This window comes from Proteus sp. Marseille-Q3619 (assembly GCF_965283115.1).
Genome location: NZ_CBDIMP010000001.1, coordinates 1,384,118 through 1,441,788, shown reverse-complemented (window position 1 = coordinate 1,441,788; position 57,671 = coordinate 1,384,118). Strand labels below are relative to the sequence as shown.

The following is a 57,671-nucleotide window of genomic DNA, read 5'->3' as shown; positions in this document are numbered from 1 at the left end:
AGCGAGGAATGAGCTTACTGCGTGCTAATGAAGCTCCATTGCATTTACCAACCCAAGCCCAAGAAGTTTATGATGTAACAGGTGCAGGTGATACAGTAATTGGCGTATTAGCAACCTCTTTAGCTGCTGGCAAACCTTTAGGTGAAGCCTGTTTCCTTGCTAACGCAGCGGCAGGCGTTGTTGTGGGTAAATTAGGGACATCAACGGTATCACCTATTGAGCTTGAAAATGCTATTCGTGGTCGAGCTGATAACGGGTTTGGCATGATGGAGGAAGAACAATTAAAACAAGCCGTCGAATTAGCGCGTCAGCGCGGTGAGCGTATTGTGATGACAAATGGTTGTTTTGATATTCTTCATGCAGGTCATGTTAGCTATTTAGCGAATGCACGTAAATTAGGAGATCGCCTTATTGTTGCGGTAAATAGTGATGCGTCTACTAAGCGCTTAAAAGGTGAAAGTCGTCCTGTTAACCCATTAGAACAGCGTATGACTGTGTTGGGCGCATTAGGTGCTGTCGATTGGGTTGTTGCGTTTGAAGAAGATACACCACAGCGCTTAATTGCCTCTGTATTACCGGATATCTTAGTTAAAGGTGGCGATTATAAGCCTGAAGACATCGCAGGTAGCAAAGAAGTTTGGGCAGCAGGCGGTGAAGTAAAAGTGCTGAATTTTGAAGACGGCATTTCTACAACAAATATTATTAATGCGATTAAAAAGAAATAATGGCATTTATAAAAATGAAAGGCACTCTTCGGAGTGCTTTTTTTTGCTCTCATAACAATAAATCTAATTATTAATACTAAAGCTTCAACATTATTTTATATTAATGATTATTGTTCTCGTTTTAAATGATATTCAACAATATAATCTTGGGTGTTTCTATACATTATTGAGTAATTAATATAATCACCATGAATACTGTATGATAATGTGCTGAGCCTTAATATGGGAATGTTATTCTCTATTTTTAATAATTGACAAATATTGTTATCTGGCATGATAGGGTGGAAAGTTTCGTAACTTCCCGCTATTTTTATTTGGCAAACATTTTCAATAAAATCAAATTTAGATCCTTCTAAGTGCGTTAATGTTAAATTACTAAAATATTTTACGGGCATATAACTATCTTCAACAATAAGCGGTTTGTTGTCTACAAAACGTATTCGTCTTGAATAAAATATACGTTCATTTGAATTAATACGTAATTTGCTAGAAATAGATAAAGGGCAGGGAATAACACTAAACTCTATCACTTCGCTTCTTACGTTGTGGCCTGTATTTGCCATTAATTCGACAAAGCCTTTTAGGCTAGCATTTTCATGATGAACATCTTTTTCTTTAATATAAGTCCCTGAGCCATGTTTTCGTTCTAATAATCCTGCAATAACTAATAAATCTACTGCTTTACGTATTGTCATTCTCGATGCGTTGTATTGTTGCGCTAATGTTTTTTCTGCGGGTAGTGGGTCGCCAATTTGATATCCAGCAGAATTTATTTGAATTCTTAGGCTTTTTGCAATGTCTTTATAGATCATTTTTATACCTCTTTTTATTCTAAAAATTAGCTTATTCTATTTAATCTATATGAATCTAATCTTTTGATATATAGCATAATCATTTATACCTTTAAAATGTGAACGTTATCAAAAAATAAAAAATGATCTGTCTTTTAACTAAAAAGTAGATCACTTAGTGTGAAAGATTAGTATGAATCAGATCACGAATAGTTCATTTGAGATGAGAGAATAAAGAGAAAAGAATCTAATCTAATTTCACAGAATAAAAATAAATTAAAAAGCGTGTCATTTCAGTAGCAGTAAATAAGAGGATATTTTTATGCTCAGTCAAATACAAAGATTTGGTGGAGCCATGTTTACCCCTGTCCTGCTATTTCCTTTTGCAGGTATTGTTGTAGGCATTGCAATTCTATTACAGAATCCATTATTTATTAGTGAAGATTTATTAAGACCCGATAGTTTATTCGCTCAAATTGTTCATATTATTGAAGAAGGAGGGTGGACTGTTTTTCGTAATATGCCTCTTATTTTTGCAATTGGTTTACCAATAGGTTTAGCTAAAACTGCACAAGCAAGAGCTTGCCTTGCCGTTATGGTGAGTTTTCTCACTTGGAATTATTTTATTAACGCTATGGGAATTGTTTGGGGCAATTATTTTGGCGTGGATTTTACAAATGAAGTCGGTGGAAATAGTGGTCTTACAATGATTGCTGGTATTAAAACATTAGATACCAGTATTATTGGTGCAATTATTATCGCTGGTATTGTCACGAGTATACATAATCGTTATTTCGATAAACAACTTCCTGTATTTCTAGGTATATTTCAAGGAACATCTTATGTCGTATTAATTAGTTTTTTTATGATGTTACCGTTAGCGTGGATAACGTTATTTTTCTGGCCTAAAGTGCAAATTGGTATTCAATCTTTGCAAGTATTTATGGTTGAATCGGGCTCTTTGGGTGTTTGGATATATACCTTTCTTGAGCGTATTTTAATTCCTACTGGTTTACATCACTTTATTTACGGACCTTTTATTTTTGGCCCAGCGGTCACTGAACATGGTATTCAAGTTGATTGGGCTCAAAATATGCAATATTTCAGTCAAAGTACCCAATCTTTAAAAGAATTATTTCCTGAAGGTGGTTTTGCGCTACATGGTAATAGCAAAGTTTTTGGTTCTATTGGTATAGCGCTTGCTCTTTATTTTACTGCGGCACCTAAAAATAGAGCTAAAATTGCTGGTTTACTTATACCTTCTGCATTGACCGCTGTATTTGTGGGAATAACAGAACCATTAGAATTCACGTTCTTATTTATCTCACCTCTCTTATTTGCCATTCATGCCGTATTAGCTGCCACACTAGCCACAACCCTCTATCACTTTGGGGTTGTTGGGAATATGGGCGGTGGGATCATTGACAATTTCCTTCCGATGAATTGGATCCCAATGTTTCATAACCATTACGGAATGATTATTACACAGATAGTCATCGGCCTTATTTTTACAATGATTTGGTTTGTGGTGTTTAGAACGTTAATTATCAAACTTAATTTAAAAACACCTGGTCGTGAAGAAGATGATGAAGAGATCAAACTCTATAGCAAACAAGATTATAAAAATAAAAAGTCACAGGCTTCAGATAATTCCAAATCGGCAAAAGAAGACCGAAAGTTGGCACTACCTAAAGGCATTCTCGATGGCTTAGGTGGAAGTGCAAATATCAAATCTTTAAATAACTGTGCAACACGTTTACGTATTGAAGTGATAGATAGCGAACTAGTTGAAACAGATGCCTATTTTAAAGGGCTCGGTGTACATGGTGTGGTGCGCAAAGGTCATGCATTACAAATTATTATCGGGCTACACGTTTCTCAAGTGAGAGACAAAATTGAACAATTAATGAAAGAAGATACACAAAAAATCACCTTGTCGGAGGCTATATAATGAAGAAGTTCTCAGTCGTAATTGCAGGTGGCGGTAGCACATTTACACCCGGTATTATTTTGATGCTATTGGAAAATTTAAAGCGTTTTCCATTAAGAGCCATCAAATTTTATGACAATGATGCCGAGCGGCAAGAAACTATTGCTAAAGCGTGTGAAATTATTCTTACTGAAAAAGCACCTGATATTGAATTTTGCTATACCACTGATCCTAAAACAGCCTTTACTGATGTTGATTTTGTCATGGCACATATTCGTGTCGGTAAATACCCAATGCGTGAAAAAGATGAAAAAATTCCTTTACGTCACGGTGTGTTAGGGCAAGAAACGTGTGGGCCTGGTGGTATTGCTTACGGCATGCGCTCTATTGGTGGCGTGTTAGAATTGGTTGAATATATGGAAAAATATTCACCAAATGCATGGATGTTAAATTATTCTAATCCAGCAGCTATTGTCGCTGAAGCTACCCGCCGTTTAAAACCAAATGCAAAAATCTTAAATATCTGCGATATGCCAATTGGTATTGAATCACGCATGGCACAAATTGCAGGATTAAAGTCACGTAAAGAGATGCGTGTCCGTTATTATGGTTTAAATCACTTTGGCTGGTGGACGCAAATTGAAGATTTGCAAGGTAATGATTTATTACCCGTTATCCGTAAGCATGTTGCTGAACATGGATATATTCCAAAAGTGGCAGGGGAGCCTGTTGAAGCAAGCTGGAATGATACATTCGGTAAAGCAAAAGATGTGTGGGCATTAGATCCTGATACGATGCCAAATACTTATCTTAAATATTATCTATTCCCTGATTATGTTGTTGAGCATTCTGATCCTAACCATACGCGTGCGAATGAAGTGATGGAGCACAGAGAAAAGAATGTTTTCAGTGCTTGTCGTGCCATTACGGCAGCGGGTAAATCATCAGCGGGTCATCTTGAGATAGATGAACATGCCTCTTATATTGTCGATCTCGCAACGGCGATCGCATTTAATACTCAAGAAAGAATGTTACTGATCGTTCCTAATAATGGATCAATTATTAATTTTGATCCTGATGCAATGGTTGAGATCCCTTGCATTGTCGGAAGTCACGGGCCAGAGCCGTTAGTGATGGGCAAAATTCCATTATTCCAAAAAGGGATGATGAGTCAGCAAGTTGCAGTTGAAAAATTAGTGGTAGAAGCATGGATTGAGAAATCATATTTGAAACTGTGGCAGGCTATTACAATGTCCAAAACGGTGCCAAGTGCGACTGTCGCAAAAGCAATTTTAGATGATTTAATTGAAGTTAATAAAGACTATTGGCCAGAGTTAAAATAGTGATCAATTGACTTTTTATGTATAAAAAATAACCCTGCGTCTTTGTGAGATACAGGGTTTTTGCTTTATTACTAAACTAAAATCAGCAATAAAGTGAACGAATTAAGCTTTATTGTCAGCTTGATTGTCAGCTTGCGCCTCTACCACAATTTCAACTTCTTCAATTTGAGCAACTTCAGCTTGAGGTTTTGCAAGCAGACCCGCTTCTAGCTCATTTAAACGTTGTTCTAAACGATTAAGTTTTTCACGAGTACGTAATAAGACTTGAGTTTGTACATCAAACTCTTCGCGATTGACTAAATCCAATTTGTTTAATTGAGATTGTAGAACAGTGCGGATTTTTTTATCAATATCATCACCAAAATCTTTAATGCCCTGTGGCAGAACGTTTTGGATTTGGCGCGCGACTTGTTCAAGTTTTTTCGGGTCCAACATGGGAAGTCCTCACAAATAAAATAGAAAGCTGAGGCTAAGTGTAATATGAGGACTGAGGGAATTAAACCAGATATCAAGATTATTGTTACTTTTTTATTATAAATCGTTAAATAACCGTATGTCATAAAATGATAATGTGATGAAACAAAGATTGTCACCGATTGATGATTGCCTCTTATAATTTTAAAGCGTATAGTTTCACCGTTAATCTCAGGGCGGGGTGTAAGTCCCCACCGGCGGTAGATACCTAAATACTTAGGTAAAGCCCGCGAGCGCTTTGTGTTGCCATTGTAATGCAAAGGTCAGCAGATCCAGTGTGATTCTGGAGCCGACAGTTAAAGTCTGGATGGGAGAGAATAAAATAGCATCAGTAGGATTATTGTATCCATTCCTGTTGTTTCTGCTTGTGTATTTATTAAGCAGAGATCCACTCCTAAGACTGCCCTGATTCTGGTAACTTTCATTAATTATTGAGGTTTTTTTACCATGAATCAGACGCTACTTTCCGAATTCGGTAATCCATTTGAGCGTGTTGAACTTGCTCTAGAAGCCCTTCGTGCTGGTAAAGGCGTGATGGTGCTCGACGACGAGAACCGTGAAAATGAAGGCGATATGGTTTTCGCAGCAGAAACTATGACCACAGAACAGATGGCGATGTCTATTCGTCATGGTAGTGGCATTGTTTGTTTATGCATTACAGAAGAACGCCGTCAACAACTTGATTTGCCTATGATGGTGGAAAATAACACCAGTCATTTTCATACCGCGTTTACGGTAACAATTGAAGCGGCACAAGGTGTTACAACGGGTGTTTCAGCATCAGATCGTTTAACCACAGTACGTGCAGCGGCAGCTGATAATGCAAAACCAAGTGATTTAAATCGCCCAGGTCACGTATTCCCATTACGTGCTCAACCTGGCGGTGTGTTAACGCGTGGCGGACACACTGAAGCTTCGATTGATTTAGCAACTTTAGCCGGTTTTAAACCTGTTGCAGTGTTATGCGAGTTAACAAACGATGATGGCACAATGGCAAGAGCACCAGAAGTGATCACTTTTGCTAAAAAGCACAATATGCCAGTGTTAACTATTGAAGATTTAGTGGCTTATCGTCTTCGTGAGGAGAAAAAAGCTGGCTGAAATTAACATGTTATAAACGACACTGAAAACACACACACACTTATATCAAGCCACTTAAGGAAACTTAGGTGGCTTTTTTCATATTTTTTGAATAACTATTTCATACTTCTTTGACTATATTTCAAGTAAGAAGGCAGTATGCTTATGTGATAAGAACACTCGCCATAAGAGGTGGTTTATGGAAACAAAAATGATGCCAGCGCTGTTTATTGGGCATGGTAGTCCAATGAATGTATTAGAAGATAATACATACACTCGCCTCTGGTCAAAATTAGGGGAAACGCTTCCTCAACCTAAAGCGATTTTAGTGATTTCAGCCCATTGGTATACCGATGGAACTTATGTAACAGCAATGTCGCAACCAAAGACAATTCATGATTTTTATGGATTTCCACCAGAATTGTATGCAATAGAATACCCAGCGCGAGGCTCAATAGGTTTAGCAGCGCTGATTGAAGATCTTATTGATCCGATTAAATTAAAACTCGATATGGATCAATGGGGATTAGATCATGGAAGTTGGGGGATACTTGAAAAAATGTATCCCAAGGCAAATATTCCTGTTGTTCAATTAAGCATTGATGCGCGTCAATCAGCACAATGGCACTACGAATTAGGTCAAAAATTAGTTGAGCTACGTAAAGAAGGCGTTTTAATTATTGGTAGCGGTAATATTGTTCATAACTTAAGAATGATGGATTGGCAAAACAGTGATGCAACGCCTTATCCTTGGGCACTTTCGTTTAGTGAAGCAATAGAAAGTAGCTTGCAAAGTGACAAAGAGCCAACTGAGCTCTTTACGATTTTATCAACGGAAGAAGGACGATTGTCACATCCAACAGCAGAGCATTTTTTACCCGCGTTATACCTATTAGGTTTAAAACAGGAAGGTGAAAAAGTAACGTTGCTAAATAATGATATCATTAATAAATCGCTCAGTATGATGACATTTCAAATTGGATAAGATTGTTCAATAAAAACTAATTTATAATATCTAAAGGTCAAATGCACTTTTGTGGAATTTGACCTTTTTTATATTAAATATAATGTATCGACTCATTATATTTCCCTCGTTATTGACCTTTCCAATTTTCTATATAGATATAATAAATGATTTTAACCTTTTGTTTATATTGATTTTATTTTTATTTGGATAAATCTCTGATAAGCTTCATTACTATTCAATGAATACTTTTCATCTTTCATTAAATAAATCGATTATGTTTTTTTGAATATCTTCTAGTTTGATGTTGATAATTATCTGCTCTACACTTATGCACATAAATGATGCGCATAAATGGAGCTTATAATGAAAACATTAGCAATGAGTAAAAAAGATAAACGAGGAGTTAATGTGTATCTAACTGCAAAATTGGTGGATGAAGCGCGAGCGCTTGGAATTAATTTATCAGCAACACTCGATCAAATGTTATCTGATGCAATTCGTGAAAAAAAGCGAGAACAGTGGAAAGCGGAAAACAAAAATGGCATCCAAGCTCTTAATGAATTTGAACAAGAAATGGGGTTGTTTACTGACGACGATGAATATGGGGTTATTTAATGTCTCAATATACGGTATATCGTAACAAATCCCTTAAATCGAAAGAACAATACCCTTATTTTATTGATATTCAAAATGAGCTACTAAGTGATCTTGATTCTCGGGTTATTATACCGATTACTCAGCTATCATATAAGAATTCTCAAGTAGAAATATTGACACCCGTTATTGAAATAGATAATCAGAAATATGTTGTTATGACGAAATCTATAACCGTTGTAGCAAAGAATAAGTTAAGAACAGTTGATATCGTGTGTGTTAAACCAGAGATCCATACCGCGATTGTATCTGCTATGGATATGATTATTTCTGGAATATAGCCATATATTGAAATCATAAAATGAGAAGGTTTTTGCAATAAAAAACACCTTACTGCTTATAAACAATAAGGTGCTCAATATAATTTTAAGATTTCTATTAATCTAAAATAATATGTGGATAGAAGCGTGAGAGATCTTGAGTGATAAGCTCTCTATCTTCTCTAATACAAATACCTGCGGATTGGTCGTTAACCAACCAACTACCAATTAATGTATAGCTATCACCAAATTTTGGTAGTGGATGGAAATCTTGAACAATAAAGCCTTCTTCACCATAAGGACCATCTGCAACAGCAATATCTTTGCCATTTTCAACAATACGAATATTTGCACCTTCACGTGAAAACAGTGGCTTGATAACATAACGTGATAATGAATCAGGTGCTTTACCATCATAAAAATAAGCAGGTAGCAGATTTGGGTGATTAGGGAACATCTCCCAAAGCATTGGCAGTAATGCTTTATTCGAGATAATACTCTTCCAAGATGGCTCCAACCAACGAATTCCCGCATCAGCTAACTTAGTTGAGAAGTCTTCGCGGAACATAAATTCCCAAGGGTAAAGCTTAAACATATTGCTGATTATCTGATCTTGCAGATCAGTTAGCTCACCACGTTCACCTAGACCTAGATCTTCAATAAACACAAAGTCAGTTGTAACTTCGGCTTCTTCAGCACAATCTTGTAAATATTGAACCGTACCGCGATCTTCTTCAGTATCTTGGCAACAAGACATATGCAGATAACGCATTCCGTATTGATCACGAAGCTCTGCGAATCGATCGATTAACTTCTCTTGAATGCTATTAAATTGATCGGCATTTTGCGGTAAACGGCCTGCGTTGACTTGATCTTCAAGCCAGATCCATTGGAAAAAAGCAGATTCATACAGCGACGTTGGCGTATCTGCATTATTTTCTAACAGTTTTGCTGGGCTTTTGCCGTCATAGGCTAAATCAAGACGTGAATAGAGCGAAGGTTGAGATGATTTCCATGAATCACGTACAAAATCCCAGCAGTGACGAGGAATTTGAAAACGAGTCAGCAACTCTTCACTATTAGCCACTTTATCAGCGACCTGTAAGCACATCTGATGCAACTCTTCTGTTGTTTCTTCTAACGTTTCAACCTCTTCCATTGAGAATTGATAATAAGCATCTTCAGACCAATAAGGCTCGCCATACATTGTATGAAAATTAAAGCCAAATTCAGTGGCTTTTTCACGCCAATCTGGGCGTTCAATGATATTTTCGCGTTTCATGGTTTTAATTAACCACCTGAACGATAAGAAGATGAACCAGTTGAGCTACGGTTATTATTTGTTGCACTGGTACGTTGAGCCGCTGCTTGTCTTGAAACTGTATTACCAAAGCCGCCACGAGTTACTGTCGAGGTTGTTGATGGTTTTGGTGTCATGGCTGTTTTTGGTACGTTCATTTGACGACCACCAACTGCTGGACCATAGTTACGGCCTGTTGCGTCCACAAATTTACCATTCGCAGGGCTTGTTGGATTACGTGAACTAAACAGAGGTTGTGCTGGCGCACCGCCACCCATTAGGCGACCCATCATATAACCCGCCATTAATGGCATAAAGAAGCTACCACCAGAGTTAGCTTGAGCCATTTGTGAGCTGTCTGGGCTTAAATTATTGGCATTTTCGGTACTAACAGGCTGTCCATCGATAGACGCTGTTTGTGTACATTGTGCATCACCAAATTCAGCTACACAGTCTTCTAATGTTGCGTATTTCGGTGCTGTACGCTGTGCTTCTTGCAATGCAGTGCGATAAGAGTCTTCGCACTGTGCCGCTTGTGAAGGATTCGCTTGAGCACATTCTTGTGCATTCATATACAGTGAAACTGTCTCATCGCTCTCTTCACATCCTGAAAGCGCGAATACAGCAGTGATGGCGATTGCAACAGGCGCCAGACGATAAGGACGAAATGCTTTACGGAAAGCATCACGATTAATCGATTTGGTACGTTTCATTGGCATATTGATAAGATCCATAAAAGGTAAAACGTTCAAAATAAAATCTAGGATAGGTTAAATAGTCTAGAAAATAAATAAGAAACGCCTAATCATCAGGGATAACCAGAAATTTGTGATCTTTATAAGGTTAAGAGTAATGAAATTAGGTAAATCCTCTCTTTTTAACCTAATTGTAATTAAGGTATTTGTTAATACAAGAATATAGATATTGCTGAGATCTTAATTTAAGCCATAACACAATATCTTATGCGGAGAGGAAGCATAAAAAAAACCGCTTATCAGTTTATCGCTGAAAGCGGTTTTTTATAAGTGACTAAATTCTTAATTCACGATCAAGGTGCAACGTTAAGAGCAGGGCTTGTTAACGAGCGAATAATGCTATCTGGTGAAGTAGAAACTTCTGCACCTAGTGCATTATTTAACTGAATTAAGTCATTTTCATTTAATGTACCACGCGCATATTCAATATTTAATTGGTTAATTAAATAGTCATAACGTGCGTTGGATAATTTCTGTTTTGCATCATAAAGCGTTGTGGTGGCATTCAACACATCAACAATAGTACGAGTACCTACTTGATAACCCGCTTCAGTTGCATCTAATGAACTTTGCGCAGAAACAACAACTTGTTGATACGCTTTAATGCTACTGATTGATGCAGAAATATTGTTATAAGAAGAACGCGCGATTTGGACAATAGAACGATAAACCGATTCTAATTGTTCGCTAGCACTCGTAAAACCATATTGTGCTTGTTCAACTTGTGAGCTTGTTTTGCCGCCAGTATACAGAGGAATACTAACAGATAGACCAATACTATTTTGACCACTGTAACTATTGCGACTATTACCCGCTGTTGCTGGTGGTAATGCGCTACCGTGGCTATGGCTATTGGACACACCGGTTGATGCATTTAAATCTACTGTTGGTAAGTGACCTGATTGTGCTAAACGAATATTTTCGCGCGCTAAATCTTGACCTAAACGTGCGCTTAATAAACTTAAGTTACGCTCTTCAGCATCTTTTAGCAGTTTCTCAATAGAGTCTGGTGAAGTTGTTGAAAAACGGCTGATGTTTAGTGATGCTAGATTAATGTAATAGATACCACTTACTTGGCGTAGTTTTTCTAATGCATTATCTAATTGATTTCGACCAGCCACTTCTTGCGCCAGTACGCTATCGTAATTTGCACGCGCATTTTGTACGTCAGTAATAGCCACTAAACCTACGTTAAAACGTTGAGTTGTTTGATCTAACTGACGGTAAACTTGTTCTTTTTGCGCTTCAATAAATGATAATGAATCGATAGCACGCAAAACATCAAAGTAAGCGGTCGCGGTGTCTAAAATCAGTTTTTGCTGACTTGTTTGGTAAGTCACATCGCTCATGCCCGCTGTTTTTTCTTGAATATTTAATTGGCGCCATAACGCCATGTTAAACACACTTTGAGTCAGCGTTAAACTTGCACCAATAGCGTTGGATTCGGTGTTGCTATTATCGCGGTAGCCACTTTTATAATCTGCGGATGCGCCTAATCCTAATTGTGGTAATAATGAGCCACGAGCTTCATTAATTTTTTCAAAAGCTTGATTTCGTTCAGCTAATGACTTGCGTAACTCAGGGTTACTGTCCTTTGCTTTTTGATAAACTTGAAGCAGATCCTCAGCCTGACTTGCAGTGCTGAATCCTGCCAAACTCATCGTGACCAAAAGAGAGAGCAGTTTTTTCATTTTAATTCCTTGTTGCAACAGTTTCGCTGAGTTGCCTCTGTTAATCTTGATTGGGGATAATTCTAGCAGATTGTTTCCCTAACTAGGGGTAGCCATTTGTGCCATATCCTTTTATTTTAGATTAACTTTACATGAATTGTTGGCAAATTTCTTTAAATCTGTATTAAACGTAAGCAATAAAAAGACTCTTAAATGTAACTTAAGGAACATTGTATGAAGAAAAGGGAAAATACACCATTTTTATACGGTCGTGAAGATGTGAAATTGCTCAATCAAAGAGATTTATACAAAGGCTTTTTCCGCATGACCGAATATCGCTTTAAACATCGCCTTTTTGAAGGTGGATGGAGTGAAGAAGTTAAGCGAGAGGTTTTTGAACGAGGCAATGCAGGTGTTTTGCTTGCTTACGATCCCAAACGTGATGAAGTGGTGTTAATTGAGCAAATTCGTATTCCTGCGTATGAAACCAGTGATACACCTTGGCTACTTGAAGTGGTTGCGGGTATGGTCGAACCAGGAGAAAGTCCAGAAGATGTTGTTAGACGTGAAGCCCAAGAAGAAGCGGGTGTTATTGTTGGACGATGTGAACCTATTGTGAGTTATCTTTCAAGCCCCGGTGGTACGAGCGAAAGAATGCATGTTTACGTTGGTGAAGTTGATGCAACAACAGCAAAAGGTGTTCATGGATTAGCGTGTGAGAATGAAGATATTCGTGTTCATGTTGTCAGCAGAGAACAAGCTTATCTTTGGGTCGAAGAGGGGATTATTGACAACGCAGCATCCGTTATCGCGCTTCAATGGCTACAACTTCATCATGTTGCGTTAAGAAAGCGTTGGTCGATAATTTAATACATTAATCAATCTTTAAAGGATGTTTTTAGTAATATTATCAAGTAGAGTAACTATCTCTAAGTGTACGATATCAAATGAATTAAATTGTAAAATGAAGTGAAAAAAACGTGATTGAAAGCGAGAATATTTCTCACTAATCTTTTGAAATGTGTATTGGTTGGCAGATCTTTACTACGAAAATACGTTAACATAACGGCTAATGAGAGTGAAACAAGGAAACCTTTTGGAAAGCCAGCTTGAATTATCGGTGAAACACAAAAACACCGTAAGAATATTACAAATCACAGACACCCACCTCTTTGCTAATGTGGAAGACACTCTGCTGGGTATAAATACCTATCGTAGCTACCATGCGGTATTAAATACGATTAGAGAGCAGGGTCTTGATGTTGACTTGATTGTTGCGACAGGTGATTTAGTTCAAGATCAAACCTTTGAAGCTTATCAGCATTTTGCTGATGGCATTGCAACGCTAACACCTCCTTGTGTTTGGTTGCCGGGTAATCATGACTATCAACCTGCAATGATTGATGCTTTAAATCAGGCAGGAATTTTGTCAGCTAAACAAGTGTTGATTGGTGATAATTGGCAAATGCTGTTATTAGATAGCCAAATTCAAGGCGTTCCTCATGGTGAGTTATCAGATTGTCAGTTAGATTGGCTAACACGTTGTCTCGAAAGTCAAAAGCACAGAGATACGATTATCTTGTTGCATCATCATCCTATGCCTTCGGGGTGTACATGGTTAGATCAACACAGTTTAAGAAATTCTCAAGAATTGGCAGAACGTTTAAGAAATCACTCTCAAGTCAAAATGATGCTTTGTGGCCATATTCACCAAGAAATGGATGAAATGTGGAATGGCATTCGTTTGTTGGCAACGCCTTCTACATGCATTCAGTTTCGCCCTCATTGTACGAATTTTACATTAGATACTGTTTCTCCGGGCTGGCGCTATTTGGAAATGTCACTTTCATCTGATGAGAAGGGCAAAATTGAAACACAAGTTTACCGTTTAGCGGGCACTGAATTTTGTCCTGATCTTGATGCGGATGGCTATTAAGTTATGCCTCGTATTCTTTACTTGCATGGCTTTAATAGCTCACCTCAATCAGCAAAGGCACAGGCTTTTCGTCAATGGCTTGAAGTAACACATCCTGAAATTGAATTGTTAGTACCTCAACTGCCACCTTATCCTCAAGAAGCCGCTCAGCTAATTGAAACGTTAGTTAAAGAGAGTGCAGATGACAAGCTTGGATTAATTGGCTCATCATTAGGTGGCTATTTATCTATTTGGCTATCTCAACGTTTTAATTTACCTGCTGTTGTTGTTAATCCTGCGATACGTCCTTTCGATCTTTTGCAAGATTTCTTGGGTGAAAACGAAAATCCTTATACACATCAAAAATATAAGCTAGAACCTCACCATATGGATGAGTTGCTTGCTTTGCGTATTCCTGCAATTACCTCACCGGAACTTATTTGGTTGCTTCAACAAACTGGAGATGAAATACTTGATTATCGTCAAGCTGTCTCATATCTTGGCGCGTGTAGGCAAACCATAGAATCGGATGGAAACCATGCTTTTGTGGGTTTTGAACGTTTTTTTCCGAAAATTATTCAATTTTTAAAGATAATTTAGCCTTTCGGTCGATTAACCTGTAAAACGTAGGTTGATGTATCTAGCCGAAAATTAATATCATATTGCCGCCAACACCTGTTATTATAAACAGTATTTTTCTAACAGCGAACCGCAGATTAAAACAATGACTCAATCAAGTTATAACGCAAAGGATATTGAGGTTCTTAATGGTCTAGAGCCTGTACGTCGTCGTCCGGGGATGTATACAGATACAACAAGACCGAACCATTTGGCACAGGAAGTGATAGATAATAGCGTGGACGAGGCGCTTGCGGGACACGCATCGAAGGTCGATGTCATTTTATATGCAGACCAATCTATCGAAGTTATCGATAATGGGCGAGGAATGCCTGTCGATATTCACCCTGAACTTAACGTTTCTGCTATCGAGTTAATTCTTGCTCACCTCCACGCCGGAGGAAAATTCTCTAATAAAAATTATCAATTTTCTGGCGGGTTACATGGTGTGGGGATCTCGGTTGTTAACGCCCTCTCAAAGCGTATTGAAGTAACTGTTCGTCGTGATGGTAAAATTTACCAAATTGCCTTTGAAAATGGCGATAAAGTTGAAGAGTTACATGAGATTGGCACCTGTGCAAAACGGGACACAGGAACGAGTGTGCATTTTTGGCCTGATGGCTCTTATTTTGATGTTCCTCGTTTTTCTTCTAAAAGCTTATCTCACGTATTAAAAGCCAAAGCAGTACTGTGTCCGGGCGTTAATGTTTCTTTTGTCGATAAAGTAAACAACACCCAAGAAAATTGGTGCTACGCTGATGGTTTAACCGATTATTTAAGTGAAGCGGTTGCTGAGTTTGTTCGCCTTCCTGAAGAGCCTTTTACAGGCAAATTTGAAGGTGATAATGAAGCTGTTGAATGGTCTATGTTATGGCTGCCTGAAGGTGGCGATCTACTCACTGAAAGCTATGTTAACTTAATTCCAACAGTTCAAGGTGGTACACACGTAAATGGTTTACGCCAAGGTGTGTTAGATGCAATGCGTGAATTTTGTGAATTCCGTAATTTACTACCGAGAGGTCTTAAATTAACTGCCGATGATACATGGGAGCGTTGTGCTTATGTATTATCAGTGAAAATGCAAGATCCTCAATTTGCAGGGCAAACCAAAGAGCGACTCTCTTCAAGACAAACCAGTGCGTTTGTTGCAAATGCTGTAAAAAATGCGTTTAGCTTATGGCTAAATCAGAATGTTCAAGTCGGTGAGTTACTTGCTGAAATGGCAATTAGCAGTGCTCAACGTCGTATGCGAGCTGCTAAAAAAGTGGTGAGAAAGAAACTCACTTCAGGGCCAGCATTGCCGGGTAAATTGGCTGATTGTACTTCTCAAGATTTACGTTACACCGAACTGTTTTTGGTTGAAGGGGACTCTGCTGGAGGCTCTGCTAAACAAGCTCGAGATCGTGAATATCAAGCAATTATGCCTCTGCGCGGTAAAATCCTAAATACATGGGAAGTCTCTTCAGATGAAGTACTTGCGTCACAAGAAGTCCATGATATTTCGGTAGCAATTGGTATGGATCCTGATAGTGATGATTTAAGCCAACTGCGTTACGGTAAAGTGTGTATTCTTGCGGATGCGGACTCGGATGGTTTACATATCGCAACCTTATTGTGTGCTTTATTTGTGCGCCATTTCCCTGCTCTTGTTAAGGAAGGGCACGTTTATATGGCAATGCCACCACTTTATCGTATCGATTTAGGTAAAGAAGTTCATTATGCCCTTGATGAATCAGAAAAAAATGCCATTTTACAACGTTTAAGCCGTAAAAAAGGAAAGCCTAACGTACAGCGCTTTAAAGGTTTGGGTGAAATGAACCCACTTCAACTGCGTGAAACAACGCTTGATCCTAATACGCGTCGTTTAGTGCAATTGGTTATTGATGATGAAAATTATCAAGAAACCCTAGGCATGATGGATATGTTGTTAGCGAAGAAACGCTCTGAAGATCGCCGAAATTGGTTACAAGAGAAAGGCGATGAAGTTGACATCGAAGTGTAATGGATACCACAAGAGTCTGAGGAAAAATTGAATGAGTGAATTGACTCATGATGGTGTAGAGCGCCAACCGCTCCACTTATTTACAGAGAATGCCTATCTCAACTACTCCATGTACGTCATTATGGATCGTGCATTACCTTTTATTGGAGATGGGCTAAAACCCGTACAACGTCGCATCGTTTATGCGATGTCAGAGCTTGGCTTAAGTAATAACGCTAAATTTAAAAAATCAGCCCGTACTGTTGGTGACGTGCTAGGTAAATATCACCCGCATGGTGATAGTGCATGTTATGAAGCAATGGTACTTATGGCTCAGCCGTTCTCTTATCGTTATCCGTTAATTGATGGACAAGGTAACTGGGGTGCGCCGGATGATCCAAAATCTTTCGCCGCCATGCGTTATACCGAATCACGCCTTTCTAAATATTCACAAACATTATTGAGTGAGTTAGGACATGGTACGGTGGATTGGATCCCTAACTTTGACGGCACGATGCAAGAGCCGAAAATGTTGCCTGCACGCTTACCTAATATCGTGCTTAATGGCACAACGGGTATTGCTGTTGGGATGGCAACGGATATTCCGCCTCACAATGCGCGTGAAATAGGGCAAGCTTTAGTGATGCTTTTAGATAATCCTGATGCAGGATTATCTGACGTAATGCAATATGTTCAAGGCCCTGATTATCCGACTGAAGCTGAAATTATTACCGCTCAAGACGATATCAAGAAGATTTATAAAACAGGGCGTGGTTCTGTCAGAATGCGTGCTGTTTGGCAAAAAGAAGAGGGATGTGCAGTGATCACTGCATTGCCTCATCAAGTTTCTGGCGCCAAAGTACTTGAGCAAATCGCAGCATTGATGAGAGCCAAAAAACTGCCTTTAGTTGAAGATTTACGTGATGAATCTGATCATGAAAATCCTACTAGACTTGTTATTGTTCCTCGTAGTAATCGTGTTGATTTAGAACAAGTCATGTACTACTTGTTTGTGAATACTGACTTGGAGAAAAGTTATCGCGTTAACTTGAATATGATTGGGTTAGATAACCGTCCAGCAGTAAAAGGACTACTAACTATTTTAAACGAATGGTTAGTTTATCGTCGCCAAACAGTGACAAACCGCTTAAATCATCGTTTAGAGAAAGTTTTACGCCGCTTAGAAATCCTCAAAGGTTTATTAATTGCTTATCTCAATATTGATGAAGTGATTGAAATTATTCGTCATGAAGATGAACCCAAAGCAGAATTAATGCGTCGCTTTGAATTATCAGACATTCAAGCAGAAGCTATTTTAGAACTACGTTTGCGTCATTTAGCCAAACTTGAAGAGATGAAACTAAAAGGCGAAAGTGATGAGCTTGAAAAAGAACGCGATAGCATTGAGAAATTGTTAAGTTCACCACGCCGTTTAAATACTTTACTTAAAAAAGAGATTGAAGCCGACGCGAAAGAATTTGGTGATGATCGACGCTCGCCTATTCGCCCTCAAGAAGAGGCGAAAGTGGTGAATGAACAGGATATGTTGCCATCAGAGCCTGTGACTATTGTGCTGTCTGAAATGGGCTGGGTACGTAATGCAAAAGGGCATGATATTGATCCTAGTGGCATGAGTTATCGCGCAGGGGATAGTTATCACAGTGCAGTACGAGGCATGAGTAATCAGCCTGTTCTGTTCCTTGATTCCACAGGTCGAAGCTATACCTTAAGTCCAAATGATATGCCTTCAGGACGTAGCCAAGGCGAACCACTAACTGGTAAGTTAACTTTTCCACCTGAAGCCAGCGTGAAATACATGTTAGCGGGAAGTGCTGGACAAGAATATTTACTGGCAACAAAAGAAGGTTATGGTTCGGTTCTCTCTTACGATGAGATGGAAACGAAGAATAAGACAGGTAAAGGGCTACTCACTGTTTCTGAAGAGACTGAATTATTAGCACCGCTTTTAGTTGATCCTCAAAAGAAAAATGAGCAACACTGGTTTATTATCATCACTGACAAAACACGTATTTTAGCCATTTCAGCAGAACAACTGAATGAAATGAATAAAAAAGGACGTGGTACTCGCTTGGTGTCTTTAGGAAAAGAGCAAGGCGATGTGATTGAACAAATGCTGTTTGCACCTAAAGATGAAGCATTAATCTTTACTGTTGATGGTCAGCAAGAAGTGCTTAAAGCAGAAGAGATCAACTATTTTAGCGGTAATGCGGGTGATGAACCTATTCCGTTAAAACATCTACATCCTGAAGCTGTTACCGTCATTATGTCTGAAAAAGGGCTTATTCGTTGCCAAAAAGGACATAACATTGATGCTAAATCAGCTGGTTTTAAATCTGGTGATGACTATTTTGATGCCGTTGAAGGTATGAGTAATCAACCGGTACACTTAATTGATACCACAGGTCAAAGCTATACTGTTGATGTTGATGCATTACCTTCTGGTCGTAGCAAAGGCGATGCGCTAACTGAACGATTAAAAGTTCAGAAAGGTGCGCAATTACGTCATGTTGTTATGGGCGAAAATACCGATAAGATCTTAATGGCATCTGATGCTGGTTATGGTTTTATCTGTCAGGTTGATGATTTAACTTCTAAAAATAAAGCAGGAAAATCACTACTGACTTTACCTGAAAATGCATTACCATTACCGCCACAACGCTTGAATAATGAGCTCACTGATCTCATTATGATCATTACTAAAGGCGGTAGAATGCTGATTTTTGAAGCAGCAGAATTACCCACTATGGTAAAAGGAAAGGGAAACCAGATGGTTTCTATTCCAGCTTCACAAGCAGCAAGTGGTGAGGATAACGTCGCTTGGTTACGAGTATTACCTGAAAATGCCTCTGTTACCCTGCATTTTGGTAAACGTAAAATGACAATGTCGATGAATGAGTTAGTTAGCTTTAAAGCAAAACGTGGACGCCGAGGAACCTCTTTACCTCGCGGTGCTCAAGTTATCGATCATATTGATATTGAAACAAATTAAATCTAATACTTAATTGATATTGAGTGGGTCTGTTGACCCACTTCTATTTAGGACGCTAAAACTTATGTTAGCCATTATTCGAGGCATCATTGTCATTCTTTACACCATTATTGTGGTGACGTTTGGAATGATTTATTGCATGTTTTCACCAAGAAATCCTAAACATGTAATGACTTACGGACGCTTATTCGGCAAGTTATCTACTGTTTTTGGGATTAAACTCGTTGAGCGTTTTCCAAAAGAAGCGGAAAGCTATGGCCCAAGTATTTATATCGGAAACCATCAAAACAATTTTGATATGGTGACGATGTCAAATGCGGTACAACCTAATACCGTAACAGTGGGTAAAAAAAGCTTAATTTTTATTCCTTTCTTTGGTCAGTTGTATTGGATAACGGGTAATATTTTGATTGATAGAGCAAACCGCTCTAAAGCGCATGGCACTATTTCACAAGTTGCTGATCAAATTAAATCGAAGAAGATTTCTGTTTGGATGTTTCCTGAAGGAACTCGTAGCCGTGGTCGCGGCCTTTTACCGTTTAAAACAGGGGCGTTCCATGCAGCCATTCAAGCTGGCGTGCCTATTATTCCTGTTTGTGTTTCTACAACACAGGATAAAATTAAGCTAAATCGTTGGAATAATGGTTACGTTATTGTTGAAATGTTGCCTCCAATTGATGTTTCAAAATACAGCAAAGATCAAGTTCGAGAATTAGCAGAAGATTGTCGTCAAATTATGAAAGCGAAAATCGAAGAGCTAGATAAAGAAGTTGAAGAAATGAATAAGCGTGATTTTCCAGGTAAATTAAATTAATACTTATTTAGTTTCTTTGTTAGCAAAAAACGCCGTAAACCCTCGCCCAATGCGGGCGGGGATATAAGAGTGCTGATTATCAACTATTTTTAGGATTTATGTCACATCCGCGCTATTATGCTCCTGTAATTTCATTTAAGTCCTTTTGTCTTTAAATCACAGCAGCTTTTTTTTCCTGTCACAGCATTTTTGATTATGCGATAGGAATATTTGTATTTTGTTGCGGAGAAAGTATGTCATTTAGTCGTCGCCAGTTTATTCAGGCTTCAGGCTTAGCGGTATGTCTGGGCTCTATATCTTCTTCTGTTCGTGCTGAATCAGTCAATGATAAACAATTACCTATACCGCCATTGTTGGAATCTCGTCGTGGTCAGCCGCTGTTTTTGACGTTGCAAAATGTTCATTGGGCGTTTAATGGTACGCAAAAAGCGGAAGTTTGGGGGATCAATGGCTCAACTCCGGGACCGACAATCAAAGTAAAAAGTGGCGATGATATAAAACTTATTTATAGTAATCGCCTTAATGAAGCGGTATCAATGACGGTAAGCGGCTTATTAGTTCCGGGTACACAAGTCGGTGGCGCGGCAAGATTAATGTCACCTGGCGCTTACTGGTCGCCAGTATTGCCTATTCGTCAGAAAGCAGCAACATGTTGGTATCACGCCAATACTCCCTTTAAAATGGCACCTCATGTTTATAATGGGTTGGTGGGAATGTGGATTGTGGAAGATGAAGAGAGCAAATCCCTACCTTTACCAAAACATTATGGAGTGAATGACTTTCCGATCATTATTCAAGATAAGCGGATTGATAATTTTGGTACACCACAATATGACAAAGAAGCCGCTAGTGATGGTTTCTATGGTGATACATTGCTAGTCAATGGACGTGAAGATCCTTATATTGAAGTCTCTAGAGGTTGGATCCGCTTACGTTTAGTCAATGCATCTAATGCTCGTCGTTATGAACTAACCGCAAATGATGGTCGTTCACTTTACCTTATCGCCTCTGATCAAGGTCTATTAACATCTCCCGTAGAGCTGAAATCAATTCCAATGGCTCCGGGTGAGCGACGTGAAATATTGGTTGATATGTCTGAAGGTGGTGAAGTCACAATTACCGCAGGGCAAAGTGCGGGTTTTATGGATAGACTTCGTGGTATTTTTGAACCTTCAGATTTACTACGTAATGCCAATATATTAACCATTAAACCAACTGGGTTAATGTCATTAGTAACAGACAAAGCACCTGCACAATTAGCGGTAGATGACACACAAATCACCACCTCTATTCAGCCTAGAACCATTCAACTGCATAACAGTCCTCCGGGAATAAATAATGCTCGTTGGGAGCTTTCAAGAATTGATTTAGTCGGTAAGCAAAATGGGTGGGAGCGTTGGCTTGTAACAGTACCGACGCCGCAACCATTCCATATTGAAGGTGCTCGTTTTAAAGTGATTAACCATAATGGTCAGAAACCCGCACCTGCAGATTTTGGCTGGAAAGATACTGTTTGGATTGAAAGCCAAAGTGAATTGCTGGTGGAATTAAAACAACCTTCTTATTCGCATTTTCCTTTTCTATATTACAGTCAGTTATTAGAAAATGCAGATAAAGGTATGGTAGGACAAATGGAAGTTACGCCTTTAGAATAAAAACTAAGTAGTAACACCAATTAAAAGGAAAACAGTATTTTTAAAATAAAGATACTGTTTTTTTTATATCAAAAATAATGTGGATTATATTTTTTAGACTAAAGTTAAATAGAGAAAAATATTCTCAAAAAAAATTGTTAATCAATTTGATATTTTTGTTTATTTATTTAAGTTCTCTTTATTAAGTTGATTTAAATATTGTCATTAATGAGGTTAATATTGAGATAGGTTAATTTTTGTTGTTTGTAATATAATAACAAGTGATCTGATTTTGTTTAATCTATCTATTAATTTGTGATTACGTAGTCAATCTATCTATTTTTGTGGCATGAAATCATATTTTTGAGATGCCCTTCAAGTAATTATTTCTCTAGAAACTAGAGAATCTTTGCGTCTTTTATTTTTGATCCTTAATTAATGTTATTAAATTTTAATATAACTGAAGGTACAGAATGAACAAAGAAATAGCTTTAAGTCATCATCACAAAATGAATAAAAAAAATAAAATAAATAATAATATATTTCAACTTTCCATTGTTGCATCAGCACTTCTTTTTTCTGGATATTCCGTAGCATATTCAGAAGCTGGGCAATTAGGAGATACCAAAAGTTGGGAAAGCCAAGAATATCAAAAAGACTGGGGGCTGGCTGCTATGAATGCCTCTAGTGCTTATGCACTTGGTTTTCATGGGCAAGGTGCCAAAATCGGTGTAATGGACTCTGGTGCATTATTATCACATGAAGAGTTAAGTGGTTCACGTTTTCATGCGGTGAAAGCCAAAGGTCAATATGGCTCAACAGGGATGCGTTATCCTCAAGAAATGGGCGGGCATTATGAAAAAGGTCAAGCCTTTGATGTTGATGGAGGTTGGATCAAAGGTGTGAATGATACACATGGTACACACGTTACAGGAACAGTCGGTGCTAACCGTGACGGTAATGGCATGCATGGGGTTGCGTGGGGTTCTGATGTTTATTTAGGAAATACTGGCGCAACAGATAGCAATAACTACGGCCCTTATCAAGATTACGCTTATTTCTATACTGGCTGGAAAGCGATGGTAGATGCAGGGGCGCAGGTAATTAATAACAGTTGGGGAACAAACCCTCGAATTGTTAATACTATTCCAACTAAAGGTCCTGATGGGGGAAATACCACTGTACACATGCCTGTTGATACCACAGCGCAAACTGAATACGAATATTTCTATTTCAAAAAAGTCTATGGTGATAAGCCTTCCTTTGTTGATGCCGCTTATGACGCCGTAAAAGGGACTAACGTAGTACAAGTGTTTACAACAGGTAACCGAGATTTTGCCCAGCCTTATTATCGTCCTCTTTATCCTTATTTTAATCCTGAGGCAGAAAAACATTGGATTGCAGTTGCGGGACTAGAGCAAACAGCCGATAAATCAGGCTATCAATTAATTAAAGTCTTTAATGAAGCGGGTAATGCGAAATGGTGGACGGTTGTTGCACCTGGTCGTGCTATTTATTCTTCAGTTGTTGATGAAGAGGGCAATGCTGGCTGGAATACCTTTAGTGGTACATCAATGGCAGCGCCTCATGTTACTGGCGCGATGGGTGTATTAATGTCACGTTATGCTTCAATGAATGCAATGCAAGTGCGTGATGTGATGTTTACAACGGCTAATCACCGTAATCCAGATGGCTCTTTATATGATAGCTGGACTGCGGCAGAAGGCACTCCTGATGTGCGTTATGGTTGGGGTACACCAGATTTAGATAAAGGCATGTATGGACCTGGTCAATTCTTAGGTAAATTTGAGTATGACCTAAGCATGATGCCACTTGATGTATGGACAAATGATATCTCACAAGTAGCTTTAGATTTACGTGAACAAGAAGATCTTGCCTGGTTAACTGAATATAAAGACAAAGGCATTGCTGCGGGAGGTGACTACAATTTAGGAACTGATTTTGTTATCAATGATGGTAACCCAGATCCAACCTCACACATTGTCAGCAAAGAAGATGCTGAAAAATGGCGTAAAGAGTATTACCAAAAACGTGCTGATGCTATTCAGGCTAAAATTGACGCGGGTTTATATGACGGCACTTTAGTTAAAAAAGGTGAAGGTACATTAGTGATGACTGGCGATAATACTTATCGCGGAGGTACAACAGTCGAACAAGGTACTTTATATGGCTTTACAGAATCATTTGGCACAGAAGCGGTCAATGTGAATGGCGGCAAATTAAGTGTTATTGATCGCTATAACGATACTTTTACTCAAAAAGGTCAATTGGCCTCAAATGAAAGCCACAAAGCTAATATTAATATCAACGATAAAGGGACTTATTTAGTTACCGTTGGACATGATGTTAATGTTGGTGATATTGCACTCAACAAAGGCGCGAATTTAGACGTTGGTGCTGATAATGAAGGGCAATTAAAAGATATCTACCTAAATAATACTGTCGCAACAGGCACCGTTAATGCAGACAATTTAGTTGATAATCGCGTTAAAGCTAAAATGTTAGCGAATAACAATGTAGCTTCAAATAATGATTATGCATTATTTGATAAAAATGTTGCTGTAAAAGACAACACCATTACAGGCACATTAAGTAAAAAAGAAAATACGTCTTTAGCGACTTTTGCTAATAATGAAAATGGTCGTTCTATTGCCAATGCTTTAGATAATACAGGTAGTGGTGATCTATTTAATGTAGTATTACCAATGAATGAAAGAGATCTGAATAAGACCTATGAATCATTAGGTAGTGATATGTATTTAAATGCCAATAGTGCGAGTGTGGTTAATGTTTTAGGGTTAACGCGGATAGTGAAAGATCAAGCCATGGGTATTGGTCAAGGTCGCTATGCTAAATTGGATAACAGCAACGCACGTATTTGGATGACAGGCATTGGTCAATGGGGTAATGCTGATTATGGTCACAGCAATATGGATGTTGATTTCTATGTCGGCTTATTAGGCGCAGAAATTGATGTGACTGAAAATACTAAGGCGGGTCTGTTCTTTGGTGCGGGTTCAACCAAATATAAAGGTAATGAGCACGGTAAAATAGACAGCAACGATATTCATATTGGTGCTTACGGTGTTTCTAATTTGTATGACGTGGCTTCATTGAACTATGGTTTCACACATACTAACCAAGATAGAGATGCAAAAAGAACACTTTGGATAGGACAAAATGCAGGTTATAACTCTACCAGTTATGATGCAAAAATTACTCAAATTTTCTTAGAAGGGGCTTATACTCAATTTAATACCAATCAGTATTCTATTGAACCATATGCAGGATTTAGCTGGTTACGTGTATCAACTGATGATATCAATGAGAATGTCGGTAATATGAAATTTACCACTAAGACAGACTCACAAGATATTCAAGTGGGTACTATCGGTTTACGTGGTGGCTATCCATTTATGGCAGGTAATATAAATATGGCATTAAAAGGCGATATTTCTGCAAGCCACTTGTTTGGTGACAATCGCCCTGAATCACGTCTCTTCTTATCAAATTCTGGTGATGCAACATTACGAGGTGGCAAACTGGATAATTTATTTGGTGTTGGCTTAGGTGTTGATGCGCAATTAAGTAAATCAACGACTTTCGGGCTGTCTTACCAAGGTCAATATAATAGTGATGTAAGTTCAAGTGGAATTAATGCAACATTGAAAATTAATTTCTAAATTGTATTAATTAATTTAAATAGTAAAGCCCTTAGTAATAAGGGCTTTTTTTTATATTTAAAATTATTAATTTAAGTATAAGTATTATTATTTAATAGAGTGTGACAATTATGGTTAAATCAATAAGTAATGATACTTCTTTTAATTATTCATGTAATGAATTTTCTGTTGATTTAAATAAAGCTAGAAATAGAATTAATAAGATAGAAAATATCAATCTTTCTCTCTTTTTATCAGTCGAAAAAAAATCTTTTATCTATAAAATAGTAGAGAAAATAAAGTCTATTTTTAATGTAGAGAAAAAAATAGAATTTATTAAAACAAAATGGATGTTTAATTTATCAAAATTTTTAACTGATGATATACGCAAAAAGAAGGTAAAGGATCTTGATAAAATAACTATTAGCAAAAAAGAATTGCATGATTTTATTATTGATTATAATGATAATAATAAATTAAACTCATTTAATTGGTTTGTTGGTCAGTATGTTAAAACAAAAGGTGATTTATTATTAGTAACAAAAATAGCATATTTCTTAGAAGATAATAAGCGTAAATTTAATCCATTTAAATTAATCATTGAATCAAAATGTATATCAAATTATTTATTTCTATTCAACTCTCTAATTACAGAAGTAAATAATGAAATAAAAAAGAAAATTTTCTTCGATATTATTGAAGACTACTTTGATAAGAATAAAAGTGATTTTGAATCTAGCCTGAAAGTAAAAAAACTAGATTTATTTTTAGAAAATAGTTATGTCATTGAACGTTCTGATGAATTAAAGCAAGCGTTTAAGAATATCATGAAAAATATGATTAATAAAAATATTGATTTTAATGAATTTATAAAAGATCTTATTGGTATTGTAGTTGAAGAGATTGAAGGCGTTGAAGAAACGAAAGAAGTAAAAAAATTACAAGAATATTTTAATCGTTATTGTGCGGCAGAATATTATTTAAAAGTTTTGAATGATGTGATAAATAAATATAAATTAGATTGTATAAATCATGAACAATTTAATAAAATTATGAAAAATACAAATAATATTATTAAAGATATTAATAGCTATATTTTCCAACATTTAAATAAAATTAATGATGATTCATATATAGGAATAGATAAAGAACAATATCTTATTAGAGTGGATCAAATTTTAGATGTGTTTAAACGGCTAGAGTGCTAAGTGAAAAGAAAAGCACCTATAAAGGTGCTTTTCTCAGAAGATAAGGTTAACTTAATGCTACTTTAATCCCCAAACCAATCAGTACTACACCCAGCACTTTATCAATGCTTTTTTGGATTTTATTGAGCATTTTTCTGACTGGCGCACTTTGGATTAATAGAACCAATAAAGGCCAATAGACTAAAGCTAAACCCCAAATAATAAAGGCATACCATAATTTTTCACCGATGCTGGAATCAACACTTAATACTTGAGTGAAAACGGCAAGGAAGAACAAGGTGGCTTTAGGGTTAAGTAAATTACAGAGAAAACCTTGCATAAAGGCTTTTTTAAAGCTGATTTGTGAATGTTGTGCTGCTTTTTCATCAATCGAATGATTAGATTTTGAGAGTAAGCTCTGAAAACCAATCCACAGTAAATATGCGGCTCCAGCATATTTTAAGATGGAAAAAAGCCAAGGTGTTGTGGTGATAAGCACAGCAATACCTGCAACACAATATGACATATGCACAAGCAATGCAGCTACAATACCCATTGCGGTCATCATTGCCGCAGATCGTTGATAACGTGCAGCATTTTTTACAACGAGAAAAAAGTCAGGACCTGGTGAGATCATACCAAGTAAAGCAATTGTAAAAACAACTAAAGAAGTTTCAAGCATAATAGCGCCTTGTATATAACAATATTATAATGATTGAATCTTATATGATTAAGTTAACATTTCGAGTATAAAGCAATTATTTATTATCAAGGAAGCATAATTTGTATCGACTCAGGTTTTAGCTTTACGTATAGTGTGAACAGTTTTTTTCCCATCTTTACCCGTAGGTGTGTAAATGAATATTAGTTTAATCGCAGCATTAGCGATGGATCGCATTATTGGTATGGAAAAGGCAATGCCTTGGACATTACCGGGCGACCTAGCATGGTTTAAAAAGAATACGCTAAATAAACCCGTTATTATGGGTCGGGTGACTTATGAGTCTATTGGACGTCCTTTACCGAATCGTCTTAATATTGTTTTAAGTAGCCAGCCAGGAACAGATAGCGATGTTGTTTGGGTTAAATCCGTAGAAGAAGCTTTGCAAGCTGCTGAAAATCATGAAGAAATTATGGTTATCGGTGGTGGAAAAGTGTATGAGCAATTTCTGCCTATGGCAAATACACTCTATCTAACTCATATCGATGCTGAAGTCATCGGTGATACAACATTCCCAGATTATGAGCCTGATGAGTGGGATTCTACCTTTATGGAATACCATGAAGCAGATGAAAATAACTCACATAACTACTGCTTCGAAATATTAAAAAGAAGAAAATAACAAGAATTAAATAAAAAGGGAGATTAAATATCTCCCTTTTTATTATTCCTATTTTATTAATATAAGAATAATAAAAAATAAGATTTATTATTCTAACTAAAATTTTTATTTATAAAGATTTATTAAATGTAATCATTATTTATATTTTAATAAACTCATTTTATAAGAATAATATATGAGATATTAATCAATATAGAGATTTTTTATTCTTAATATCGTGTTTTTCTATACTTATTTTGCTATGAAAAAAAATAACATCTTGATTATTAACAGTTAAATTTAGGGGGATTTTAAAGTGTTCGTTTTTGTATGTAAAATGTTCTCTTTAGAATAAAAAAGAGTAATTTAGGTAATATGTGAGGATAAAGCCCGCATAGCGCAAAAGGCAATGTAGCCATTTTTGCGCTTCAAGAAGGAAGGGGATAATAAGTGATTTATTTGGGTGCAGATAGGCTAGATTGAGTGAAATATTGTTTGTCTTCCCAACGTAAACAAGTGAGATCCCCACCCCAGCAACATCCCGTATCTAACGCATAAATATTATCAGGAGTGCCTTTCCCTTCAAGAGAGGCCCAATGCCCAAATATAATGCTATAACCTTCAGGTAATTGGCTTGGCAAATCGAACCAAGGCTTTAATGGTGCAGGCGCGTCTTGTGGTTTATCTTTGCAAATCATATCAAGCTGACCATTAGGAAAGCAGTAACGCATACGAGTGAGTGCATTAGTACTAAAGCGTAATCGCGCTAGACCCGAAAGTTCTGGTGACCAGTTGTTTGGTAAATCACCATACATTGAGTTAATAAATAAAGGGTAGCTATCACTACTTAAAATAGCTTCGACTTCACGAGCGCACATTTTGGCTGTTTCTAAATCCCATTGTGGCGTGATCCCTGCGTGAGCCATGATGATTTTTTTGTCTTCATCAACTTGCAATACAGGTTGGCGTCTTAACCAATTAATTAATTCGTCTGCATCTGGCGCATTAAGTAAATCATTCAACTTATCTCTTGGTTTGTTGCGGCTAATTTTTGCAAATACACCTAAAAGATGAAGATCATGATTGCCCAAGACGAGTTTAAGTGAAGTCCCTAAGCTTTTTACAAAGCACAGTACTTCAAGAGAATCAGGGCCTCGTGCAACAAGATCACCCGTTAACCACAATGTGTCTTGTGCTGGATTGAAACTGACTTTATCAAGAAGGTGGCGCAGTTCATGGTAACAGCCATGAATATCACCAATTAAATAAGTTGCCATAGTTAGTTTATCAATGTTGGAAGTGCAAGGCGGAAAACAGGGATCTCTATTTGAAATAATCGACCATCAGTGTCAATCATTTCATAATGACCTTCCATTGTTCCCATTGGTGTTTCAAGAACGGCACCACTGGTATAGCGATATTGTGTGCCAGGTTCAATAAGCGGCTGTTCGCCAACAACACCTTCACCTCGAACTTCAGTGGTATTACCTTGTGCATTGGTGATCAACCAATAGCGGCGCAGGAGGCGAATTGCACATTTATTCAAATTATGAATTGATATGGTATAAGCAAAAACATATCGCTCATCTTCAGGGGAAGATTGGCTTTCAATGTAAACGCTTTGTACCTGTATCGCCACTTTTGATGAGGTAAACATAGTGCCTCCTGTCTCTGGCTTTATCTTATGCTTGTGAGTCTTGCTTTTGCGATAACCAGTTTGCCACTTTGCAGTATTGCTCAACAGAAATATTTTCTGCTCTTGCAGTTGGATCGATATCAAGAGCTATCATATCTTCTGCTGTGAGTAATCCACCTAAGCTATTACGTAGTGTTTTACGGCGTTGATTGAATGCTTGAGTGGTAATACGGCTAAGCATTGTAATATCCGTTACTGGGTATGGCTTTTCTTTGTAAGGGATCAAGCGAACAACTGCTGAATCAACTTTAGGTGCCGGTTTAAATGAAGTTGGTGGAACTTCAAGTACAGGGATGATTTGGCAATAATATTGCGCCATCACACTTAGGCGACCATAAGTTTTGCTGCCGTGACCAGCAACAAGGCGATTGACCACTTCTTTTTGCAACATAAATGTCATATCAGAAATTGCGTCAGCAAAACTGAATAAGTGGAACATGAGTGGTGTAGAAATGTTATAAGGCAAGTTACCGAAAACACGCAGAGGCTGCTGACGCTCTTTTGCTAATTGCGCAAAATCAATCGTCATAGCATCTTGCTGAATAATGGTCAGCTTGTCTTTTAATGTAGGATGAACTTCTAAACGAGCGGCTAAATCACGGTCAATTTCTACGACCGTCATTTTATCCATTCTTGCGCCTACTGGCTCTGTAATTGCACCTAAACCAGGACCAATTTCAACAATGGCTTCACCAGGTTGAGGATAAATGGATTCAACAATACTTTCAATAATATAGCTGTCTGTTAAAAAGTTCTGCCCGAAGCGTTTGCGGGCAAAGTGCCCCTGATGGACTCTATTATTCATTACAATTTTGTATCATATTAATGGCTAAATTTAATGCGGTGCAAAAACTGCCAGCATCTGCGCTTTTCGTACCTGCAAGCTCAAGGGCGGTGCCATGATCAACAGAAGTACGGATAAAAGGAAGGCCGAGAGTTATATTCACGGCACGACCGAAACCTTCGTATTTTAGCACAGGTAATCCCTGATCGTGATACATCGCAAGTACCGCATCAGCATGTGTTAAATATTTAGGTTGGAATAAGGTATCAGCAGGATAAGGACCATGAAGATGAATGCCTTGCTGACGTAATTGTGTTAATGCAGGCTCAATAATATCAATTTCTTCACGCCCCATATGACCGCTTTCTCCTGCATGAGGATTAAGGCCACAAACATAAATTTGAGGTTCTGCTATACCAAATTTGGTTTTTAAATCGTGGTTTAAAATAGTGATAATTTCATGCAGAAGCTCACCTGTAATTGCATCCGCCACATCTCGTAATGGTAAATGTGTGGTTGCTAATGCGACTCTTAATGTATCTGTCGCCAGCATCATAACGACACGTTCACAGTGGCTACGATCAGCAAAAAATTCGGTGTGTCCTGTAAAATGCACACCTGCATCATTGATAATGCCTTTATGAACTGGTCCAGTCACGAGTGCCGAAAATTCACCATTTAGGCAACCATCACAAGCACGAGCTAATGTTTCTACAACGTATAAACCATTGCGTGCATCTAATGTACTCGGAATGACATTAGTGTGAAGTGCAATTGGGAGTACACAAATTTGGCTTGGTGTGTGTATTTGAGGTGGCGTAGCAGGATCGTATTCAACTAATGAAAGAGGCAGGTTTAACAATTCTGCTCTTGTTTTAAGTAACTGAGGATCAGCACAAACAACCCAAGGTAAATCCCAACTCATTTGTGCTAATGAGATAATAAGGTCAGGACCAACCCCGGCTGGTTCGCCGGGGGTGATAACAAGTGGTTTTATTTGCTTAGTTTGCATTATTCTCGTTCATTATTTTCACATAAGCCCCTACTCGTAGCTCTTGCATCCAGTTTTGTACTTCTTCATTAAATTTACGGTTGAAGAGTAAACGGTATGCTTGTTCTTTATTCGCGGCATCTGTTTTATCAACACTACGTGTGTCTTCTAATTCAATTAAATGCCAGCCAAAGTTTGAGCGAACAGGTTGGCTTAATTCGTTTTTATTTAAGCGCATTAACGCATCACGGAATGCCGGATCGTAAACATCAGGCATTGACCATCCTAACTCACCGCCGCGTAATGCTGAACCTGGATCTTCAGAGTATTCTTTTGCTGCATCGGCAAAGGTTATTTTACCACTGCGAATATCGGCAGAGATCTGCTGTAACTTGGCATAGGCTTGCTCATCATTCATGATTGGCGAGCTTTTTAGCAGAATATGGCGGCTTTTCACTTCCGTAACAGAAAGGGTATTAGAACCACCACGAATATCGTTTACTTTGATAATGTGTAAGCCAACACCAGAGTGAAGAGGCCCTACGATTTGGCCTTTTTGTGCATTTGCTAATTCTTTTGCAAATAGGGTTGGTAATTCATCAATAGATGCCCAACCCATATTACCGCCATTTAAAGCTTGTGGATCAGCAGAATAAGTTGCAGCCAATTTGCCGAAATCTGCACCATTTTTAAGCTGATTCATAATGCGAGTAATGACTTGCTTTGCTTTTTCCATTTCTGCCGGCGCAGGATTTTCTGATAATGGAATTAAGATATGGCTCAGGTTTAGATCAATACTTTGGCTTGCTTGACCTTCAATTTGCTTAGCAAGAGAATCAACTTCTTGAGGCAAAATAGTAATACGGCGACGCACTTCATTATTGCGAACTTCAGCTAGCATCATCTCTTTACGGATATCTTGTCGATATTCGTTATAAGAAATCCCATCGGCAGCAAGACGCTTTTTCAGTTGCTCAAGAGAGAGTTTATTTTCAGCAGCAATACCCTGAATTGTAGATTCTACTGCGGCATCAGGAATATCAATTTGCATTTGCTGTGCCATTTGCAAAATGATGTTATCCATCACCAAACGCTCTAGAATTTGTTGGCGAAGAACTTGCTCATCAGGCATCTCTTGTCCCGCATTTTTTGCGTTCATTTTGACTGTCTGTAGCATTCTATTGACGTCACTTTCTAGAACGACACCGTTATTGACAATCGCCGATACACGGTTTAATTCTTGAGCAGCAAATGTTGTTGAGCTGGTGGCTGCACCGACCGTGATCATTAAGCCGATAAACAGCGTTTTCCAATTTTTCATAAGTTTCCCATTATGTATTTTCCGCATCTTATTGCGGGGTGACATATTTATTCAGCCAATTCCGTAGTCTGATTAAATCAGAATGCTCTTTGATAAGGTAAGATACCGCGTTCAAGCATTTTCTGGCTACCCAAACTATGATTGTTACTTAGGCCTCTGAGTTCCACATTGACAGACCATTTATTATCAATATCGCTGTGGTCAACTTTCCAGCCAACAATTTTCCGTTCATAACCCACATTCACAGCCCAGCAACAGGTGTTGTATTGTAGACCAACCATTTGGCTAACAGGCTCTGATTCTTTGGTATCAAAGTAATAAGCACCCACAAGTCCCCAACGCTCTGCTAATGGCCAACTTCCTACGACACCGATTTGTGAAATACCTTTTTGGTATTCAGGAAGTTTATTAATACCACCATCATAAGGGCGAACACGCGTTGCTTGGATATAGTCACGATCAACATAACGATAGCTTAACTGTAGAAGATGATCGCTATCTGCGCGATATTCCATAATCGCATCGCCCATTGAGACGCTACCTAAGCGACGGTCATATTGTAAACCACCACGCATACCTACAGTATCTGTGATCCGCCAGTAGGCATCACCCGCCCATACCATTGAACCTGTTTCATCTTTGCTATTAATAATCTCATTACCAATAGAAGAAGGACCTGTTCTTGGACGCTCAAAGAAGTAGATTTGACCTACAGAAACGTTAAAACGTTCAACTAATTCGCTATCATAAAAACGCGAAGTTACACCCGTGGTTAATTGGTTTGCAGAAGCAATGCGGTCTAAACCACCATACATTCTATCGCGGAAAAGTCCGCCATAGTTTGATTGTAATAATGCGGAGTCAAAGTTATTGATATTAGACTGATCTTTATAAGGAACATAAAGATATTGCACACGAGGTTCGAGGGTTTGGGTAATATCATTGGTTTGATATTGGCGCTCGAAAACCACTTTCATATCAGATTTAAACTGTGGCAATACACGATTAACACTGTCATCTAATTGGTTAGGATATCTTTTCTTATAAGCCTCAGGAATGTCCTGATCGTAATGAGTTGCCATCACTTTCAGTTCATTATTAAAGCTTGCCCAACCTGTTGATGCAGGCAGTGAGATCGTTGGCTCAATATGGAAACGATTTGCTTCAGGGGTGTTATCTCCCACACTGGTAAAGCGAACAAATTGAGCGTAAGTACGGAAATCAAACGGCCCGATATCATTCTTATAATAATTGAGATCAAGTTGTGGCTCTGCACGATAAGCCCTTGCATCTTTATTATCAGAGAAGACTTGGAACTGTTTGGTTGTTAATGTGGCATTCCAGTTCTGTTGCGCATAACCCGTACTAAATTTCTGAGTTGCATAACCATCTGTGGTGTTACCATATTGAGAGGTGAAATCAGTGAAGTACTTGTTATCACTTACTTTTGTGTAATCGATATTAAATCGCCACACATTGTTCATGACGCCACTATGTCCCCAGTAGAATAACCAGCGTGTTGCAGAATCACGAGGAAGATAGCCAGCTTTATTTTCTTCTTTGTCTTTATTGTATTGGCTATCGTGATTAATCCAATCAACGGCAATCGTACCGCGACCTGGAGTCGTTAAATAACGGAATTCATTATCTAATTTTAAACCACGACGGCTGATATAGTTAGTCGTAATGGTCGCATCATAATTAGGAGCTATATTCCAATAGTAAGGAAGTTGGAAATCAAATCCAGAGCTACTGGAATAGCTTCCGTTAGGAATTAAGAAACCAGAACGGCGTTTATCACCAATTGGTAATTGAAGATAAGGGCTATAAAAGATAGGCACATTGGCTACACGAAAACGCGCATTCCAAATTTCAGCGACTTGCTCTTCACGGTCTAAAATAACCTCTGAGCCAACAACGCTCCAGCTATCATCTCCTGGTAAACAAGAGGTGAACATGCCTTTATCCATAATGGTATAGCGGTTTTCGCCACGCATTTGCATTTTGTCTGCGTAACCACGGCCTTGACGGCCAACCATTTGGTAATCACCTTGCTCAATATCCGTATCTTTATTATTAAGATTAGACCAAGCTCGCGGGCCTTTTAAGATGATTTGAGGATCATCATAAGACACATTTCCTGTTGCTGTGACCATTCTTAATGGTGTTTCTCCCTCAGTCTGTGTCAGTTCAACACTGTCGGCACTTAAGGTTTGGTTTCCCTGTTTAATATCAACATCACCTTTATATTTGACCATGCGAGGATATTCACCTTGCATATCATTTGCAGTGATGGTGACGGGCAAGCTGTTAGGATCGCCTTGTACTAATGGTTTGTTATAAACAGGAACTCCCAGTAAACATTGGGAGGCAAGATCAGCATAAGCAGGCTGACCGTATATTGTGGCCCAAACTAGGGTGGCCAGCAGTGTGGGATAACTTTTTTTCATAAGTATTTATGTGCTTCCGTCATCAGTGGCTTCGTGCTGATAAACAGCGAGAAACTAACGCAGGGAGTTATGCGGCACCAGCCCAACGTTCTGAACATTGTTCTAACGGTAACCGAAAAATAGGCGTATGCCTCATTTTTTCGATGTTTCTGTGTTGAAATAGGGTTATAGCCTTATTAGAAACAAAAAAACACCGCGCTGATGCGGTATTTCGTGCTGTATAACAACGCTAAAGTTATTCGTTTGGTCACTCATTTTACTTTAACACAATTTAAACGAAAACAGCATTACCTCAGTCCAAAGAGAAACAGTAAACCTCTTCATTTTAAGAAAAAGTCTATTTAGAGGTTGCTTGGTGTTAGGTGTGCAAGCAAATGAATAGTATGATAATGCAAAATTGCAGTCAGAGCATTGAAGATTTGAGGAGTCTATGCGCTATTGGGGAAAATTATTAGGCCTTACCATTGGTAGTTTTGCAGGAATAGGCTTTTGGGGCATTGTTATTGGTGTTTTTCTTGGGCACCTCTATGACATGCAACGAAGTAAATTAGGAAGTGGTGGGCGCTATACGCGTGATAGACAAGCTTTTTTCTTTGCTGCAACCTTTCAAGTTTTAGGCCATCTGACAAAATCAAAAGGGCGAGTGACTCAAACCGATATCTCTCTTGCCAGCGAATTAATGGATCGCATGAATCTGCATGGTGTTGGTCGCCAAGCCGCGCAACAAGCTTTTAGAGAAGGTAAATCATCCGATTTTCCATTAAGAGCCACATTGCAACGTGTTCGGCAAATTTGTGTTGGGCGCCGTGACTTACTTCAGATGTTTCTGGAAATCCAATTACAAGCTGCTTTTGCAGATGGTCAACTGCATCCAAATGAAAGAAAAATGTTGTTTATCATTATCGATGAGCTAGGTTTTTCTCGTGCGCATTTTGAACATATATTAGCAATGATGCAGGCTGGTCAGAATTTTCATTATCAAAATGGGCAGGGTTATCAGCCCCAACCTCAAGGCCCAACGCTCTCTGATGCGTGTAAGGTACTTGGCGTCGATGAGAATGATGATGTTAAAACCATAAAAAGAGCTTATAGAAAATTGATGGGAGAACATCATCCGGATAAACTTGTAGCGAAAGGTTTACCGCCAGAAATGATGGAAATTGCAAAACAAAAAGCACAGTCTATACAAGTTGCTTATGATTTGATTAAAAAAGAAAAAGGATTTCGTTAACATCTTGTAAAAGAAGATGAGAAAAGAGAGAATTATTCCGTGATAGAGATAACTTAGACTGAGTTGAGTTTATTATTTATCACGGTAAAATATAAGTGAAATTTAATTATTTCATTCTCTCTTCTCTTAAAAAAGGAACTATATCCATGTCAAACGTCCGTGTTCTTGTTGGGGTTATGGGATTAGCGCTTTGCCTGCTCCTTGCTTCATTGAGTTCAGTGACTGTTTTAGTGTCATAAGACACTAAAAATCGGCAAGGCATTCAAAATGTATCGGGGATCGAAAAGCAGGATGCGTAATAAATAATTCCTGAGCATGTAACTGCAGGCGAGGCGCCATCGCTCTTGCCTGTGGGTGTGCATAAAAGCGATCCCCAAGAATTGGATGCCCCAACGCTAGCATATGTACCCGCAATTGATGTGAACGCCCAGTAATTGGTGAGAGTTTCACTCTTGTCGCATTCTCTTCATATTCCAACACTTCATAAAAAGTTTGCGCCGCTTTCCCTGTTTCATGACAGACTTTTTGTTTTGGCCGATTAGGCCAATCACAAATCAAAGGTAAATCAACCAATCCCTCTTCTTTTTCGATATGTCCCCAAACGCGTGCGATATAGGTTTTTTTGGGTTCACGTTCACGAAATTGACGCTTTAGTTCACGCTCTGCTTCTTTATTTAGAGCAACAACAATAACGCCACTGGTTGCCATATCAAGGCGATGCACACATTCAGCATTAGGAAATTCAGCTTTAATGCGCGACATAATACTGTCGTTATGTTCTGGCGCTTTGCCCGGTACTGACAGTAATCCGCTGGGTTTATTGACGGCAATAATATGCTCATCTTGATATAAAACATGTAACCAAGGATCTGTCGGCGGGTTATACACTTCCATCATGGTGGATATCTCATCAAAACAACGGGGAGTAAAATACTCCCCGCTTTAACGGTGATTATTGGTGGGTAACAACAATGAGGCGAATTGAATCTAAACGCCACGTTGCTTCATCTAAATGGTTAAGAATATGAGCACGTTCATTTTCAATTGCTTCGACTTCATCATCACGAATATTTGGGTTTACCGCACGTAAAGCTTCTAAGCGCGACAATTCATGAGTCAGCACGCGATCCGCTTCTTCTTTCGCTTTTTGGATAAGTCCTTTCGCTTCAACTTCCATTAACGGTTCAGAGGCTTTAAGTACATGGTGGACTTCACTTTGTACCGCATTGACCAGTTTGCTCGAAGTATGACGATTAACTGCATTTAATTGGCGGTTAAAGCTTTCAAACTCAACTTGAGATGCAAGATTATTACCTTTCAGATCAAGTAATAAGCGAACTGGTGTTGCAGGTAAGAAACGACTTAAGTGAAGATGTTTAGGTGCTTGCGCTTCGACCACATAAATCAGTTCTACTAACAGCGTTCCCACTGGCAATGCTTTATTTTTTAATAAAGAAACGGCACAACTTCCTGTATCGCCAGATAAAATTAAATCTAAGCCATTACGGATAATTGGGTGTTCCCAACTAATAAATTGGGTATCTTCACGAGATAATGCTTGCTCTCTATCAAATGTGATGGTGCAACCATCTTGCGGTAATCCTGGGAAATCAGGCACTAACATATGATCGGATGGCGTTAAAATAATTAAGCTATCACTGCGATCTTCTTGATTAATACCGACGATATCAAACAAGTTCAGTGCAAAGTTCACTAACTCAGGATCGTTATCTTGCGCTGCAATCTCACCCGCTAATTCAACGCCAACTTCACCACCGTTAGAATGCATTTCTAATAGGCGGTCGCGGCCTTGCTCAAGTTTGAGCTTCATTTCATCATGCTGTTTACGACAAGCAGCGATAAACTCGTCAAAGTCCGCTAATTCATTAGGTTGCGCAAGGTAATTGACGAGAGCATCATATTTGCTGTCATAAATAGTACGACCTGTTGGACAAGTATGCTCAAAGGCATCTAAGCCTTCGTGATACCAACGCAATAATACGGATTGAGCCGTACCTTCAAGATAAGGAATGCTAATATCAATGTCGCGATTTTGACCAATTCGATCGAGACGACCAATACGTTGTTCTAGTAAATCAGGGTTAAATGGCAGATCAAACATAACTAGTTGATTAGCAAACTGGAAGTTACGTCCTTCAGAGCCGATTTCTGAACATAGTAGAACTTGTGCGCCTTCTTCTTCAGACGCGAAATAAGCAGCTGCACGGTCGCGTTCAAGTAATGACATACCTTCGTGGAAGACTGCCGCGCGAATACCTTCACGCTCACGTAAAACTTGTTCTAATTGCAGTGCGGTTGCTGCTTGAGCACAAATTACCAGTACTTTTTCATTACGATTTGCAGTTAAGAAACCCAGTAACCATTCAACACGAGGGTCAAAGTTCCACCATGTTGCGTTTTCACCTTCGAATTCTTGGTAAATACGTTCAGGGTAGAGCATCTCTTTTGCACGAACTTCGAGGCTCTTTTTCGCCGCCATAATTTCAGCCACTTTAATTGCGGTTTGATATTGTGTTGGCAGTGGCATTTTTATCGCGTGAAGTAAGCGATTCGGGAAACCTTTAACGCCAGAACGAGTGTTACGGAATAGCAAACGACCTGTTCCGTGTCTGTCCATTAGCATATGGATAAGTTCTTGGCGAGATTTAGTACGTTCTTCACCTTGGGTATTTGCCGCTTTCAGTAATGGCTCAACATCTTGCTCGCTGATCATTTCACTGATGATATTTTGTTGTTCGGTATTTAAATCATCTTCTGATAGCAAAATAGTGACAGCATCAGCAACAGGGCGATATTTTTGTTGCTCATTAATAAATTCGTTGTAGTCATGGAAACGGCTTGGATCAAGCAGACGTAAACGGGCAAAGTGGCTTTCTTGACCTAATTGCTCAGGGGTTGCGGTTAATAGCAATACCGAAGGAATAGATTCAGCTAATTCTTCAATTACTTGATATTCACGGCTTGGAGCATCTTCACTCCAAACAAGGTGATGAGCTTCATCGACAACTAACATATCCCATGTTGCTTCAACCAAGTGTTCAAAACGTTGTTTGTTTTTACGCACAAAATCTAAAGAGCAGATGATCATCTGTTCTGTTTCAAATGGATTATCGCTATCTAATAAAGATTCGCTATAACGGCTATCATCAAACAGTGAGAAACGGAGGTTGAAACGGCGTAACATTTCAACTAACCACTGATGTTGTAAGCTTTCAGGCACAATAATCAACACGCGCTCAGCACGACCATCCATTAATTGTTGATGGATAATCATACCAGCTTCAATTGTTTTACCTAAACCCACTTCATCAGCTAATAATACGCGGGGGTTATGACGTTTACCCACTTCATTGGCGATATAAAGCTGATGAGGAATAAGGCTTGCGCGGATACCACGTAAACCACTTTGTGCTTGCTTAAACTGCTCGCTCATAAACTTACGAGCGCGGTAGCGTAATGCAAAGCGATCCATACGGTCGATTTGACCTGCAAAAAGGCGATCTTGAGGTTTATTAAAAGTGAGTTTGTTATCTAAGAACACTTCACGTAATTGTGCAGGCTCTTCAGTGTCTAAACGTACACCCTGATAGATAAGTAGGCCGTTATCTTCTACAACGTTATCGATGGCGAGTTTCCAGCCTTCGTGACTGGTGACAGTATCCCCTGCATTGAACATCACCCGCGTTATTGGTGCATCATGACGGGAGTAAAGGCGGTTTTCGCCACAGGCAGGAAAAAGTAAGGTAACCATGCGGGCATCAATTGCCACAACAGTACCCAGTCCAAGCTCGCTTTCAGTATCGCTAATCCAACGTTGACCAAGAGTAAAAGGCATATATATAAACTCAGCTCTCAAATATATAATTTAGGAATTATTAATGAATGCAGTATTGCGGTGTTGTCATTAAAATCTGCGGGATAAAAAGTGCTTGTTCCTTGAACAAAGAAAAGCTAATTATCACCAAAGGGGCGTTATGTTAATAGATGCAAAGCAAACCGTCACCTGCAAAATGACACAACTTAAAATGAGAGTGTCATTTGCCCATTTAACAAGGTTGAAAAATCATCTTGTATAAAAGGTAGGATTGCATCTGCAATAGGCATTAATTGCTTATTGATATAGTGCTCATAATCAGGTGCAGTGGTAATGTGCTCTAATGGCTCAGGCCCCAAGAGGGTAATTATATAACTAATCCAACCGCCTTGCTGATATTGTTGCGGTCTATTTTGGGATAAATTATATTCATCAGCCTTACGTGCTGCTTTGACATGAGGGGGGACGTGGTGCTGATATTCTGATAATTTTCTACGTAACCGTTTACGATACACTAATCTCTCATCATATTTTCCCGCAAGCGTATCCGCAACATAATCACGAATAAACTGCTGATAAGGTTGCTGATGAAAAATGCGTGTATAAAGCTCTTGTTGAAATTTTTGAGCAAGGGGAGTCCAATCTGTTCTGACGGTTTCTAATCCTTTAAATACCATTTTATCATTGCTGAGTCCGGCGTAGCGTTTCTTGCTACCCGTTTCCATACCTCGGATAGTGGGCATTAAAAAGCGGCGATAATGGGTTTCGTATTCTAGTTCTAATTTGCAATCTAGTTGGTAGTTTTCAAAGAGATGTGTTTTCCACCATTGATTTACCTCTTGTACTAATTGATACCCAATCTGTTGTGCTTGTTGTTCTGTGTGAGGTGACTTCAGCCAAACAAAGGTTGAATCCGTATCGCCATAAATAACTTGATAACCTTTGGCCTCAATTAATTCTCGTGTTTTTTTCATAATTTCATGACCTCGTAGCGTAATGGAAGACGCTAAACGAGGATCAAAAAAGCGACAACCCACAGAGCCTAAAACACCATAAAAAGCATTCATAATGATTTTGAGCGCTTGAGAGAGTGGGGTATTTTTATGTAATTTGGCATTATCTCTTTCATGCCAAATTTGCGACACAATAGCGGGTAAACAGTGCCGTTCTCGTGAAAATCGTGCTTGGCGAAATCCAGAAATAGAAAACTTTTCGTCAGGTTGGTGCATTCCTTCAATCATTCCTACTGGATCGATTAAAAAAGTACGAATAATAGAGGGATAAAGGCTTTTGTAATCAAGCACAACAACAGAATCATATAAGCCGGGAGCAGAATCCATCACAAAGCCACCGGGGCTATGCTCTTCAGGTTTTTCACCTTGATTAGGCGCGACATATCCAATGCGATGCATTGAGGGTAAGTAGAGGTGAGTAAAAGCCGCGACAGAGCCACCGCTTCTATCAACTGAAAGCCCTGTAACACAGGCTCTTTCTAATAAGAATGCCATAAGAGATGTCGTATCAAAGATACGGTTCACTAAGACACAATCTTGCCAATTATAATAAGCCAGTGCAGGTTTATCTTCTTTAAAACGCCGATTAATTTCATCCATTCTGGCATAAGGTGTATCGATGGCTTTACCTTCACCTAACAGTGTTTGAGCAACCGATTCGAGGCTAAAAGAGGGAAAATTCCACGTCGCCATTTTCAATGCTTCAATGCCATCGATAATTAAACGACCTTGAGCCGATGCAAAAAAATGTCCTTTTTTAAATCCATGCTCACGCCATTCTAACGGGCTATTTTGACGACCTAATAATAAACTGACGCCATATCGTTGGGCATGTGTGTACAAAATACGTAGATCGAATTGAATTAAATTCCAACCAATAATGGCATCGGGATCATAGTGTTGTATCCATTCATTTAACTTTTCAATTAAACGTAATCGGCTACTGACATAACATAAACGATAGCCTTGAGGTTGCTGGTTTTCACACTCTACGGGCAACTCATCAGTAAGCATAAACACCACATTATCGCCACAACCTGCAAGTCCAATGGAGTAAAGTTCACCAAACTCACTGGTTTCAATATCCAAAGACACGGTTCGAAGCGTTGGGCGATAATCAGGAGCGGGTTTTAATGTAGCAATATTATTTTGTTGATAACGAAACCAGACTGGTGCGGTGATAAAGCGCTCCATCATATAACGTTCATGTGGGCGGATATCTGCTTCATAAAGTCGGATGTGATGCTCTTTAAGTTGTTGCTCAAGTTGAACAAGTTGGCGGTATTGTTTGCAATAAACACCGAAAACGGGCTGTCTTTCGAAATCTTTTAACTCGAGGGGGCGAATTTCAATATCAGGATTTTTATTAACGAGTGAGCGTAAAACAGTTTCATGTTGACGGGCAACAAAACCGATAGCACGTTGCATAGGAACAGTCACTTTATGCGGACCATGATCTGTCGCCAGCCAATAAGAGACGACAATACCTTTTGGTGTGTCGCTCCAGTGGCGAGTAAGAATAAAACCTTGTTCCGTATGACCAATCATGAGCACCCAATAAACACAAATAATTCACTAAATATGTGTTTATTATAGTCAATATAGTGGTTATTTATACAGTTAATTTTGGCTGAGATTAATTAAACGGAATACCTAAAATAAGTGATTGATCCACTTCACCATTTATTAGTGATTGTGTATTTCCATCATACACAATCATACCGTTATCAATCACAATCGCTCTTGAGGCGATTTTTGCAGCATCTTCTAAACTATGCGAAACCATCAATAAGGTTAACGCTTTCTCATCACAAAGTTGCTCAAGTAGTGCCAGCATTTCAATGCGTAAAGCGGGATCTAATGCAGAAAAAGGCTCATCGAGTAATAAAATCGGTTGTTCACGTACCAAGCAGCGCGCAATTGCGACACGTTGGCGCTGGCCACCTGATAATTGGGATGGTAAGCGTTCAAGATATTCACTGAGAGCCACTTGTTTAGCGCGATCTTCTAATAGTATTTTTTGCGCATCAGTCAGTTTTAAACTGGGATTTAACCCTAAACCAATATTCTGTCTGACAGTTAAATGTGGAAATAAGTTATTATCTTGAAATAACATGGAGATAGGACGTTTAGCAGGGACGGTTTTAGTATGGTTTTCACCATTGAGAAAAAGGCTTCCTTTTTCTGACGGTAAAAAACCTGCAATTAAACTGAGTAATGTGCTTTTTCCAGCGCCACTGGGACCTAACACAGCGATACGCTCTCCCGTATTAACGGTTAAATTAAATAAGAGATGTTGGTGTTCATAGGTGTAAGCAAGGTGCTCTAATTTAATCATGAGATTTTCCTGCCAATCGTTCTATTAAGCTAAAAAGAGTGAAGCAAAGTAGCAATAAGATCATGGCGGTCACGGCACCATCTTGAGTGTGATAAGCGCCAATTTGCTGATAAAGATAGAAAGGTAAGGTTCTAAAGGTTTCATTACCAAAAAGAGCCACAATACCGAAATCCCCAATAGAAATCACACAAGCAAAAGCAAGGGCTTGTGAAATTGGTTTTTTTAATGCGCGTAATTCTATCCAACGGAGTCGATTTATATCTTGTAAATTGAGCGACTGACACAAAAGACCATAACGCGAAGCGATGTCATTCATTGGATTTTCAAGTACTTTTAATGCATACGGAATAGCAATTAATGCGTTGGTTAAAATGACTAAAACATACGGTGATTCGGGTAATCCAATCGTATTGTTGAATAGAAGAAAAAAGCCTGTTGCCAACACAATCCCCGGCATCGCCAGAATAATCAAACCACTCATTTCCATGGCTTGCCCTGCTTTTTTAAAGTGCCGTAAGCGAAGTTCTCGGCTACTCCATAGCAACATCATCGTTAATACAACACAAACAATACCCGCACCAACCGCAATAATCAGTGAGGTAGTAAACGCCTGCCAAAGTACAGGTTGTTGTATGACACGTGTAAATTGACTGTTAAGACCGTCCGTTATTACCGCTAGAATTGGCGGTACTAAAAAGAGGATCGCAAGAGTGATCACTAAACCATCGGTTATTTTGCTAAAGATAGGATCATAGGGATCACGCCAATGTAGCTTTTGACTGCTTCCCACAAAAAGGGTGCCTTTTAGCTTTTGGCTAATAAGTACTAAACCTAAACAACAAAAAAGCTGGATCAACGCTAACAGTGCAGCGCGGTGTAAATCGTAGTCATAGCTTAACGCTTGATAAATCGCGAGTTCAACAGTCGTTGCCGCAGGACCTCCGCCTAATGCCAATACAGTGGCAAAGCTTGCAAAGCAGAGCATAAAAATGAGTGATGCCGTGGGCAGAATTTGACGCCACAAATAGGGAAATTCAAGAAAATGAAAACGTTGCCAGCCATTCATGCCAAGCTGTGAGGCTAATTGGCGTTGTTCTGACGAAATACTTTCAAGTGCTTGTAATAGCATTCGGGTTGCTAATGGCATATTGAAAAAAATATGAGCTAATAGAATGCCTTGCAAACCATAAGGGGTAAATTGGTAGTCGATCCCTAGCCATTCACAAATTTGAGCAATCCATCCCACTCTGCCATAAACCGTTAAAATACCAAAAAGTGCAACTAGAACAGGTAACACAAGACTCATGGCACATAGGCGTAAAAACAGTGTTCGTCCTTTAAATTGGCGTCGATAGAGTGCTTTGGCGAGCCAAATAGCAGGTAATATCGAAAACAGCGCAGATAAAAAGGCTTGCCAAAAAGTAAAGCGGACAACATGCCATAAATATTCATCAGCAAAAATTGAGGTCAGCTCACCACTTGGTGCGTTAAACCACAATGCGCCAAATGACAATAACGCCACAATAAGCAGTAAACCCGAGGCACATAGCCCCGGGATAAGCCATCTTCCCATTAGCGACTAACCGCAGATTGCCAATTACGAGTCCATGTTTGGCGCTCTTTTGCGACAACATCTGCATCGAATTGTAATGATTTTTCGGGTTTAGGCATCACGGAATAGACGTCAGGTAATGGCATATCAATAACAGGATACATCCAATTGGTTGTAGGAATAGTTTCTTGGAAAGCAGGGGTGAGCATAAATTGCATAAATTGTTGAGCTAATTCAGGTTGTTTGCTCGATTTCAATTTTGCCGCGACTTCGACTTGTAAGTAATGCCCTTCATCGAAAATTGCCGCTGCATAGTTATCTTTTTTATCCGCTAAAATGTGATAACCTGGAGATGATGTGTAACTAAGCACAAAATCACCTTCACCTTTTAAGAATAAGCCATAAGACTCACTCCAACCTTTAGTCACTGTCAGCGTTTTCTCTGACAATTTTTTCCATTCAGAGGCCGTATTTTCAGGGTAAAGTGACTGCATCCATAGCATTAAACCCAAACCCGGTGTGCTGGTGCGAGGATCTTGATACAAAATCTTCCACTTTTCTTTGCTATTTAGCAGTTCAGCCATACTTTTTGGGGGATTAGCAATGCGGTTTTTATCATAGATAAAAGCAAAATAACCGTAGTCATAAGGCACAAAGGTATCATCAGCCCATTTTTCAGGTAGGGTGAGTTTTGATGTATCGATATGACTTGGTGCGAAAAGTCCCGTTTCTTTTGCTGCGTGGATCAGATTGTTATCCAAACCCAAAATAATATCAGCCTTACTCTTATCACCTTCCATACGTAAGCGATTAAGCAGAGAAACACCATCAGAAAGGGCAACAAGTTTTAATTCGCAATCACATTGTTGTTCAAACGCTTTTTTTATTGCAGGCCCTGGCCCCCAATCTGCGGTAAATGAATCATAAGTGTAAACAGTGAGCGTGGGTTTTTGTGCTAAGGCTTGAGTTGAAAAAGTACTTACAATGCCCAGTGCGCCCAGAAGGAAAGTAAAGCGAAGCGATTTAGTTAACACGTTTAGTTCCTCAGTAAAAGTCAGGTAGGATCTGAGGAGTGAGGATGGCAAACCAATGAATATTGCAACATCCTGACTCAAATCCCTACGCCAGTATTAGCTGGATCAGGTTCCACGAGTTTTTCTCAGCCTAAAAAGGCACCCCGTTGAGACTTTCCCATTGTAGATAAATACGCGCGTCGTGCAAAGTCTGTTGATAGAGGTTTACCGTTTGTGGGTAGTATGAAACAATGAGTTATCTTTCAAATTTGGTTATTGAGGTAGTCTAGTGATCGATGATGATGGCTACCGCCCGAATGTAGGGATTGTAATTTGTAATCGGCAAGGGCAAGTGCTTTGGGCTCGTCGCTATGGGCAACATTCATGGCAATTTCCTCAAGGGGGAATTAATCCTGGAGAATCGCCAGAGCAGGCAATGTACCGAGAGTTGTTCGAAGAAGTTGGGTTAAGTCGCAAGGATGTTAAAATTCTTGCCTCCACACGTAACTGGTTACGTTACAAGTTACCGAAGCGTTTGGTGCGTTGGGACACAAAACCTGTTTGTATTGGACAAAAACAGCGTTGGTTCCTCTTGCAGTTAACAAGTAATGATAAAGACATTAATGTTCAACAAAGCAAAACGCCAGAATTTGATGGCTGGCGTTGGGTGAGTTACTGGTATCCTGTTAGACAAGTCGTCTCTTTTAAACGCGATGTTTATCGACGTGTAATGAAAGAGTTCGCACCCGTAGTCATGCCGTTGCAAGAACAAGTGTCTTTACCTCGTCCATCGTATGGATATCGGCGTAAAAGGTATTAGATAACACTATGCTGACACGTTTGCGAGAAATTGTAGAAAAAGTGGCTATGGCAGCGGGGCTTCCAGAAGCGCTTGAACTCTTAGTCAAGGAAACGTGTCAGGCAATGCACACGGATGTGTGTTCTATTTATCTTGCCGATAAACAACGTAGTTGTTTTTATCTTATGGCGACCAAAGGGTTAAAAAAACCTAGAGGGAGAGCCGTTAGCCTCTCGTTTGATGAAGGCGTTGTTGGTGAAGTGGGGCGTCTTTCAGAGCTCATCAACCTCGCTGATATTCGCGAGCATCCTAGCTTTAAATACCTTCCTCAAGTTAAAGAAGATGATCTCCGTGCTTTCCTCGGTGTACCTATTGTCTATCGTCGCCAACTCCTTGGTGTATTAGTCGTTCAGCAAAAAGAGCGTCGCTTATTTAATGAAAGCGAAGAATCTTTTATGGTGACACTGGCGACACAATTAGGTGCAACGTTATCGCAAGTACAAACTAAAGGGCTTTTTGGACAATATCGCCAAAGCCGTATTAAAGCACTTTCGGTTTCGACGGGTGTGGTGATGGCATATGGCTGGCAAGAAGTCGCTCAGCCAATCCTTGAAAATGTATTTAAAGCCAGTGCACTTGATATAAAAGCAGAGCTCAATCGACTCACTGTTGCTTTAGAAGATGCAACAGCAGAATGTCGCCGTTTTAGTAAGCGTTTTATGGCGAATGCACAAAAAGAGAGTGCGGCCATTTTTGATCTCTACTCGCATTTACTTAATGATCCACAGCTTAAACATAAAATGACCGCGATAATCACACAAGGTTATGTCGCAGAATGGGCAGTTAAAGTGGTGGTTGAGAAAGTATCAGCGCAATTTTCCAGCCTGAAAGACGGTTATATGCGAGAAAGAGCGTCTGATCTTAAAGCATTAGGACAGCGTTTATTATTCCATTTAGATGATGATCTAAGCTCAACCAATATTTGGCCAGAGCGTTTTATTTTGGTCGCTGATGAATTAAGTGCCAGTTTATTGGCGGAGTTACCAGAGCAACAACTTGCTGGTGTCATTGTTCGAGATGGCGCAACTCACTCACATTCTGCCATTCTTGTTAGAGCGATGGGAATACCCGCGATTATGGGAGCAGATATTCAACCTGAGCTGTTACATAATCGCATGCTTATTCTTGATGGTTATCGTGGAGAAATATTTATTGAGCCAGAGCCTTTTATTACTCAAGAATATAAACAAATTATTGATGAAGAGAGTGTATTAAGCCAAATTGCAGAAGATCAACTTGAACAGCAAGCGGTTTTAAAAAACGGTGAAGCAGTTAGTGTTCAATTGAATGCGGGATTAAATATAAAATATGAGCAACGCATTAGTGTGGGAATAGATGGTGTGGGTTTATATCGCACCGAAATACCTTTTATGTTGCAAAGCGGTTTTCCCTCTGAAGATGAACAAAAAAACCGTTATCGTGAAATTCTCTCTTTTTTTCCAGATAAACCCGTTGTATTGCGCGCTTTAGACATTGGTGCTGATAAGCAACTTCCTTATATGCCAATTAATGAGGAAAACCCCTGCTTAGGTTGGAGAGGAATAAGAATATTGCTCGATCAACCTGAAATCTTCCTTATTCAGCTACGTGCAATGCTAAAAGCAAATCTCGAATTTAAAAATTTGAAAATATTGTTGCCGATGGTGACAAGTCTTGATGAAATTGACGAAGCAAGAACATTGCTGCTACGAGCATGTGATGAAGTCAGTCGAGAAATAAAGTGTGAGTGTGTTCCACCACCGTTAGGCATCATGCTTGAAGTTCCTTCGTTGGTGTTTATGTTGTCACAATTAGCTAATCGGGTCGATTTTATCTCTGTTGGAACAAACGATTTGACTCAGTATTTGCTTGCTGTCGATCGTAATAATACCCATGTAGCATCACTCTATGATAATTTGCATCCTGCGTTATTGCGTTCACTGAATTTGATTGCAACACAATGCCAATATTATCAGTTGCCAGTGAGTGTTTGTGGTGAAATGGCGGGTACGCCAATAGGGGCATTGCTGTTAATAGGGCTCGGTTTTAGGCAGTTAAGCATGAGTGGTCGTAGTTTACCTAGGGTAAAATACTTATTGCGCCATCTTGATCCTGTGATGTTACAGTCTTTTATGCAACAGGTGTTGCAAGCTGAAACCACAACAGAAATCAAAAAATTGTCTTCTGAATTTATGGAACGGCAAGGATTAGGTGGATTAATTCGCGGAGGTATCTAGCAGACCTTCGTATAAGCCTTTTTTGTGTTGGCAATAAATAACCAGCACAGAAATTATTGATTAAGTGAAGTAGGGAATAATGAGTATAAGCTACCTTAAATTTCCAGAGATTGATCCCGTTATGTTCTCTATCGGGCCTGTGTCACTACACTGGTACGGTATGATGTATTTAGTTGGGTTTGTCTTTGCCTTATGGCTTGCAAATCGTCGAGCTGCAAAACCGAATAGTGGTTGGAATAAAAATGAAGTTGAAACATTACTTTATGTCGGTTTTGTGGGTGTATTTATCGGTGGTCGTTTAGGTTATGTTTTATTTTATAACCTACCTGTCTTTTTAAATGATCCTCTTTACCTCTTTAAAGTGTGGGATGGCGGAATGTCGTTCCATGGCGGTTTAATTGGGGTCATTTGTGCCATGATTTGGTTTGCTAAACGCACTAAACGTAAATTTTTCCAAGTGGCAGACTTTGTTGCACCGTTAATTCCATTTGGATTAGGGTTAGGCCGTATTGGTAACTTTATCAATGGCGAATTATGGGGACGTGTCACATTAGATACGCCTTGGGCGTTCTTATTCCCAACCTCGCGTTCTGCGGATCTCCAGCTTGTTGCCCAAGATCCAACAACGTTACTGCCTATTATTCAAGAATATGGTGTTTTACCTCGTCATCCCTCTCAGCTTTATGAAATGCTGTTAGAAGGCGTGGTGTTATTCATTATTCTGAATATTTTTGTGCGCAAAAGTCGTCCTGTCGGAAGTGTGTCAGGTCTATTCCTGATTGGTTATGGCGCATTCCGTATTATTGTTGAATTCTTCCGTCAACCAGACGCACAACTAGGATTATTTGGTGGTGTGAGTATGGGGCAAATACTTTCAATTCCAATGATTCTGTTGGGTATTATTTTTATGGTATGGGCTTATCGTCAAGATAAAAAAACGGCACAAAACCCAACATCTGCTCACAAATAGTGTGAGATAAATTTTTTATTATTAGCTAATTAACAAGAGAGACAACATGAAGCAGTATCTGGCATTGTGTCAACGCATTATCGATGAAGGGCAATGGATTGATAATAAACGGACAGGAACCCGTTGTTTAACGGTGATTAATGCCGATCTGGAATATGATGTTGCGAATAACCAATTTCCGCTGATAACAACACGAAAAAGTTTTTATAAAGCGGCCATTGCAGAACTGTTAGGGTATTTACGTGGCTATGACAATGCCGCTCAATTTCGTGAAATTGGTTGCAATACATGGAATGCCAATGCGAATGAAAATGGTGCATGGTTAAATAACCCTCATCGTAAAGGCGAAGACGATATGGGGCGTGTTTATGGCGTTCAAGGACGTCAATGGAAACGCCCTGATGGTTCTCACTTTGATCAACTGCGTAAAGTGGTAGATAACCTGACTAAAGGTATCGATGATCGTGGTGAAATCGTAACGTTCTATAATCCGGGTGAAACGGAACTGGGTTGTTTACGCCCTTGTATGCATACGCATACCTTTTCACTTGTGGGGGATACGCTTTATTTAACCTCTTATCAGCGCAGTTGTGATGTGCCGTTAGGTTTGAATTTCAACCAAATTCAGTGCTTTGTTTTATTGGCGCTGGTGGCTCAAATTACAGGGCATAAGCCGGGTAAAGCATTTCATAAGATAATCAATGCACATATCTATGAAAATCAATTACCACTAATGCGTGATGTGCAGTTAAAAAGAGAGCCATTACCGTTACCAACATTACATGTCAATCCAAAAATCAAAACGTTGGAAGATATTGAAACTTGGGTAACAACGGATGATTTTACTGTTGAAGGTTATCAATGCCATGAAGCAATAAAATATCCATTTACAGTTTAATTTATTCCTTGCTTTAAAGGCCTCTGTTTAGCAATAAACAGGGGCTTTTTTCATTTTACCCTTATTTTGTATTTATTCTGAAAATACGGTTATTGCGTTGTTGTTCGAAAAAAACACTTTCCTTTATTTACCTTTAAATGTTTTGTCTGCATTCTCGCAGTAGGTTAAAAGGAGGAATAAATGAATAATAACATGGATATAAGCCTAAGTAGGGTGCATCAGCAAGAGGGCGAATTTGGTATAAGCTTACTTGAAATATTGGTTGTGATGATGATAGTTTCTATTTTAAGCTATTTATCAATTCCTGCTTATCAGCATTTTACTTACCAGCGTCAGTTACTGCATAGCGTGCGTGAAACCATTGCTTTTCTTTCTTATCAGCAACAACAAGCTCTATTATTTAATGTAAGAATTAAAATTACGCTTTTGTTATCACCAAATAATAAAATAATTGCGACTCCTCTTCATTCTCGCCATTTATCAGAGCAACAAGATATTTTTCAATTAGCTTCAGGCATTCAACTTAAGCAATCAACAGTTTCAAATTTTACGTTTGGTGGAATTCGTCAAACATTAAAACCCATGAGCTTTGTTCTTCACAGTGTAGAAGGCGAAGTGAAAATTATTATTTCATCATTAGGCAGAATAAGAGCATGTAGTCAGAGCATGAAGGCATTTTCATCATGTTGAAACGATCTGGAATTTCATTTTCGTCTGGCATGATGTTGATGGAATACCTTTTTGCTATCGCGATAAGTGGGGTTTTGTTTCTATGTATCAGTCGAGCTTATCCTCAAATAATGAACACACTGATCTACTCTTACCAACAATACCAGTTAGATATTTTTTTAAGAGAACGGTTATTGGTGTTAGAAGCACAATTAAGACGCACAGGGTATTGTTATGACAGTTGTGTTAATACGTTGAAGCCAAACGGCTTGGCTGAGTCTTCTTTAAAGATAGGACAATATCCCCTTCAAGAAAAAAACTCCTGCGTTATTTTTGCTTACGACATAAACAGCAATGGCAAATGGGAACTGCCTTCTTCAAAAGAGAGTGATTATTTTGGATACCGTCTTAAAAATGGACAACTAGAACAACGAAGAGGAGTCAAAGATTGCGCTTCTTCAGGATGGCAACGTTTTTTTGAGAGTAATGAAATTGAGGTGACTGAATTTACTTTGCGTTCTTATACAAAGCCTCACTTAATGAAAGGGATGTCTCTTTTTTATCTTTCAATCTCCTTAAAATTTCATTTAAAACAAAATCATAAAGTGAAGTCACATTATCAAAATATCATTCGTTTAAGGAATGTGACCTTGTTATGAATACTGATTTTACATACAGAAAAAATGAACAGGGATTTGCAAGTTTATTAATGGTGATGGGTTTTGTTGTGATGAGTTTATCTGTGCTTGGAAGCTTTGCTTATCATTACAGGCAGTCTCAACAAATAGTGATGCAAGAGTTACAAGCACGGCAAGCTTTTTTATTTGCTGAATCTGCATTGCAGTGGGGGATCGCACTTAATTGGGATCTTTCATCAACTCGATTAAATAAATGGCAATGTCATACTTTTCATGCAAATCCTAAAATAAAAAGCTGTCTACTTTTGATCTCTCTAGATAAGGGCTTACTTCAAGGACAAGCAGAAAGCTTAAAAGGTTATAAAATATATCATTACCAATGGGTTAGTATCTTAAAGGATAAAAATAGAACAATAACTATTCATCCAAGCGGATGGCTAGATTATTGCCCATTAGTGCATAAGGAGTGTGTGTTATAGATAACATTCAAAATAAATCAGAAAGTGGCTCTATATTACTTAATACAATGTTTATATTGCTGTTTTTTAATATTAGTTTTGTCGCTATTATAGGGTATAGTCAATCATTAAAAGCTGATTTTCAGCAGCTAATTCAAATTCAGCAGTCAGGGCAGGAACTTTTTGTTTTATTTGAACAAATGTCTGATAAATCACCTGATTATTTCGCATCTAACCCCAGAATAATGACACGCTCACTTTTACAGTCTGAAGGTTGTCAGCAAATAGAAGGTTATGTTGCCAATAATGTATTACCCGAAATAAGGCTGTATTACTGGTCATGCTATTAATAAGATGAGGATCTGATGTTTCATATATATCACTCAAATCAGTTGTCATTACTAAAGTCACTTATGGTGCACTTTATGCAGACCAGGCCACTTTCTTCTCCTTTTGAACAAGAAGTGATCCTTGTACAAAGCCCTGGAATGTCTCAATGGTTGCAAATCCAGCTTGCCGAAAGCTTGGGTATTGCCGCTAATATCCGTTATCCATTACCAGCAACCTTTATTTGGGAAATGTTTACTCGGGTATTATCAGGTATACCTAAAGAAAGCGCTTTTTCTAAAGATGCGATGACATGGAAATTAATGGCATTACTTCCTGAATTTTTGCTTAATGAAGAATTTAAACCCTTACTGCATTACCTTGATGATGATGAAGATAAACGTAAACTTCACCAGTTAGCAGGACGTGTAGCTGACTTATTTGACCAATATTTAGTTTATCGTTCAGATTGGTTAGCTTCGTGGGAAAATGATGAGTTAATCGAAGGGTTGAGTGAAAATCAACGCTGGCAAAAAATATTGTGGGTAGCATTACAGCAATACACAAAAGATCTTAATCAGCCTCAATGGCACCGTTCTAATCTTTATCAGCAATTTATTTCGACTTTAAATAATGCAAAAGAAGGGGAGCTTCAACACTGTTTTCCACCTCGTATTTTTATTTGTGGGATTTCGGCTCTACCTCAAGTTTATTTGCAGGCATTACAAGCGATAGGGCGTCATACTGAGATCTATTTACTCTTTACTAATCCTTGCCGTTACTATTGGGGAGATATTCAAGATCCTAAATTTCTCTCTCGTCTTAATAGCAGAAAGCCACGCCATTATAAGCAATTGCATGAATCGCCTTGGTTTAAAGATGAAAAAAATGCTTCTTCGTTATTTAATGATGAGGGCGAGCAAAACATCGGTAATCCGCTATTAGCATCATGGGGAAAACTAGGTAAAGATAATCTTTATTTCCTCTCTGAACTTGAATATACCGATGTGTTAGATGCGTTTGTTGAGATCCCAAGAGATAATTTACTTCATCAATTACAAGCAGATATTCTTGATTTAGAAGATTTTTCGCAATTAGGTACAACACTTGAAACTTATGAGTGTAGTGAAAATAAACGTGTGATTTCACCAGATGATCACTCACTGACTTTCCATGCAAGCCATAGCCCACAGCGCGAAGTCGAAGTACTGCAAGACCAATTACTGCATTTATTAGAACAAGATCCTGAATTGTTACCGCGCGATATTATTGTGATGGTTGCGGATATCGATAGCTATACACCTTATATTCAAGCAGTGTTTGGTAATGCACCTTCAGAACGTTATCTTCCTTTTGCTATTTCAGATAGAAAAGCGCGTCAAGCGCATCCTGTATTACAGGCTTTTATTACGTTGCTAGAACTTCCTCAAAGTCGTTTTACCGCTGAACAAGTGTTGGCACTGCTTGAAGTCCCTGCTTTAGCAGGGCATTTTTCTATTTTTGAAAATGAACTAAAACTACTACGTCGTTGGGTTGATGAGTCAGGCATACGCTGGGGATTAGATGATGAGAATGTGGCTTCATTCTTATTGCCAATCACGGGCAAAAATACATGGGAGTTTGGCTTACTGCGCATGTTGCTTGGTTATGCGATGGAAAGTGAAAATGGTCCTTGGAAAGGTGTGCTTCCTTATGATGAATCCAGTGGATTAGTTGCGGAGCTTGCAGGTCATCTCGCTGATTTTCTTTATACATTAAGTGATTGGCGTACACGTTTAAGTGAAACTCGTTCATTAGAATCATGGCTAGAAGTTGGACAACAATTAGTTGATGCCTTTTTTGAGTCTGATGAGGAAACGGAATTAGTTTTAGTGCTTATTATCCAACAATGGCAAAAAGTGATTGAAAATGGATTGAAAGCACAATATCAAAATGAAATTCCGCTAGTCCTTATTCGTGATGAATTAACAGTACGGTTCGATGATGAAAAAATTAGTCAGCGTTTTTTAGCTGGCAGCATTAATTTCTGTACACTAATGCCTATGCGCTCCATTCCCTTTAAGGCAGTGTGTTTATTAGGTATGAACGATGGTATTTATCCTCGTAATATTCAGCCGTTAGGATTTGATTTAATGGCGGAAAAACGCCGTCGCGGTGATAGAAAACGTCGTGATGATGACCGCTATTTATTCCTTGAAGCGCTTAGCTCAGCTGAAAAATACCTTTATATCAGCTATATCGGAAAATCGATCCGTGACGATCGAGAATGCAATCCATCAGTCTTAATCAAAGAGTTACAAGATTATATTGGGCAAAATTTCCGTTTACCGGAGGATGGTGAACTCAATGTCGATGACAGTGCGGCTCGTATAAATCAGCATCTATTAACACAACATAGCCGTGTTCCTTTTGCTCAAGAAAATTTCCAAATAGGCGCTTTCTTTCGTTCTTATGCCTCTGAATGGCTGCCTGCTGCCAGTGGGCAAGGAATGGTTCATCAAACTTTTACCGAGCCACTAAACGATGATGACACAATAGATCAAGTCTCTGTTGATGCGCTTGCACGTTTTTATCGTCATCCTATTCGAGCATTCTTCCAACAAAGGTTAAAAACAAACTTTGTTATTGAAGAAACAGAATTACCTGAAGAAGAGCCATTTGTGATAAATGCTCTTCAACGTTATCTATTGAATCAATGGTTATTAAAAGCATTAATTGATCAAACCTCAACAGAAGCTTTGTTTGAGCGTATCAAAGCAGCAGGTCAACTTCCTGCAAGTGCATTTGGTCAAATTTATTGGGAGCAGCAAATAGAAGAGTTACTTCCTTTAGCTGAAAAGATAAGAAGTGAACGATTAGCTACACATTCTGTCACATTAGAGCAAAGCTTTAGTGCAATGCCATTGATTGGTCGTTTAAATGAGGTACAAGCTGATGGTTTATTACGTTGGCGGCCAGCCAGCTTAACCGCTAATGACTTATTGCAGCTGTGGATTGAGCACCTAGTTTATTGTTTGAAACAGGGAACGGGCGAGAGTCGGTTTTACGGTAGAAAAGAGACTCAATGGTGTTTGTTACCGGTTGATCCTGAATTTGCCTATTCAACGTTAGACAAGTTAATCAGTGACTATAAACAAGGGTTAAACAGCCCATTAGCGCTATTTGCGAAAAGTGGCTGGGCTTGGTTACAAGCTTGCTATGATAAAAAATCACAAGAGTTTTTACTTGATGATGAAGAGACACTTGAGAAAGCAGAATTAGTACTGATGCAACATTTAACGGATAGCTATAATCGAGATGGTGAAATGAGTGATATGTATGTTCAGCGTGCTTTCTCTCAATTAGACGAGCCTTTTTTACAAACGGTCAAACAGACGGCATTAACAATATTTAAACCAATAATTCCATTTCTGAAAAAATAAGGGAGCTCATATCCGATGAGAAAGTACTGCTCGCAACTATGGATCATGTTGCTATTGATGCTAGTGAGTATCAACAGCTTTGCCGCTGATCCACTCTGGCAAGTATTGCCTGATAGCATTGAAAAAAGTGAGAGCGATCCACGGCAATATCAAGCGATTAAACTACCTAATGAAATGACTGTATTACTGGTTTCTGATGAAAAAGCAGTTAAATCATTAACGGCAGTTGCGCTACCTGTTGGCGCATTAGAAGATCCTGATAGTCAGCAAGGTCTTGCGCACTATTTAGAACATATGGTGTTAATGGGATCGGTGAAATATCCTCAATCAGGCAGCATGTCTGAGTTCTTACAAAAGAATGGTGGCTCTCATAATGCGAGTACAACGACTTATCGTACTGCATTCTATTTAGAAGTGGAAAATAGTGCCATTAATGAAGCGGTTGATCGACTTGCTGATGCTTTAGCTGAACCTTTACTTGATCCTAAAAATGCAGATCGTGAACGTAATGCTGTTAATGCAGAATTAACTATGGCGCGTGCGCGCGATGGTATGCGTTTTTGGCAAGTCAGGGCAGAAACCTTAAACCCTGCTCATCCAAGTTCCCGTTTTATGGGCGGAAATTTAGAAACGCTGAGTGATAAGCCAAACAGTAAATTACAAGATGAATTAATTAAATTCTATCAAACGCACTATTCTGGCAACTTAATGAATGGGGTAATTTACAGTAATAAGTCACTTGATGAATTATCTAAATTAGCCGCAGACACTTTCGCTCGTATCCCGAATAAAAAGGCAGATGTGCCTGTCACCACTGTACCTGCCATGACGGATAAAGAAAAAGGGTTAATGATCCACTTAGTACCCGCTCAACCGC

General features: G+C 38.8%; 46 protein-coding genes, 1 pseudogene and 2 riboswitches (2 of these 49 running past the window's edge). Of the genes and pseudogenes, 28 read left to right on the top strand and 19 right to left on the bottom strand.

Going from position 1 to position 57,671, the window contains the following annotated elements; genetic code table 11:
• A protein-coding gene (gene hldE, locus ACWPWK_RS06520) for a bifunctional D-glycero-beta-D-manno-heptose-7-phosphate kinase/D-glycero-beta-D-manno-heptose 1-phosphate adenylyltransferase HldE (RefSeq protein ID WP_109373059.1) crosses the window boundary here: on the top strand, positions 1–725 show its 3' portion. Its footprint begins 700 nt before the window's first position; the window shows 725 of its 1,425 coding nt (coding positions 701–1,425); its start codon lies beyond the left edge, outside the window; the stop codon is at positions 723–725.
• 107 nt (positions 726–832) lie between these two features.
• Here hldE and ACWPWK_RS06515 read toward each other — a convergent pair whose 3' ends face one another.
• On the bottom strand, positions 833–1,537 hold the full coding sequence (locus ACWPWK_RS06515; protein ID WP_109373060.1) for a GntR family transcriptional regulator: 705 nt from the start codon (positions 1,535–1,537) through the stop codon (positions 833–835).
• A gap of 301 nt (positions 1,538–1,838) precedes the next feature.
• Between ACWPWK_RS06515 and ACWPWK_RS06510 the strand changes: the two genes are divergently transcribed.
• Both ACWPWK_RS06510 and ACWPWK_RS06505 read left to right on the top strand, forming a co-directional pair.
• Positions 1,839–3,467 (top strand): alpha-glucoside-specific PTS transporter subunit IIBC, encoded by a 1,629-nt coding sequence (locus ACWPWK_RS06510; protein ID WP_109373061.1) that lies wholly within the window; start codon positions 1,839–1,841, stop codon positions 3,465–3,467.
• Positions 3,467–4,789 carry a 6-phospho-alpha-glucosidase gene (locus ACWPWK_RS06505; RefSeq protein WP_109373062.1) on the top strand — a complete coding sequence of 441 codons (1,323 nt, stop codon included), beginning with the start codon at positions 3,467–3,469 and terminating at the stop codon, positions 4,787–4,789. The genes ACWPWK_RS06510 and ACWPWK_RS06505 overlap by 1 nt, the downstream gene beginning before the upstream one ends.
• Positions 4,790–4,891: 102 nt before the next feature.
• Here ACWPWK_RS06505 and ubiK read toward each other — a convergent pair whose 3' ends face one another.
• Positions 4,892–5,224: a ubiquinone biosynthesis accessory factor UbiK gene (gene ubiK, locus ACWPWK_RS06500; RefSeq protein WP_109373063.1), complete on the bottom strand. Its 333-nt coding sequence runs from the start codon at positions 5,222–5,224 to the stop codon at positions 4,892–4,894.
• Positions 5,225–5,426: 202 nt separating this feature from the next.
• Positions 5,427–5,586: riboswitch (FMN riboswitch) on the top strand.
• Between the two features lie 124 nt (positions 5,587–5,710).
• Between ubiK and ribB the strand changes: the two genes are divergently transcribed.
• The 4 genes from ribB to ACWPWK_RS06480 all read left to right on the top strand — a co-directional run bounded on the left by ribB (position 5,711) and on the right by ACWPWK_RS06480 (position 8,245).
• On the top strand, positions 5,711–6,364 hold the full coding sequence (gene ribB, locus ACWPWK_RS06495) for a 3,4-dihydroxy-2-butanone-4-phosphate synthase (RefSeq protein WP_023582768.1): 654 nt from the start codon (positions 5,711–5,713) through the stop codon (positions 6,362–6,364).
• 178 nt (positions 6,365–6,542) lie between these two features.
• On the top strand, positions 6,543–7,328 hold the full coding sequence (ygiD, locus tag ACWPWK_RS06490) for a 4,5-DOPA-extradiol-dioxygenase (RefSeq protein ID WP_109373064.1): 786 nt from the start codon (positions 6,543–6,545) through the stop codon (positions 7,326–7,328).
• A 345-nt stretch (positions 7,329–7,673) separates the two neighbouring features.
• Complete coding sequence (locus ACWPWK_RS06485) at positions 7,674–7,925, top strand: type II toxin-antitoxin system CcdA family antitoxin (RefSeq protein ID WP_099074463.1); 252 nt, start codon at positions 7,674–7,676, stop codon at positions 7,923–7,925.
• Positions 7,925–8,245, top strand: coding sequence for a CcdB family protein (locus ACWPWK_RS06480; RefSeq protein ID WP_099074462.1), 321 nt, complete (start codon positions 7,925–7,927; stop codon positions 8,243–8,245). The genes ACWPWK_RS06485 and ACWPWK_RS06480 overlap by 1 nt, the downstream gene beginning before the upstream one ends.
• 97 nt (positions 8,246–8,342) lie before the next feature.
• On the opposite strand, the gene ACWPWK_RS06475 is transcribed toward ACWPWK_RS06480, so the two are convergent.
• From ACWPWK_RS06475 to tolC, 3 genes are all read right to left on the bottom strand, one after another.
• Complete coding sequence (locus ACWPWK_RS06475) at positions 8,343–9,506, bottom strand: glutathionylspermidine synthase family protein (RefSeq protein ID WP_109373065.1); 1,164 nt, start codon at positions 9,504–9,506, stop codon at positions 8,343–8,345.
• An 8-nt stretch (positions 9,507–9,514) separates the two neighbouring features.
• Positions 9,515–10,243: a DUF1190 family protein gene (locus ACWPWK_RS06470; protein WP_072070058.1), complete on the bottom strand. Its 729-nt coding sequence runs from the start codon at positions 10,241–10,243 to the stop codon at positions 9,515–9,517.
• Between the two features lie 329 nt (positions 10,244–10,572).
• Positions 10,573–11,970 (bottom strand): outer membrane channel protein TolC, encoded by a 1,398-nt coding sequence (tolC, locus tag ACWPWK_RS06465; RefSeq protein ID WP_109373066.1) that lies wholly within the window; start codon positions 11,968–11,970, stop codon positions 10,573–10,575.
• 213 nt (positions 11,971–12,183) lie between these two features.
• On the opposite strand from tolC, the gene nudF reads away from it, so the two are divergent.
• The 10 genes and pseudogenes from nudF to ACWPWK_RS06415 all read left to right on the top strand — a co-directional run bounded on the left by nudF (position 12,184) and on the right by ACWPWK_RS06415 (position 26,812).
• Complete coding sequence (gene nudF, locus ACWPWK_RS06460; RefSeq protein WP_109373067.1) at positions 12,184–12,819, top strand: ADP-ribose diphosphatase; 636 nt, start codon at positions 12,184–12,186, stop codon at positions 12,817–12,819.
• Between the two features lie 226 nt (positions 12,820–13,045).
• Positions 13,046–13,885, top strand: a complete 840-nt coding sequence (gene cpdA, locus ACWPWK_RS06455) for a 3',5'-cyclic-AMP phosphodiesterase (protein ID WP_109373068.1) — start codon at positions 13,046–13,048, stop codon at positions 13,883–13,885.
• A gap of 3 nt (positions 13,886–13,888) precedes the next feature.
• Entirely contained in the window at positions 13,889–14,464 is a 576-nt protein-coding gene (gene yqiA / locus ACWPWK_RS06450; RefSeq protein WP_109373069.1) for an esterase YqiA, read from the top strand.
• A 124-nt stretch (positions 14,465–14,588) separates the two neighbouring features.
• Complete coding sequence (parE, locus tag ACWPWK_RS06445) at positions 14,589–16,484, top strand: DNA topoisomerase IV subunit B (protein ID WP_109373070.1); 1,896 nt, start codon at positions 14,589–14,591, stop codon at positions 16,482–16,484.
• A 31-nt stretch (positions 16,485–16,515) separates the two neighbouring features.
• Positions 16,516–18,696 (top strand): annotated as a pseudogene (gene parC, locus ACWPWK_RS06440) (DNA topoisomerase IV subunit A); the annotation flags it as partial.
• Positions 18,697–18,747: 51 nt separating this feature from the next.
• Positions 18,748–19,473, top strand: a complete 726-nt coding sequence (locus ACWPWK_RS06435) for a DNA gyrase C-terminal beta-propeller domain-containing protein (RefSeq protein ID WP_406588771.1) — start codon at positions 18,748–18,750, stop codon at positions 19,471–19,473.
• 64 nt (positions 19,474–19,537) lie between these two features.
• The gene (locus ACWPWK_RS06430) at positions 19,538–20,287 is read left to right on the top strand and encodes a 1-acylglycerol-3-phosphate O-acyltransferase (protein WP_109373072.1); all 750 of its coding nucleotides are present in this window, start codon (positions 19,538–19,540) and stop codon (positions 20,285–20,287) included.
• A gap of 233 nt (positions 20,288–20,520) precedes the next feature.
• Positions 20,521–21,942, top strand: coding sequence for a cell division protein FtsP (gene ftsP / locus ACWPWK_RS06425; protein WP_109373073.1), 1,422 nt, complete (start codon positions 20,521–20,523; stop codon positions 21,940–21,942).
• A 452-nt stretch (positions 21,943–22,394) separates the two neighbouring features.
• Complete coding sequence (pta, locus tag ACWPWK_RS06420; protein WP_109373074.1) at positions 22,395–25,625, top strand: autotransporter Pta; 3,231 nt, start codon at positions 22,395–22,397, stop codon at positions 25,623–25,625.
• Positions 25,626–25,735: 110 nt separating this feature from the next.
• Entirely contained in the window at positions 25,736–26,812 is a 1,077-nt protein-coding gene (locus ACWPWK_RS06415) for a hypothetical protein (protein WP_109373075.1), read from the top strand.
• Positions 26,813–26,858: 46 nt separating this feature from the next.
• On the opposite strand, the gene ACWPWK_RS06410 is transcribed toward ACWPWK_RS06415, so the two are convergent.
• Positions 26,859–27,473: a LysE family translocator gene (locus ACWPWK_RS06410; RefSeq protein ID WP_109373076.1), complete on the bottom strand. Its 615-nt coding sequence runs from the start codon at positions 27,471–27,473 to the stop codon at positions 26,859–26,861.
• Positions 27,474–27,648: 175 nt separating this feature from the next.
• Between ACWPWK_RS06410 and folA the strand changes: the two genes are divergently transcribed.
• The gene (gene folA, locus ACWPWK_RS06405) at positions 27,649–28,134 is read left to right on the top strand and encodes a type 3 dihydrofolate reductase (protein ID WP_088494660.1); all 486 of its coding nucleotides are present in this window, start codon (positions 27,649–27,651) and stop codon (positions 28,132–28,134) included.
• A 434-nt stretch (positions 28,135–28,568) separates the two neighbouring features.
• On the opposite strand, the gene apaH is transcribed toward folA, so the two are convergent.
• Genes apaH through lptD form a run of 6 tightly spaced genes read right to left on the bottom strand, consistent with a single transcriptional unit; the run spans position 28,569 to position 35,355 of the window.
• The gene (gene apaH / locus ACWPWK_RS06400) at positions 28,569–29,390 is read right to left on the bottom strand and encodes a bis(5'-nucleosyl)-tetraphosphatase (symmetrical) ApaH (RefSeq protein WP_454208552.1); all 822 of its coding nucleotides are present in this window, start codon (positions 29,388–29,390) and stop codon (positions 28,569–28,571) included.
• Between the two features lie 2 nt (positions 29,391–29,392).
• Positions 29,393–29,770 (bottom strand): Co2+/Mg2+ efflux protein ApaG, encoded by a 378-nt coding sequence (apaG, locus tag ACWPWK_RS06395; RefSeq protein ID WP_006535978.1) that lies wholly within the window; start codon positions 29,768–29,770, stop codon positions 29,393–29,395.
• A gap of 25 nt (positions 29,771–29,795) precedes the next feature.
• Positions 29,796–30,614, bottom strand: a complete 819-nt coding sequence (gene rsmA, locus ACWPWK_RS06390; RefSeq protein WP_109373078.1) for a 16S rRNA (adenine(1518)-N(6)/adenine(1519)-N(6))-dimethyltransferase RsmA — start codon at positions 30,612–30,614, stop codon at positions 29,796–29,798.
• On the bottom strand, positions 30,607–31,605 hold the full coding sequence (gene pdxA, locus ACWPWK_RS06385; RefSeq protein ID WP_109373079.1) for a 4-hydroxythreonine-4-phosphate dehydrogenase PdxA: 999 nt from the start codon (positions 31,603–31,605) through the stop codon (positions 30,607–30,609). The genes rsmA and pdxA overlap by 8 nt, the downstream gene beginning before the upstream one ends.
• The gene (gene surA, locus ACWPWK_RS06380) at positions 31,595–32,932 is read right to left on the bottom strand and encodes a peptidylprolyl isomerase SurA (RefSeq protein ID WP_109373080.1); all 1,338 of its coding nucleotides are present in this window, start codon (positions 32,930–32,932) and stop codon (positions 31,595–31,597) included. The genes pdxA and surA overlap by 11 nt, the downstream gene beginning before the upstream one ends.
• A 50-nt stretch (positions 32,933–32,982) precedes the next feature.
• Positions 32,983–35,355 (bottom strand): LPS assembly protein LptD, encoded by a 2,373-nt coding sequence (gene lptD, locus ACWPWK_RS06375; protein ID WP_109373081.1) that lies wholly within the window; start codon positions 35,353–35,355, stop codon positions 32,983–32,985.
• Positions 35,356–35,785: 430 nt separating this feature from the next.
• Between lptD and djlA the strand changes: the two genes are divergently transcribed.
• Complete coding sequence (gene djlA / locus ACWPWK_RS06370; RefSeq protein ID WP_109373082.1) at positions 35,786–36,586, top strand: co-chaperone DjlA; 801 nt, start codon at positions 35,786–35,788, stop codon at positions 36,584–36,586.
• 243 nt (positions 36,587–36,829) lie between these two features.
• Here the strand turns inward: djlA and rluA are convergent, their stop codons facing one another.
• The 6 genes from rluA to thiB form a co-directional block, all read right to left on the bottom strand.
• Entirely contained in the window at positions 36,830–37,483 is a 654-nt protein-coding gene (rluA, locus tag ACWPWK_RS06365) for a bifunctional tRNA pseudouridine(32) synthase/23S rRNA pseudouridine(746) synthase RluA (RefSeq protein WP_072064290.1), read from the bottom strand.
• Positions 37,484–37,538: 55 nt separating this feature from the next.
• On the bottom strand, positions 37,539–40,442 hold the full coding sequence (rapA, locus tag ACWPWK_RS06360; protein ID WP_109373083.1) for an RNA polymerase-associated protein RapA: 2,904 nt from the start codon (positions 40,440–40,442) through the stop codon (positions 37,539–37,541).
• A gap of 185 nt (positions 40,443–40,627) precedes the next feature.
• Positions 40,628–42,982, bottom strand: a complete 2,355-nt coding sequence (locus tag ACWPWK_RS06355) for a DNA polymerase II (protein ID WP_109373084.1) — start codon at positions 42,980–42,982, stop codon at positions 40,628–40,630.
• Between the two features lie 88 nt (positions 42,983–43,070).
• Positions 43,071–43,772, bottom strand: coding sequence for a thiamine ABC transporter ATP-binding protein ThiQ (gene thiQ, locus ACWPWK_RS06350; protein ID WP_109373085.1), 702 nt, complete (start codon positions 43,770–43,772; stop codon positions 43,071–43,073).
• Positions 43,765–45,345: a thiamine/thiamine pyrophosphate ABC transporter permease ThiP gene (gene thiP / locus ACWPWK_RS06345; protein WP_109373086.1), complete on the bottom strand. Its 1,581-nt coding sequence runs from the start codon at positions 45,343–45,345 to the stop codon at positions 43,765–43,767. Before thiP ends, thiQ begins: the two co-directional genes overlap by 8 nt.
• Positions 45,345–46,358 (bottom strand): thiamine ABC transporter substrate binding subunit, encoded by a 1,014-nt coding sequence (gene thiB / locus ACWPWK_RS06340; protein ID WP_109373087.1) that lies wholly within the window; start codon positions 46,356–46,358, stop codon positions 45,345–45,347. Before thiB ends, thiP begins: the two co-directional genes overlap by 1 nt.
• A gap of 64 nt (positions 46,359–46,422) precedes the next feature.
• A riboswitch (TPP riboswitch) is annotated at positions 46,423–46,514 on the bottom strand.
• A 112-nt stretch (positions 46,515–46,626) separates the two neighbouring features.
• Here thiB and rppH point away from each other — a divergent pair.
• From rppH to ACWPWK_RS06305, 7 genes are all read left to right on the top strand, one after another.
• Complete coding sequence (gene rppH, locus ACWPWK_RS06335) at positions 46,627–47,157, top strand: RNA pyrophosphohydrolase (RefSeq protein WP_036934096.1); 531 nt, start codon at positions 46,627–46,629, stop codon at positions 47,155–47,157.
• A gap of 8 nt (positions 47,158–47,165) precedes the next feature.
• Positions 47,166–49,412 (top strand): phosphoenolpyruvate--protein phosphotransferase, encoded by a 2,247-nt coding sequence (gene ptsP, locus ACWPWK_RS06330; RefSeq protein WP_109373088.1) that lies wholly within the window; start codon positions 47,166–47,168, stop codon positions 49,410–49,412.
• 79 nt (positions 49,413–49,491) lie between these two features.
• On the top strand, positions 49,492–50,382 hold the full coding sequence (lgt, locus tag ACWPWK_RS06325) for a prolipoprotein diacylglyceryl transferase (RefSeq protein ID WP_109373089.1): 891 nt from the start codon (positions 49,492–49,494) through the stop codon (positions 50,380–50,382).
• A gap of 46 nt (positions 50,383–50,428) precedes the next feature.
• Positions 50,429–51,280, top strand: a complete 852-nt coding sequence (locus ACWPWK_RS06320) for a thymidylate synthase (protein WP_109373090.1) — start codon at positions 50,429–50,431, stop codon at positions 51,278–51,280.
• Positions 51,281–51,460: 180 nt separating this feature from the next.
• A complete protein-coding gene (locus ACWPWK_RS06315; protein ID WP_244185048.1) occupies positions 51,461–51,970 on the top strand; it encodes a potassium:proton antiporter in 510 nt (169 codons plus the stop codon).
• Positions 51,964–52,608, top strand: coding sequence for a prepilin peptidase-dependent protein (locus tag ACWPWK_RS06310; RefSeq protein WP_109373091.1), 645 nt, complete (start codon positions 51,964–51,966; stop codon positions 52,606–52,608). Before ACWPWK_RS06315 ends, ACWPWK_RS06310 begins: the two co-directional genes overlap by 7 nt.
• Positions 52,605–53,066, top strand: coding sequence for a DUF2509 family protein (locus tag ACWPWK_RS06305; RefSeq protein WP_109373092.1), 462 nt, complete (start codon positions 52,605–52,607; stop codon positions 53,064–53,066). The genes ACWPWK_RS06310 and ACWPWK_RS06305 overlap by 4 nt, the downstream gene beginning before the upstream one ends.
• Before the next feature lie 87 nt (positions 53,067–53,153).
• Here the strand turns inward: ACWPWK_RS06305 and ACWPWK_RS06300 are convergent, their stop codons facing one another.
• The gene (locus ACWPWK_RS06300) at positions 53,154–53,276 is read right to left on the bottom strand and encodes a hypothetical protein (RefSeq protein ID WP_269812639.1); all 123 of its coding nucleotides are present in this window, start codon (positions 53,274–53,276) and stop codon (positions 53,154–53,156) included.
• A 134-nt stretch (positions 53,277–53,410) separates the two neighbouring features.
• Between ACWPWK_RS06300 and recC the strand changes: the two genes are divergently transcribed.
• Both recC and ptrA read left to right on the top strand, forming a co-directional pair.
• The gene (gene recC, locus ACWPWK_RS06295; RefSeq protein ID WP_109373093.1) at positions 53,411–56,794 is read left to right on the top strand and encodes an exodeoxyribonuclease V subunit gamma; all 3,384 of its coding nucleotides are present in this window, start codon (positions 53,411–53,413) and stop codon (positions 56,792–56,794) included.
• 15 nt (positions 56,795–56,809) lie between these two features.
• Positions 56,810–57,671, top strand: partial view of a pitrilysin gene (ptrA, locus tag ACWPWK_RS06290; protein ID WP_109373094.1) — the 5' end (the start) only. The gene runs 2,027 nt beyond the window's last position; only the first 862 of its 2,889 coding nucleotides appear in the window; its start codon is at positions 56,810–56,812; the stop codon falls past the right edge of the window.

Excerpts from the sequence above, each read along its gene's own strand:
- rapA (WP_109373083.1), bottom strand. The coding sequence starts at position 40,442 with ATGCCTTTTACTCTTGGTCAACGTTGGATTAGCGATACTGAAAGCGAG.
- ACWPWK_RS06485 (WP_099074463.1), top strand. The coding sequence starts at position 7,674 with ATGAAAACATTAGCAATGAGTAAAAAAGATAAACGAGGAGTTAATGTG.
- folA (WP_088494660.1), top strand. The coding sequence starts at position 27,649 with ATGAATATTAGTTTAATCGCAGCATTAGCGATGGATCGCATTATTGGT.
- ptsP (WP_109373088.1), top strand. The coding sequence starts at position 47,166 with ATGCTGACACGTTTGCGAGAAATTGTAGAAAAAGTGGCTATGGCAGCG.
- thiQ (WP_109373085.1), bottom strand. The coding sequence starts at position 43,772 with ATGATTAAATTAGAGCACCTTGCTTACACCTATGAACACCAACATCTC.
- tolC (WP_109373066.1), bottom strand. The coding sequence starts at position 11,970 with ATGAAAAAACTGCTCTCTCTTTTGGTCACGATGAGTTTGGCAGGATTC.
- pta (WP_109373074.1), top strand. The coding sequence starts at position 22,395 with ATGAACAAAGAAATAGCTTTAAGTCATCATCACAAAATGAATAAAAAA.
- ACWPWK_RS06430 (WP_109373072.1), top strand. The coding sequence starts at position 19,538 with ATGTTAGCCATTATTCGAGGCATCATTGTCATTCTTTACACCATTATT.
- ACWPWK_RS06435 (WP_406588771.1), top strand. The coding sequence starts at position 18,748 with ATGTCTGAAAAAGGGCTTATTCGTTGCCAAAAAGGACATAACATTGAT.
- ACWPWK_RS06315 (WP_244185048.1), top strand. The coding sequence starts at position 51,461 with ATGAATAATAACATGGATATAAGCCTAAGTAGGGTGCATCAGCAAGAG.
- surA (WP_109373080.1), bottom strand. The coding sequence starts at position 32,932 with ATGCGGAAAATACATAATGGGAAACTTATGAAAAATTGGAAAACGCTG.
- ACWPWK_RS06510 (WP_109373061.1), top strand. The coding sequence starts at position 1,839 with ATGCTCAGTCAAATACAAAGATTTGGTGGAGCCATGTTTACCCCTGTC.
- ACWPWK_RS06410 (WP_109373076.1), bottom strand. The coding sequence starts at position 27,473 with ATGCTTGAAACTTCTTTAGTTGTTTTTACAATTGCTTTACTTGGTATG.
- ACWPWK_RS06470 (WP_072070058.1), bottom strand. The coding sequence starts at position 10,243 with ATGCCAATGAAACGTACCAAATCGATTAATCGTGATGCTTTCCGTAAA.
- pdxA (WP_109373079.1), bottom strand. The coding sequence starts at position 31,605 with ATGCAAACTAAGCAAATAAAACCACTTGTTATCACCCCCGGCGAACCA.
- nudF (WP_109373067.1), top strand. The coding sequence starts at position 12,184 with ATGAAGAAAAGGGAAAATACACCATTTTTATACGGTCGTGAAGATGTG.
- apaG (WP_006535978.1), bottom strand. The coding sequence starts at position 29,770 with ATGTTTACCTCATCAAAAGTGGCGATACAGGTACAAAGCGTTTACATT.
- thiP (WP_109373086.1), bottom strand. The coding sequence starts at position 45,345 with ATGGGAAGATGGCTTATCCCGGGGCTATGTGCCTCGGGTTTACTGCTT.
- ygiD (WP_109373064.1), top strand. The coding sequence starts at position 6,543 with ATGGAAACAAAAATGATGCCAGCGCTGTTTATTGGGCATGGTAGTCCA.
- ftsP (WP_109373073.1), top strand. The coding sequence starts at position 20,521 with ATGTCATTTAGTCGTCGCCAGTTTATTCAGGCTTCAGGCTTAGCGGTA.
- ACWPWK_RS06355 (WP_109373084.1), bottom strand. The coding sequence starts at position 42,982 with ATGATTGGTCATACGGAACAAGGTTTTATTCTTACTCGCCACTGGAGC.
- rluA (WP_072064290.1), bottom strand. The coding sequence starts at position 37,483 with ATGATGGAAGTGTATAACCCGCCGACAGATCCTTGGTTACATGTTTTA.
- ACWPWK_RS06310 (WP_109373091.1), top strand. The coding sequence starts at position 51,964 with ATGTTGAAACGATCTGGAATTTCATTTTCGTCTGGCATGATGTTGATG.
- djlA (WP_109373082.1), top strand. The coding sequence starts at position 35,786 with ATGCGCTATTGGGGAAAATTATTAGGCCTTACCATTGGTAGTTTTGCA.
- ACWPWK_RS06320 (WP_109373090.1), top strand. The coding sequence starts at position 50,429 with ATGAAGCAGTATCTGGCATTGTGTCAACGCATTATCGATGAAGGGCAA.
- ACWPWK_RS06505 (WP_109373062.1), top strand. The coding sequence starts at position 3,467 with ATGAAGAAGTTCTCAGTCGTAATTGCAGGTGGCGGTAGCACATTTACA.
- ACWPWK_RS06480 (WP_099074462.1), top strand. The coding sequence starts at position 7,925 with ATGTCTCAATATACGGTATATCGTAACAAATCCCTTAAATCGAAAGAA.
- ACWPWK_RS06415 (WP_109373075.1), top strand. The coding sequence starts at position 25,736 with ATGGTTAAATCAATAAGTAATGATACTTCTTTTAATTATTCATGTAAT.
- apaH (WP_454208552.1), bottom strand. The coding sequence starts at position 29,390 with ATGGCAACTTATTTAATTGGTGATATTCATGGCTGTTACCATGAACTG.
- lgt (WP_109373089.1), top strand. The coding sequence starts at position 49,492 with ATGAGTATAAGCTACCTTAAATTTCCAGAGATTGATCCCGTTATGTTC.
- ubiK (WP_109373063.1), bottom strand. The coding sequence starts at position 5,224 with ATGTTGGACCCGAAAAAACTTGAACAAGTCGCGCGCCAAATCCAAAAC.
- yqiA (WP_109373069.1), top strand. The coding sequence starts at position 13,889 with ATGCCTCGTATTCTTTACTTGCATGGCTTTAATAGCTCACCTCAATCA.
- ACWPWK_RS06305 (WP_109373092.1), top strand. The coding sequence starts at position 52,605 with ATGAATACTGATTTTACATACAGAAAAAATGAACAGGGATTTGCAAGT.
- rsmA (WP_109373078.1), bottom strand. The coding sequence starts at position 30,614 with ATGAATAATAGAGTCCATCAGGGGCACTTTGCCCGCAAACGCTTCGGG.
- ACWPWK_RS06300 (WP_269812639.1), bottom strand. The coding sequence starts at position 53,276 with ATGCGAAATAATCAGGTGATTTATCAGACATTTGTTCAAATAAAACAA.
- recC (WP_109373093.1), top strand. The coding sequence starts at position 53,411 with ATGTTTCATATATATCACTCAAATCAGTTGTCATTACTAAAGTCACTT.
- ACWPWK_RS06515 (WP_109373060.1), bottom strand. The coding sequence starts at position 1,537 with ATGATCTATAAAGACATTGCAAAAAGCCTAAGAATTCAAATAAATTCT.
- parE (WP_109373070.1), top strand. The coding sequence starts at position 14,589 with ATGACTCAATCAAGTTATAACGCAAAGGATATTGAGGTTCTTAATGGT.
- ACWPWK_RS06475 (WP_109373065.1), bottom strand. The coding sequence starts at position 9,506 with ATGAAACGCGAAAATATCATTGAACGCCCAGATTGGCGTGAAAAAGCC.
- ribB (WP_023582768.1), top strand. The coding sequence starts at position 5,711 with ATGAATCAGACGCTACTTTCCGAATTCGGTAATCCATTTGAGCGTGTT.
- lptD (WP_109373081.1), bottom strand. The coding sequence starts at position 35,355 with ATGAAAAAAAGTTATCCCACACTGCTGGCCACCCTAGTTTGGGCCACA.